A 57671-nucleotide genomic window follows, 5' to 3' on the forward strand; every position below is an offset into this window, starting at 1 on the left:
CCGGTCGGCGCTGCGGCCGAGCCGTCCGGCCGCGGCGTAGGCGCCGAGCAGCACCGGCACCCCGGCCAGCGCGGCGACGCCGAGTTGCCAGGCGATCGGAGTGACGGCGATCGCGATCGCCAGCGGCAGCAGCACCGCGCTGATCAGCGGGGTGACCATGTAGACCAGCAGTCCGACCAGGTCAGGGCCGGTGCTGGCGATGGCCTGCCGGGTGGTGGCGGTGTTCTCACCGGTGAACCAGCCCAGCCGGACCTGCGCAACCCGGTCGGCGACGGCGTGCTGCCCGGTGTCGAGCAGCCCGAAACCGAGGTCGAAGCTCAGCCCGGCCACCAGCCAGTCGACCGCCCAGCCGGCCAGGGTGACCAGCACCAGCGCCGCCACCCAGGGCCAGGCCTGGCTGGGTTCGACACCGAACAGGGCGGCGAGCAGTGGCACCAGCAGCACCGCACCGGCGGCGCGCAACACGACGCCGAGCACGGTCAGCGCCAGGTGCTTCACGACCCGGCCACGGCTATCGGCGGGCAGCAGGGCGAGCAGGGTCCGGATCATCGGGCCTCCTCGCTTCCGGCGCCCAGCAGGACGCGGGTGGCGTCGGCGTCCCACAGCTTCCGGTAGCGGCCGTCGCGGGCGAGCAGTTCGTGGTGGCTGCCGGTCTCGGCGACCCGGCCGTGGTCGAGCACGACGATCCGGTCGACGCCGGTGATGGTGTGCAACCGGTGGGCGATGACCAGCACGGTGCGGCCGGCGGTGAGCCGGTCCAGGGCACGCTGCACCAGGTACTCCGATTCGGGGTCGGCGAACGCGGTGGCCTCGTCCAGCACCAGCACCGGGGTGTCAGCCAGGATCGCCCGGGCGATGGTCAGCCGTTGCCGCTCGCCGCCGGACAGCGCGGCGTCCGGGCCGAGCACCGTGTCATAACCGTGCGGTAGCCGAGAGATCCGGTCATGCAGCTGGGCCGCTCGCGCCGCCTGTTCGACCTCGGCGTTGGTGGCCTCCGGACGCGCCAGCGCGATGTTCTCGCGCACGGTGCCGCGGACCAGTTCGGCGTGCTGGAAGACGAAGCCGACCCGGGTGTACAGCTCGTCGGCGGTGAGTTCCCGGACGTCGCGGCCGCCGACCCGGATCGCCCCGGTCTCGACGTCGTGGAACCTGGCCAGCAGCGCGGCCAGGGTGGATTTGCCCGACCCGGACGGCCCGACCAGCGCGGTGACCGTGCCCGGCTCCAGGGTGAGCGTGACATCCTGCAGCACCGGCACGCCGGGACGGTAGGAGAACCCCACGCCGTCGAACTCGACCCGGCCGGACGCGGCGTCCGGACGCGACATCGAGGCGGCGGTCTCCAGCACCGGTTCGTCGAGGGCGACCTGGACGCGGCGGGCGGCCAGCAGGCCGGTGCGCAGCCCGGACAGTCCGTAGCCGATGCCGAGCAGCCGGGCACCGAAGGTGGTCCCGAGCAGCAGGAACGGCAGCAGCGACGCCGGCGCCATGCTGCCGGAGGCGACCAGCAGCGTACCGAGCACCACGATCAGCAGCAGTGACGTGGTCGGCCTGGTGGCCAGATCCATCAGCGTCTTCTGCCGGATGAACGGCCGCTGCCAGTCGTTCAGGAAACCGATGTACTCACCCAACCGGGCCCGGAAGGTCGAAGCGGCCGCACCGCCGAACACCCGCACCACCGGCTGGCCCTCGATGTAGGCACCGGCCTCGCCGTTCATCCGCTCGGCCCAGCGCAGCGCCTGCGAGGTCTTCGGGCCGGACTGGATCACCATCACCGCCATGGTGAACACGTAGACCAGCACCGGCAGGAACAGCAGCAGCGCGATCCGCCAGTCGACGGCGAACAGGTAGACCAGCACCACGACGGGTGCCACCACGGCCTCAACGGCGTCCGGCACCGCATGGGTGACCAGGTAGTGCAGGGCCAGGGTGTCGTCCTGGATCAGCTGTTTGACCTGACCCGAACCGCGCGCGTCGAACCAGCCCAGCGGAAGCCGAGCCAGCTTGCCGAGCAGCCGTTCGCGCAGCTCGCGTTCGAACCGGGCGTCCACCCAGTGCAGCCACAGCAGCAGCGCCGAGGAGAGCAGCGCGCCGGTCGCCATCAGGCCGACCGCCCAGAACCCGATCGCCCACAGTTGGCCGGCTTCAGCGCCGCTGAGCAGCAGCCGGGCGAGTTCGGCGAGCAGGAAGAACGGTGCCAGTTCAACCAGGGTGATCAGCCCACGGACGACGCCGCCGACGATCAGCGTGGAGCGCAGCGGTGCCAGCAGGCGTCCGGCCGCTTGGGCGCGCCAGCTGCCGCGGTTCGCCGAGGTCGGCTCGGCCGTCTCGGGTGAGGTCTCGGACGGCGCCGGCTCCGGTTCGGGGACGGCAGCGGGCTGCTCGGTCTTGGGCTGGCCGCGCAGGGTGCCCATCGCCCGGCCCTCGATCCAGTACGCCTGTTGGTGCACCTCGGATTTCGGGAAGCCGAACTCGTCGCGCAACCGAACCCGCAACTGCTTCAGGGACGCCGACTCCGGCGCCGCCCAGGCGTACCAGTTCGACCAGTCCCGGGCTTCGATCGCCGCCGCCAGCGAACCCGGACCGCGCCGCGGCACCCAGTGGGTGCGCAGCCGGGGATGCTCGGGCAGCGGGATCAGCCGGTCGTCCGGATCGTGCTCCTCCAGGTACAGCTCGATGGGCACCTCGGCCGGAACGGTGGCCAGAATGCCGGCGATCCCCGGCATGGACGCCGAGTCGCCGATCAGCAGGTAGCCGGCCGGGAGCTCGTCGGGCAGCTCGAATTTGGACGAGCCGAGGTTGGTCAGCCCGATCGTCGTGCCGGGCTGCGCGGCCAGCGCCCAGACCGAGGCCGGGCCGGCCGGCTGGTGCAGCACCACGTCGATCGCGAAGGCACCGGACGCCTCGTCGGCCTCGCTGATCGTGTAGGCCCGCTGGTGCTCGACCTCGCCGCCGTCCGGATCGGGGAACCAGAACCGCAGCCACGCAGTTGGCGCCGCCACCGCGTCCGAGAACAACGTCGGCGACACCATCCGCACCCGCAGGAACTTCGGGGTCAGGAACTCGGTGCCGGTCACCGTCGCCTGGTGATCGCGTGCCCCGAAGCCGCGCATCACCGCGCCCTGGAATCCTCGCTTGGCCATCAGACTCCCTCTCCGGCCGCGCGTAGGTCGGCGATGATCTGCCCGACCGGCCGTCCGGGCGGTGCAGCGGCGAGCAGCCCGCCGAGGGCGGCGGTCAGCATCAGCCGGACGTATTCCTCCGCTTCGACGACCGGCAGGTCGGCATGCCCGGACGCCAGCCGCTCATCGGCCCGCAGCGCGGCGAGCGCATCGTCGCGCTGGCCGTTCAGCCCGTCGGTGCGGTCGCGTTGCGCCTCCTCGGCCGCCGCGTAGCCGATCGCCAGCGACGCCACGGCGGAACTCAGCACGATCGCGGCGTCCTCGGCGTAGCCGCGGCGGACCAACGCCGCCAGCTCGTCTGCCATCAGCCGGCGTCCGCTCTCACCGCGCGGGAACAGGGTCTGCAGATAACCGGCGAGCCCGGGCCGGTCCAGGATGAACGCCCGCAGCTGCAGCCCGAACGACAGCAGGTGCCGCAGCGTGTCGTGCGCCGGATCGTCAACCAGCACCAGATCGCCCAGCAGGCTCTCACCCACCAACCGCTCCAGCCCCCAGCGGCCGTCGACATGGCGGTACAGCGCCGTCGCCGTGACGTCCAGGCGTGCCGCGACGGCATTCAGGCTCAGCCTGTGCAGACCCAGCTCGCGTCCGGCCCGGACGATGTCGACGGTGTCGATCTGCCGCGGCCGGCCGCCGATGCGGGTCGCCGCCACGTCCTCGCTCAGCTCAAAGTTGATACCCATAACTAAGGGTAGGCTAACTTCCATCAGCTGAGGCGCCAAAGCTGCCCGCCGCTTGGACGCGGTGCCAAGATCGAGGTGTGCCGACTCCGATCGAAGACCTCGCATTACTCAGCAACTGCCGCACCGCGGCACTGGTCTCCCGCGAGGGCGAGGTGGAGTGGCTCTGTCTGCCGCGGCTCGACTCGGCCTCAGTGTTCGCCGCCCTGCTCGGGGACACCGACGACGGCAGCTGGCGGCTGCGGCCGTCCGAGACCGGCGCGCGCGCCGAGCGCCGCTACGACGGCGACACGTTCATTCTGGTGACCCGATGGGAAACGCCGACCGGGGTGGCCGAGGTGCACGACTTCATGCCGGTCGGCCTCGACCAGCAGGCGGCGATCGACCGGACCGACCTGGTTCGTCGGGTGGTCGGCGTCTCGGGCGCGGTCGACTTCGATGTCGACCTGCGGCTCCGCTTCGACTACGCCCGCGCCCTGCCCTGGGTGCGGCAGACCGGCAGCAAGGCCGATCCTGAGCTGATCGCGATGGCCGGCCCGGACGCGGTGGCGCTGCGCGGCGTCCGGCTGCACGCCGAAGGACATCAGCACCAAGGCAGCGTCCGGATCGCTGCCGGGCAGCAGGTCGACCTCACCCTGACCTGGTTCCCGTCGTTCCGCCCCACCCCCGAGCCGCTGGACGTCGACCGCGCGCTCAGCGAGACCCGGCACTGGTGGCAGTCCTGGGCCGACCGGATCGAGCACGAGGGCGAGTACCGACCCCAGGTGGTGCGATCGCTGCTGGTGCTGCGGGCGCTCACCAACCACGACACCGGCGGCATCGCAGCCGCGGCCACCACGTCATTGCCCGAGGACATCGGCGGGGTCCGGAACTGGGACTACCGGTTCGTCTGGTTACGCGACGCGGCACTCACCCTGGAGGCGCTGCTGGCTCACGGCTTCCTCAAGTTGGCCGAGCATTGGCGCACCTGGCTGCTGCGGGCGGTGGCCGGCGACCCGGCCGACCTGCAGATCATGTACGGACTGGCCGGCGAACGGAACCTGCCCGAGCGTGAACTGCCGCAGTTGGACGGCTACGCGGGGTCGCGTCCGGTCCGGATCGGCAACGGCGCTGCACTGCAGTATCAGGCGGACGTGGTCGGCGAGGTGATCGTCACGCTCTCCGCCGGGCGCGAGGCCGGGCTGACCGAGTCGGCGTTCTCCTGGCCGCTGGAGAAGCACCTGGTGCAGTACGCGGCCGAGCAGTTCGAGCGTCCCGACAACGGCATCTGGGAGATCCGCGGCGAGCCGAGGCATTTCACCCATTCGCGGGTAATGATGTGGGCGACCTTCGACCGCGCCGTCCGGGCGGTGGAGCAGCATGGGCTGGCCGGTCCGGTGGAGCATTGGCGCGAGTTGCGGCGGCGGGCCCGCGACGAGATCGACAGCCAGGGGGTCTCGAACGGCCACTTCGTCCAGTACTACGGCACCGACGAGGTGGACGCGTCGCTGCTGTTGCTGCCACAGGTCGGCTATTGCGCGCCGGACGATCCGCGCATGCTGGCCACGGTGGAGCGGATCGAACAGACCCTGATCCGCGACGGGCTGGTGCTGCGCTACCGCACCGCCACCGGCGTGGACGGGCTACCCGGCGGTGAGCACCCGTTCCTGGCCTGCTCGTTCTGGTTGGTCGAGCAGTACGCCACCACCGGACGCACCGCGGACGCCGAAGCGCTGATGGGCCGACTGTGTTCGTTCGCCAACGACCTCGGTCTGCTGTCCGAGGAGTACGACCCGGTCGGCAACCAGCAGGTCGGCAACTTTCCGCAGGCCTTCTCGCATCTGGCACTGGTCCGCGCCGCGGATGCGCTGTGCGGGTCCGGACGCCAGCCGCGCTGAGCACCGATCATCGTCGGTCGAGCTTGTCGAGGCCCTCTGGCGGCTTTCGACAAGCTCAACCAGCGGTGGTCATCGGATCAGGCCTCAGCAGGTGAGCCGAGACCCGGGCATGGTCGGCCGAGCCCATGTGATTTGCTGGTCCGCGTGACCTCCACCAGCGCCCGCACCGAGTCCAACCTGCCCCGTCGGGAGCGTGAGGCGCGCGGCATGACGGACTACTGGGACGTCCGTTCCGCCGACTACGACGCCACCCATGAGGTCGCCGACCGCGGCACCTGGCGACGCGTACTCGGCGAACTGGTCGGGGACGACCGCGAGTTGCGCATCCTCGACGTCGCCACCGGCACCGGGCTGATCGCCAATCTGCTCGCCGAACAGGGCTACTCGCACGTCACCGGCGTCGATCTGTCCGAGGGCATGATGAGTCACGCCCGCCGCTACGCCGCCGAGCATGGACTGACGGTCGACTATCGCGTCGGCAACGCCCTCGAACTGCCGTTCCCGGACGCCTCGTTCGACGTGGTGATCAGCTCCCGGCTGCTCTGGACGCTGACCGAACCGGACGCCGCCGTCCGGGAGTGGGCCCGCGTCCTGGTACCGGGCGGCAGCCTGATCGCGATCAACGAACTCGAACCCGGCGAGGGCATCCGGCTGAGCCCGTTGGACGACTACCGGGCGAAGGCCCGGGTGGACGAGTTGCCGTTCGCGAACGCCGACATCGACGACATCCTGGCCGCGCTGACCTCCGCCGGGCTGCTCGGCGCCCGGATGCAGCACCTACCCGGCTGCCACCTGGTCAAGCGCGACCGGGAGAACTGGTTCGCCTTCGTCGCGAAGAAGGCCGCCGTCCACCCCTGACCCCCCGCCCCCGGGTCACCGCACCCGAGCCCGATCCCCGGGTCCCTCCGGCCACCGGCCAGCCTCCCCCAACCACTTCGCCTTGCTTTGGCGTCCTTTCCTTGGTTCAAACAGCGGAAACGAACGCGAAGCAGGGCGAAGTAGTCGTGAGGGGACGGGAGGCCCGAGGGCACTGGGGGCCGAATGGGCGGGGGTCAGGGGCGGGGCGGGTCCGAGTGGGTGTGCATGCGCATGCCGGTCTCGTTGAAGATGCTGATCACCTGAGCCGGACGGCCGCCCGCGGCACTCATCGCGTGCGGGGTGCGGGTGTCGAACTCGGCGGCCTCTCCCCTGGTCAGCACGAGGTCCTGCTCACCGAGCCGCAGCCGGAGGCGTCCGGACAGCACGTAGAGCCACTCGTAGCCCTCGTGCACCTTCAACTCATCGCACTGTTTCGTCGGCGGATAGGTGATCTTGTAGGTGTGGATCGGCGAACCCTCGGGAGCCAGCGGCACGATCAGCATGCCGTCGCGCCGGATGGCCGGACGCCGCACGCGTGGGTCGGGCGCCTCGTCGGCCAGCAGGTCGTCGACGCGGATGCCGAGCTGCCGGGTGAGCGGCACCAGCAGCTCGAGGGTGGCCTGCCGCTTGCCTGACTCCAGCCGGGACAACGTGCTGGCCGACACCGACGCCCGCGCCGCCAACTCGTCGAGCGTCCAGCCGCGTGCTTTGCGTGCCGCGCGGAGCCGGATTCCCACCTGGTCGAGCACGTCCACCATCGCCCCTCCTTGCATATTCAGCAAACTCATTTGCAACTATGCCACCCTCGGACAACGATGGCGGCATGACGGATTCCGAGTGGGACGTGGTGGTGATCGGGGGCGGTCCGGCCGGGCTGGCCGCCGCTTTGATGTTGGGCCGGTCGCGGCGCCGGGTGCTGGTGATCGACGCCGGTAGCCCGCGCAACCGGTTCGCAACGCATATGCACGGCGTACTCGGTAACGAGGGTGTCGATCCGGCCGACCTGCTGGCCCGCGGCCGCGCCGAGGTGGCCGAGTACGGCGTGCAGGTGGTCGACGGCTCGGTCGCGCGGGTGGATCTCAGCGAGCGCGGCGTCCGGGTCGAGGCGACCGACGGCACGACGCATGAGGCGCGCGCGGTGCTGGTCGCCACCGGCCTCACCGACGAACTGCCACCGGTTCCCGGGCTGGCCCAGCGCTGGGGCACCACGGTGCTGCACTGTCCGTACTGCCACGGCTGGGAGGTCCGCGATCTCCGGCTCGGCGTGCTGCTCACCTCACCCCTGGCGATCCACCAGGCGGAGTTGCTGCGGCAGTTGAGCGACCAGGTGACGGTGTTCACCGCCGGCATCGAGGTGCCGGACGCGACCCGGCACCGGTTGCGCGCCCGCGGCGTCCGGCTAGTCGATGCGGCGGTCACCGAGATCGCCGGCGAGGGCGAGGTCATCGAGGCGGTGCGTACCGCGGACGGCGGCAGCCACCCCATCGACGCACTGTTCACCGCCGGGCGTCCGCGCGGCCACGAGGACTTTCTGGAGCACCTCGAACTGGCCCGCACCGAGACCCCGTTCGGCAGCTTCCTGGCCGTCGACCCTGCCGGGAAGACCAGCAACGAGCGGATCTGGGCGGCCGGTAACGTGGCCAGCCCGATGGCGAACGTGCCGATGTCGATCGGCGCCGGCACGATGGCCGGCGCGGCCCTGAACGGCGCCCTGGCCGGCTGGGACTTCGACGCCGCCGTCCACAGCGACTGGCCCGAGGTCGCCCCGGTCGACTTCTGGGAAGAGCGCTACGCCGGCTCGGACGCGGTCTGGTCGGGACGGGTCAACCACAGCTTCGCCTCGGTGGTCTCCACCCTGGACGCCGGCACGGCGCTGGAGTTCGGCTGTGGTGAGGGCGCGGACGCGATCTGGCTGGCCCAGCAGGGCTGGCAGGTGACCGGCGTCGACATTTCACCGACCGCCATCGGACGGGCCACCGAGGCCGCCACGAAGGCCGGGCTGGCGCCGAACGGCGTCCGTTTCGTCGCGGCCGACCTCGCCGACTGGTCGACCGACGACGCGTATGACCTGGTCACAGCCAGCTTCCTGCACTCACCGGTCGCCTTCGACCGAACCTCGGCACTACGCAAGGCGGCCGGCTACGTCCGCCCCGGCGGCCACCTGCTGGTGGTTTCACACGCCGCTGCACCTCCGTGGTCCGAACGCCTGTCCGACCATCATCACCACTTCCTCGCCCCCGCCGAGGAGGTCGAGGCGCTCGCAGTCGACCCCGCCGAGTGGACGACGGAACTGGCCGAAGTCCGCACCCGTCCCGCCACCGCCCCCGACGGCCAGCCGGCCACCCTGGACGACACCGTGATCCTGCTCCGCCGGTCCGCCTGACTCGCCCGACTGGGCCCGGCCCCACTGGATATCACTTCGCCCTGGTTTGGCGTCCTTTCCATGGTTCAAACCTGGTGAATGAACCCGAACCAGGGCGATGTGCAGCCGGGGCCGCAGGATGCGGGCCGCAGGGGTGAGGTGGGCCCGGGGGCAACGGGGGGTCTGGGCAGGTTTGTGACCGCCGGACGAAATTGTGGACGGCGAAAAGTCTGTCGGCATCTTCTGTGGATAACGTCCTATGGACGGTCAACTGATGCTGGACTCATCGGCATGTCCGTACGCCTGACTCGCGATCTCAACGCCGAGGGGTTCGGCTCCGGTGCCATCCGGAGGATGGTGCGAGACGAGCAGCTGACGCGGATCCGGCGGGGTGGCTTCGCTTCCAGCGACCAGGTCGCCAACCATCGGCAGCTGATCGACACCACCATCCCGCGGCTCGGTCCGGGGAACGTCCTGAGTCACAACTCGGCGGCCTGGTTGCACGGCCTACCTGGCGACAACCGGAAACTGGCTCGGGTCACGGTCACCAAGCCTGGCAAGGGCGGCAACTCGATCGGACCCTACGTGCATCGCTATCGGACGCCGCTGCCCGACGACGACATCGAGGTGGTGGACGGCCTCGCCCGAACCGTGCTGGCCCGGACGGTGGCTGACATCGGACGCTGCAGCGAGCTGGGTTTCGCTGTGGCTGCTGCCGACGCGGCGCTGCGGCGCGGAATGAGCCGCGACGACCTGGACCTGCAACTCCAGGCCAGCCGTCGGCACGGGATCCGACGGGCCCGCACCATGGCTGAGTTGGCCGACGCTCGCAGCGAGTCGGCCGGGGAGTCGCTCAGCCGGGTGACGATCTGGCGCCTCGGCCTGCCAACCCCGGAACTGCAGTACGAGATCGTCGTCCAAGGAATCCACTACCGCGCCGACTTCGCCTGGCCTGACCTGCGGGTGCTGGGCGAGTTCGACGGCAAGGTGAAGTACGGCGCATTGCTACGTCCCGGCGAGACTGCTGACGATGTCGTGATGCGCGAGAAGCGCCGCGAGGCCGCCCTGCGCGCCGCCGGCTGGTGGGTGGTTCGCTGGACCTATAAGGAAGCCTTCCGGCCCACACTGCTCGAGGGCTTACTTCGTCCGGCCCTGTTCAGCACCCACTAACCAGCCCCCATCCCGGCAGCCGCCGTCCGCCCCGCCGTCCGGCTTGGGCCTGGCTCAACGACTTCGCCCTGGTTTGGCGTCCTTTCCATGGTTCAAACCAGGTAGATGAACCCGAACCAGGGCGAAGTGGATCTGGGCGGCCGGACCGGGACGGCCGGTGGGGACGGCGGCCGGTGGGGCCGGCGGTCAGCGGGGGCGTCCCACCAGGTCAGTACCCGGAGCGCCTGGAGGGTGACCCATTTGGAGGGTTCACCGGTGGGGACGTCGGGGTGGAACCAGACTCGTCCGGCCAGGCGGTGGCCCTGCAGCCAGCGGCCGTCGGGCTGTCGCTGGGCGCGGAGCCGTTCGATCGCCTCCGCCATCCGCGGATCGGGGGCGGCGCCGTCCGCGATCGCGCCGGCCCGCAGGTAGTCGGCGGCGGCCAGCACGTGGTAGTAGGCGCGGCGCGGGTGAGCCAGGCTGAACACGTGCTCGTTGAACGGCTCACCGGTCGACAACCGGCGGAACAGGCCGCGACGCAGCAGGTACTCCTCACGCCACGGCGGTCTCGACAAGCCCGGCCAGCGAGAAGATCGGTGGTACCACTCAGGAGCTGGGGTACCGCTACTCCACGAGTTCGGACAGCTCCAGCCAGCGTTCCTCGAGGTCGCCGACCTGGGTCTGTTTCGCCTCAATCTCGGCCATCTTGGCGGCCAGCCCGACATAGTCGGTGTGGTCGTGCTCGGCCAGCGCGGTCTGGGCGGCGTGGATCTCGTCGGTCAGCTTGGCGATCCGGCGTTCGACGGATGCCAGTTCCTTCTGCAACGCGCGCAGTTCCGCGCCGGACAGGTCCGCACCGTTGGTCGAGCTTGTCGAGACCCCCTCCCCGACCGATCCGGACGCGGTCGATCCGGACGCCGCCTGTCCCGCCCGCAGCCGCAGATACTCATCCACGCCGCCCGGCAGGTGTCGCAGGTGTCCGTCGATGATCGCGTACTGCTGGTCGGTGACCCGTTCGACCAGGTAGCGGTCGTGCGAGACCACCAGCAGTGTGCCGGGCCAGGAATCGAGCAGGTCTTCCATCGCGGCCAGCATGTCGGTGTCAACGTCGTTCGAAGGCTCATCGAGGACCAGGACGTTGGGTTCCGAGAGCAGCACCAGCAACAGTTGCAGCCGCCGCTTCTGCCCGCCGGACAGCTCCCCCACCCGGGCCGACAGGTGCTCGCGGGCGAAGCCGAGCCGCTCCAGCAGCTGCGCGGGGGTGAGTTCGCGACCGTCGATCTGATAACTGGTCCGGGTTCGGGCCAGCACCTCGCGAACCCGGTCGCTGGCGATCTCGGCCAGCGCGTCGAACTGCTGGTCGAGCACCGCCAGCTTCACCGTCTTGCCGCGCTTCACCCGTCCGGACGTCGGCCGCACCGTGCCCGCGACCAGGCCCAGCAGGGTCGACTTGCCGGCACCGTTGGCACCCATGATCGCCGTCCGCTCGCCGGGAGCGATCCGCCATTCGATGCCGCGCAGCACCTCGTTGTCGCCGAACCGGACGCCGGCGTCGATCAGGTCGACGACGTCCTTGCCGAGCCGGGCGGTGGCCAGCCGGCTCAGTTCCAGCCGGTCCCTGGGCGGCGGGACGTCCTCGATCAGTTGGTTGGCGGCGTCGATCCGGAACTTGGGCTTCGACGTCCGGGCGGGTGCGCCGCGGCGCAGCCAGGCCAGCTCCTTGCGCATCAGGTTCTGCCGTTTGGCTTCGACGGCGGCCGCCTGCCGGTCGCGCTCCACCCGTTGCAGCACGTAGGCGGCGTAGCCGCCCTCGAACGGTTCGACGATCCGGTCGTGCACCTCCCAGGTGGCGGTGGCGACCTCGTCCAGGAACCACCGGTCGTGGGTGACCACCAGCAGCCCGCCGGCGTTGCGCGCCCAGCGTCCGTTGAGGTGGGCGGCCAGCCAGGTGATGCCTTCGACATCGAGATGGTTGGTGGGCTCGTCGAGCGCCACCACGTCCCAGTCGCCGACCAGCAGCGCGGCCAGCGCGACCCGGCGTCGCTGCCCGCCGCTGAGCGTGTCGACCACGGCTTCGAAGTCGAGGTCGGCGACCAGGCCGGCCAGCACGTCCCTGATCTTCGGGTCGGACGCCCAGGCGTGGTCGGGCTGGTCCCCGACGATCGCCGCCCGCACCGTCACACCGGAGGGCAGCGCGTCCTCCTGGGTGAGCATGCCGATCCGGACGTCGCCGCGCCGGCGCACCCAGCCGCCGTCCGGTTCGAGGCGTCCGGCCAGCAACCGCAGCAGCGACGACTTGCCGTCGCCGTTGCGGCCGACGACGCCGATCCGGTCACCCTCGTTGACGCCCAGCGTCACCGAGTCGAACACGACCCGGGTCGGATACTCCAGGTGCAGCGCCTCGGCTCCGAGCAGAAAACCCACCGGTCAAGGGTAGGGGGACGCCCGCGGTGCGCCGCCCGGCGTCCGGCTCAGGACCCTCCGGTGGCCACCGGCTTCTTGGCCTGCAACGCCTTGAGCACCGCCGGATCCTGCAATTGCATCCAGGCGATCACGTCGGAATAAGTGGTGCAGTAGGTGTCCGGCTTGCCGCAGGTGCTCTTCATGAAATCCATCGCCGCGGGATTGAACGCGTTGCCGTTCCAGCTGTTGAAATGGTTCGCGACCAACACCGGCGCCCGATTGCCGCGATAGGCCTGCTGATACATGTAGTCGTAGGTCTTGCGCACCTTCTGCCGCAATTCCGGGGCACGGCCGGGCTGGTTCCTGCCACCGTTGAATGTGACCCACATGTTGTAGTCCATCGCCATCACGCTGCGCTTGAACCCGGGCGAATAGACGTAGGGCATCTGGAACTCCCAGATTCCGCGCACCTTGACCGGCCAAGTGATTCCCCCGCTGAGGCTGAGCGAGGAGTCGTAGGTCATGCCGTACTTCTTCCAAGCCGGCGCCATGGCCGCGAGCTTGCCTTCCAGGCAGGGCGTCCGACCGCCCTTGATGTCCTTCGGCGTCACGTGCAGGTCGGGCACGTCGTCGCCCCAGCCGTTGAGCTTCTTGTAGTCGGTGAGGAACTTCATGAATTGGCCGAGTTCAGAGTTCCAGTCCGCGGTCGACCAACTGTTGCCGGCATGCCCCGAACCGGAGCAGAAATGACCGTTGTAGTGGGTGCCGATCTCGTCGCCGGCGGCGACCGCGTGATTCAGGTCTTTGATCAGGGTCACCACGTCGGCCTTGCTGCCGCCGAAACCGATCGAGGCCTTGCCGGGGGCATGACCCGGGCCGACATATTTCGTCCGGTTCTGGTTGGTCAGCAGATAGATGCCGGAGAGGAAACCGACGAAGCGGGAATCGGTCGGCTTCGCCGCTGCCCGGAACTGCTGCCATCGGGTGTGGCTGCCGGCGCCGTCGAAGGAGAAGATCACGAACTGCGGCGGCTTCTCACCGGGTTTGAGTTTGGTCATCGGCACGTTGCTGGCCGGACGTCCGGGCTTGGAGGGGTTGCTCGGCTGGGGGCTGGTCGGGCTGCCGCTCGGTGACGGGCTCGGCGCGGCTGGGCTGGTGGTGCCGGGCCCGGTCGGCGTCTCGGCGGGTCCGGACGCCCCGGGTGCGGCCGAGCAGCCCGCCATCAGCAGTGCAGCCAGGCCGGCTGTCCATACCCTGCCCGCCGTCAGCCTGCGTCGTTGCATTCTGTCGCCCCTCCGTCGAGTCAGCCGCGACCTGCCAGCACCCGATCGGACGCCGACTCGCACGGGTCGGCCCGTGCGGTACGGCTGCGGTCGTCTCGGTGAGTCTAGGCGCACCCTTCCCGCCCTCGCCGGGGATCGGGCAAGCTCGGCGTGGCGCCGCGAGCTGCTCCTTCTGTCGGAGGGTTCTGCGAGAATCGGCTGGATGGAGCCCCTCGCCACGCCGTTCACGGCCACCTACCGCCTGCAGTTGCACCGCGGCTTCACTCTCGACGACGCGGCAGCAGCCGTACCCCAGCTGGCCGCGCTGGGCGTCAGTCACCTCTACCTGGCACCGATCCTGACCGCCGTACCCGGGTCGCAACACGGCTACGACGTACTCGACCACACCGCGATCAACCCCGAACTCGGCGGCCGCGAGGCCTTCGAGCGCCTCGCCGCCCAGTGCCGCGCGAACGGGCTGGGCATTGTGGTCGACGTGGTGCCCAACCACATGGCGCTGGTCGCCGGCCAGTGGCGCAACGCACCGCTGTGGGATGTCCTGCGGCACGGCCGCGAGTCGACGTTCGCGCACTGGTTCGATGTCGACTGGGAGCATCTCGGCGACCGGTTCGGGCTGCCGATCCTCGGCGGCCCGCTCGCCGACACCCTGTCGGAGCTCCAGCTCGATACCGGACGCGAGGACGAGGGCCCGGCGGCCGGCCAACCGGTGCTGCGCTACTACGAGCATGTCCTGCCGCTGCGCCCGGACGGGCCCGCGACATCCGACCTGGCCGAGCTTCTCGCCGCTCAGCATTGGCTGCTCGCCTCACACACCGAGGCGGCCGAGGTGCTCAACTACCGGCGGTTCTTCGAGGTCGACCAGCTGGTCGCCGTCCGAGTCGAAGAGCCGGACGTGTTCGACGCCACCCACGAACTGCTGTTGGAACTGCACCATGCCGGCCTGATCGACGGTTTCCGGATCGACCATCCCGATGGCCTGGCCGATCCGGAGGGTTATCTGGCGCGGCTGGCAGCCGCCTGCCGTCCGGGGACGCCGATCTGGGTGGAGAAGATCCTGGAGGGCGACGAGCGGCTGCCCGACTGGGCCTGTCACGGCACCACCGGCTACGACGCGGCCGCGGTGATCGACGCCGCGCTGGTCGATCCGTCTGCGGTCGACGCCGTCAGCACCACCTGGGCGGCGACCGGGGGCGAGCCGGTGCTGGCCGCCTGTGTCGAGGGCTGCAAGCGGCAGGTGCTGGCCCAGTTGCTGCAGCCCGAGCTGAACCGCCTGCAGCGGGCAGCGGTCGCCGCACTGCCCGGCACCGACCCGGCCCGGCTGCGCGCCGCGCTGTCGGAATTGCTGGTCCAGTTGCACGTCTACCGCGCCTACGTCACCCCGGGCACGCCTGCTGATCCCGCTCTGGTCGCGCCGCTGCACCAGGCTCTGGAACGGGTGCGGGCCGACCGTCCCGACCTGGCCGAGGTCGCGGTCACCCTGGCCGGCGTGCTCGAACGACCCGAAACGGCGCCCGGTGACACCGACGCCGCCCGTGACCTGTGCGTCCGGTTCCAGCAGACCACCGGGCCGGTGATGGCGAAGGGCATCGAGGACACCGCCTTCTACCGCTGGCACCGACTGGTCGCGCTGAACGAGGTGGGCGGCGACCCGGCCCACGGCGAGCATCCCGGGGTGGAGGCCCTGCATGCCTGGGCCGCGCACCAGGCCGACCGCTGGCCGCTGGGTATGACGACGCTGTCCACCCATGACACCAAGCGCAGCGAGGACGTCCGGGCCCGGCTGCTGGCGCTGGCCGGCGACGGCGCGTCGTGGACCCGGATCGCCAACCTCGCCGCCGGGGCGGCGGTGCGGCACGGGGTGGACGCCCCCACCGGGCACCTGGTCTGGCAGACCGTCGCCGGCACACCCGGGCTGACCGCCGAAAGGTTGGACGCCTACCTGACCAAGGCGTTGCGCGAGGGCAAACAGCGCACCAGCTGGCTGCATCCCGACGACGACTACGAACAACGCGTCCAGGCCCTGGGCGTGGAGATCCTGGCCGGCGGGCCGGTCGGCGACGCCATCGCCGAGGCCGCACACGCCAACGCCGAGGCGATCCGCACCCTCACGCTGGCCCAGAAGCTGCTCCAGCTGACCCTGCCCGGTGTCCCCGACACCTATCAGGGCGCGGAGTTGCTGAACCTGACCCTGGTCGACCCGGACAACCGGGCCGACATCGACTTCGCCGCGCACGCCGTCCGGCTCGCCGCGCTGGATGCCGGCAACGGCTCGGCAGACGATCTCGACGACGAGGTGCTGCTGGTCACCTCACGCACCCTGCGGCTGCGCCGGGACCGCCCGGACGACTTCGCCGCCGGCTACGCCCCGCTGCCGCTCGGCGACGGCCTGCTCGGCTTCACCCGCGGCGACGACATCGCGGTGGCCGTGCGCCGGCTGCCCCGGACGCCGCTGCCGGCGTCCGTGCCGCTGCCCGAGGGCGAATGGGTCGACATGTTCACCGGTTCCCGCCACCGCGACGGCACCGGTTCGCCGTTCGATGCGTTGCCCGTCGCGTTGCTGGTGAGGACGGCCTGATGCTGCAGCGTTACTCGGTGTGGGCCCCCGAGGCCGAGCGGGTCGACGTCCATCTGGGCGTGGACGGGGCACGGGTGGAGCCGATGTCACCCGACGGCGGCGGCTGGTGGTCGGTGGACGCCGACCCCGGCGACGGCCGCTACGCGTTCTCGCTGGACGGCGGTGACCCACTACCCGACCCGCGGGCCCGCCGGATGCCGGACGGCGTCCACGCGGCCAGCGCACTGGTCGATCCGGCCGACTTCGACTGGACCGACGACGCCTGGAAGGGCTGTCCGTTGAAGGGCTCGGTGATCTACGAGGTGCACATCGGCACGTTCACCGACGCCGGCACCTTCGACAGCGCCATCGAACGACTCGACCATCTGGTCGACCTCGGCATCGACGTGATCGAGGTGATGCCGGTGGCGTCCTTCCCGGGACGCAACGGCTGGGGCTATGACGGGGTGGCGCTCTATTCGGTGCACGAGCCGTACGGCGGACCGGCCGGTTTGCAGCGTTTCGTGGACGCCGCCCACGTCCGCGGGCTGGCGGTCTGGCTCGACGTCGTCTACAACCACCTCGGACCGGTCGGCAACTACCTGCCGCAGTTCGGCCCGTACTTCACCGACCGGCACCAGACCCCGTGGGGTGTCGCGGTCAACCTGGACGGCCGGGGCAGCGACGAGGTGCGCGCCTACTTCCTGGACAACGTCCGGCAGTGGCTGCTCGACTACCACCTGGACGGGCTGCGGCTGGACGCGGTGCACGCCCTGCACGACGAGTCCGCGATCCACCTGCTCGAAGAGCTCGCGACGCTCGCCGAGGACATCGGCACCGCCACCGGCATCCCCAGGGTGCTGGTCGCCGAGTCGGACCGCAACGACCCCCGCACCGTCGCGGTGCCGAGTGCGGGCGGGGCCGGCGGCCTCGGGCTGGACGGCCAGTGGGCCGACGACATCCACCACACCCTGCATGTCCTGCTGACCGGTGAAACCCAGGGCTACTACGCCGATTTCGCCGATCCGCAGGCGCTGCCGAAGGTGCTGGCGCACACCCCGTTCTTCCACGACGGCGTGTACTCCAGCTTCCGCGGACGCCGGCACGGTCGTCCGATCGAGCCGTCCATCACACCCGGCTGGCGCTACGTCGGCTCGCTGCAGACCCACGATCAGATCGGCAACCGGGCCACCGGTGAGCGGCTGAGCCACCTGGCCGGCCGGGGCCGGGCCGCGATCGGGGCGGCGCTGCTGCTCACCTCGCCCTACACCCCGATGCTGTTCATGGGTGAGGAGTTCGACGCCTCGACGCCGTGGCAATACTTCACCGATCACGAGGAGGAATGGCTGGCCGAGTCGATCCGCACCGGACGGCAGGCCGAGTTCGCCGAGCACGGCTGGTCGGGCAACGTCCCCGACCCGCAGGATCCCGGCACGGTGGACACCTCCACCCTGAACTGGGCCGATCTGGACGACCCGGAACGGCAGGAGTTCCTGGACTGGTACAAGACGCTGCTGCGGCTACGGCGCGAACTGCCCACCGTCCGCGACGCCGCGCTCGGCGAGGGCGCGGTCGTCCGCAAGGGCGACCTGCTGCTGGTCCGCCGTGGCACCGTCGAGGTGCTGGCCAACCTCAGCGACGAACCCGGCCGGCTCACCGTCCCGGACGGCTCCGAGCTGCTGGCCCGCTTCGGCGAGGTCGTGCTCACCTACGCCGGCGAGGTGGCCCTCGGCCCGCAAAGCGTCGGCCTGCTCCGGGCGCCCCTGCCGGACATCACCGGCGAGATCCCGCGCATCGTCGTGTGACCTGACCGAGCGAGATCCCGGAGCAAGTCCGGGATGACGGAACCGCCGCCTACCTCGTCATCCCGGCGAACGCCGGGATCTCCTCCCGAAGTCGCACATCCGGGGACGGTTCTCCGGCGTCCGAAATTCGCACGCCAGGGGACGGTTCTTCCGCATTCGAAAATCGCACGCCAGGGGACGGTTCTCCGACGTTCGAAAACCGCACGAGAAAGAACCGTCCCTGGACGTTCGAAAACCGCACGCGGAAGAACCGTCCCCCGACGTTCGAACCACACTGGCGGAGGATGGCGACCGGTCAGGCGTCCGCAGACTCGGGTTCTTCGGCGACCGCCCGGGTGACGTCGCGCAGCTGCAGCCACCAGGGGTTCTTCGGACGGCGGAAGGTGCGGTCCATCAGGCCCATCATGGACGCCACCGGCACGTCGGTGATCTGCGATTCGGTCAGCCCGACCAGGTAGCTGCCGTCGGCGTCCATGTTGAACTCGTCGGCGATCAGGTCGAGCCCGTGACCGACCAGCCGGGTGGCCAGCAGCCGGTCGAACGGGGTCGGTGAACCGCCCTGCTGCTGGTGTCCGAGCACCCCTTGCCGGACGTCGTAGAGGCCGCGGCCCTCCTCTTCCAGCAGCCGCGCGATGAAGTCGGTCGTGTAGTGCTCATTGGCCCGCTCGTTGCGCACCGCCAGGAACAGCGACCGTCCGGCGGCGAACGAGCGCCGCAGCCATTTCACGTCGTCGTTGAGCTGGTCGAGGCTGACCCCCTCTTCGTGCAGGTAAATCCGCTCGGCGCCGCCGGCCAGGCCGCCCATCAGGGCCAGGTAGCCGCAATAGCGGCCCATCGTCTCGACCACGTAGCAGCGGGTGGTCGCCGACGCCGACAGCTTGATCCGGTCGATGGCCTCGACGATCACGTTGAGGGCGGTGTCGGCACCGATCGCCAGCTCGGAGCCGGGCAGGTTGTTGTCGATGGACGCCGGCACACAGACGATCGGAATCCGGAAGGCCGGGTAGCGTTCCCGCTCGGCGTGCAGCAGATGGGCCGCCTGGTAGGCGTTCCAGCCGCCGATCACCAGCAGCGCGTCGATCCGGTGGTCCTCCAGCTGGCGGCTGATCTTGTACAGCTCCTCCAGGGTGGGGATGGTCCGCCGTACGCCCAGGTTCGCGCCGCCGTCGGCCGTCCAGGCCTCCACGTCACCCCAGTTCAACTCGCTGATGCGGCCGTCCCGCAGGCCGGGGAAACCGTCGTGGATGCCGAGCATGGTGTGTCCACGGCTGATCCCCAGCCGGACGGCGGCCCGCGCGGCGGTGTTCATGCCCGGGGCCAGGCCGCCGCCGTGAATGATGCCGATCCGCTTCGCGCCCTCACCGGCCGCCACCCGGGACGGCTCGGTCAGCTCGGCGAACAGCTGGTTCATCGTCTCGAACGACCCGCCCCGCTTCGCCATCGCGGCGGTGTAGTCGCCGGATTCGATCAGTGCCGGCACCTCGCGGGTGTTGCGGACCGCCTCCATCAGGTCGACCGACGCCACCCGGTTGCCGCGGAAGCCGAACACCCGGCCCGGCGTGTCGGCGTCCGCGGTGAGCAGCGCGCGGGCCGCCTCGTAGCCCAGCCAGGTGGAGCACCAGCGATCGAAGGCGCTGGGGCTGCCACCACGCTGGACGTGGCCGAGGATGGTGACCCGGGTGTCCTCGCCGAGCCGCTCCTCCAGCGTCGCCCGGACGTATTCGGCCGAGATCGGGTTGCCGGAACGGTCGGTCGCACCCTCGGCGACCAGCACGATCGAGTCTCGGCGTCCGGCGGACCGGCCGCGGCGCAACTCGGCGCACATCCTGTCCTCCCAGCCGTCGGCCGGCGGGTTCTCCGGGGTGAGCACATAGTCACAGCCGCCGGCGACGGCCGCCATCAGCGCGAGATAGCCGCAGTGCCGGCCCATCACCTCGACCACGAAGCTGCGCTGGTGGCTGGCGGCGGTGCTGGCCAGGTCGTCGATGGCGGAGACGATGCGGTGCAGCGCCGAATCTGCCCCGATCGTCATGTCGGTGCCGACCAGGTCGTTGTCGATGGAGCCGACCAGGCCGGCGATCATCAGCGCCGGATGTTCGGCGGCGGTCGCGGCGTCCAGTTCGCCGGCTTCGACCAGTTCGGCCAGCAGTTCCGGCCATTCGGTGCGGAAGGCGTCCAGGCCGGACAGGCTGCCGTCGCCGCCGATCACCACCAGCCGGTCGATACCGGCGGCCAGCAGGTTGCGGGCAGCGATGCGGCGTCCGTCACGTTCCCGGAACTGCTTGCTGCGGAAGGTGCCGATCACGGTGCCGCCGCGGTGCAGGACATTGCCGACGTCGTCCCAGCCGAAGCGGCGAATGCCGTCGCCGCCGTCGATCATGCCCTGGTAGCCCTCGAAGATGGCGTACACCTCGGCGCCCAGCGTGATCGCCGTCCGGACGACAGCTCGCACCGCCGCATTCATACCCTGGGCGTCGCCGCCGCTGGTCAGGATGCCGATCCGCTTGCCGGCGCCGATGAGTTCGACCATGGCTCAATCCTGGCGAACTCCGGATCGGCCCGGCCAGGAAACCGGAGAATGTTCAGCTATTCGTCGCTGGTCGTCCGTCGGTGGAGCGTGTCGGGAGAACCAGCGGTTGAGCTTGTCGAAATCTGGATCTCGACAAGCTCGATCAACGGGTGGTGGGCTCGACGGGCAGACGGCTACGAGACGATCTGTTCCTGCTCGATGATGGCGTCACGCAGCTCGCGGCGACGACGCTGTTCGGCCGGATCGGGCACCGGCACCGCCGCCAGCAGCCGCCTGGTGTAGGGGTGCTGCGGGTCGGAGACGATCTCCTTGGTGGGGCCGACCTCGACCAGGTAGCCGTGCCGCATCACCGCGATCCGCTGGCTGAGCATCTCGACCACCGCCAGGTCGTGGCTGATGAACATGCAGGCGAAGCCGTACTCGGCCTGCAGGTCCTGGAACAGCTTCAGCACCCGTGCCTGCACCGACACGTCGAGGGCGGACGTCGGCTCGTCGGCGATCAGCAGCTTGGGCTGCAACGCCAGTGCCCGGGCGATGCCGATCCGCTGCCGCTGCCCACCGGAGAGTTCGTGCGGGTACCGGTTCCGCATCGAACGGGGCAGCTGGACGCTGTCCAGCAGGTTCTCCACCCGTTTCGACAACTCGGAGCCCCTCAGCCCGAGGTGCAGCATGATCGGCTCACCGATCGACTCACCGACCGGCAGCCGCGGGTTCAGCGACGACCCCGGATCCTGGAAGACGATGCCGACCTCCTTGCGGAACGGCTTCAGCTCGCTCGGTTTGGCGTTGGTGATGTCACGTCCGTTGATGATCAGCCGGCCCTCCACCACGGGCAGCAGGGCGACCGCGGCCCGTCCGATGGTGGTCTTGCCCGAACCGGACTCGCCGACCAGGCCGATCACCTCGCCCGGGTCGATCCGCAGGTTGATGTGGTGGGCCGCGCGGAAGGCCGCCCGCCGTCCCTGCTTGGGGTATTCGATGGCGACGTCGTCCATCAGCAGCGCCGGGGTGGCCGTCGACGTGGTCTCCGGCATGGGGACCCCGGCCTGCTCGCCCTCGGCGACCAGGGTGAGCCGGGCGTGCGGCAACTCCTCCTCGGCGGTCGCCGATCCCAGGTGCGGCACGGACGCCAGCAACTGCTTGGTGTACGGATGCTGAGCCCGGTTGAAGATGTCGTCGGAGGTGCCGTGCTCGACGACCTGGCCGTCCTTCATCACCACGATCCGGTCGGCCATGTCGGCCACCACACCCATGTCGTGGGTGATCAGGATGATGGCCGCCGTCACGCGTTCGCGCAGCTCGCGCATCAGCTTCAGGATCTCGCCCTGCACCGTGACGTCGAGCGCCGTGGTCGGCTCGTCGGCGATCAGCAGCTTCGGGTCACAGGCCAGCGCCTGGGCGATCATGATGCGCTGCCGCTGGCCACCGGAGAGCTGGTGCGGGAATTTGTCGAAGCTGTCCACGGGGTCGGGAATCTCCACCAGCCGCATCAGGTCGATGGCCCGTGCCTTGGCCGCGGACGGCGCCATCACGAAGTGGGTACGCAGCGTTTCGACGATCTGGAAACCGACCGTGTAGACCGGGTTGAGCGCGGTCATCGGCTCTTGGAAGATCACCGAGATCTCATTGCCCCGGACGTGCTGGAGCTGACCGATCGTCATTCCGATCAGTTCGGTGTCCTTGAGCTTCGCCGAGCCGGTCGCGCGTCCGTTCTTGGGCAGCAGGCCGATCAGGCTCATCGCCGACTGGGTCTTGCCCGAGCCGGATTCGCCCACGATCGCCAGTACCTCGCCGGCCTTGAGGTCGTAGGTGAGGCCCTTGGCAGCGGTGAACCACGACCCGTTGACCCAGAAGTTCACGCTCAGGTCGCGGACCCGCAGGATCACATCGCCCTTGTTGACCGGGCCGCCGATGGTCTTCGACAGCCGGACGGCGTCCTGCAGATGATTGCCGGAGCTGTTCTCCTTGTCGAGCGTGGTCACTTCGCGCCTCCCTCGGTCGCGCCCTGCGGCACGATCTGTGCCATCGCCTTGTCCATCTGTCGTTGCGACGGAATCTTCTTGGTGCGCGGATCGAAGGCGTCGCGTAGCCCGTCACCGATGAAGTTGATGCTCAGTGCGATCAGGATGATGAAGAGGCCCGGCCACCAGAACAGCCACGGACGGGTGGCGAACGCACCCTGGTACTGCGAGATCAACAGGCCGAGTGACACATTCGGCGGCTTGACGCCGAAGCCGAGGAAGCTCAGCGCCGCCTCCAGGACGACGGCCGCCGACATCGTCAGGGTGGTGTTCACGATGATGACGCCGACCGCGTTGGGCAGGATGTGCTTGCTGATGATCCGCCAGTCGCTCGCCCCGGCCACCCGGGCCGCGTCGACGAACTCCCGTTCGCGCAGGGTGAGGAACTCGCTGCGCACCAACCGGGCAAGACCCGTCCAGAGCACCAGGCCGAGCACCACCGCCAGCAGCAGCGGCAGATTGTCGCGGATCACCTGCGTGGCCGAGTACGGCCAGTCCAGTTTGGCCGGCAGGGTGTTGATCAGCCGGCCCAGGACGGCGCCGATCACGATGACCGGCAGGGTGATCACCAGGTCGGTGAACCGCATCAGCACGGTGTCGGTCCTGCCCCGGTAGTAGCCGGACAGCGCACCGACGGCGACACCGATGATCAGGGTGATCAGGCCCAGCACCACCATCACCATCAGCGAGGTCTGGATGCCCTTCATCACCAGGGAGAAATTGTCGCGGCCGATGTCGTCCTGACCGAAGGGGTGCTCGCCGAGCGAGAACGGGAACAGGGTCAGCGTCGGCGCTGCCCCGTTCACGATGTTGCCGCTGGCGTTGTAGTCCTGAATGCGCCACCAGCCACGGATGCCGAACAGGCCCATCGAGGACAGTGCGAGCAGTGCCACCACGGCGAGCGTGATGATGCCTCCCATGGCGCCCTTGTGCCGGATGAAACGGCCCCAGACGATCTGTCCCTGGGAGAGGCCCTCGACCTCCTTGCTGGTGCCCACTCCCTCGCCGCGGCCGAACGCCTCGTCGGTGGGGTCGAGCGGCTCCGCACCGGTGCCGGCATCGGGCAGCACCGCGAGCGGATCGCGCTCGACCGCGGCACCGGGGGTTTCGCCGGCCAACTCGGCCGCTATCGGCTGTTCCTCAGGGGTGACGCCGGGTGTCTGATCGTCGTTGCTCATGCGTTCACCCTGATCCTTGGGTCGAGAATGCCGTAGAGGAAGTCGGCCACCAGGTTGGCGATCATCGCCAGCGCTCCGGTGATCATGATGTAGACCATCACCGGGTCGATCTCACTGCCGGCCAGCGAGGTGACGAACATCCGCCCCATGCCGGCCCAGTTGAAGATTGTCTCGGTGATCACCGCGCCACCGATCATCGTGATGAAGTCGACCGGGACGATGGAGGCCAGCGGCAGCAGTGCGTTGCGCAGGGCGTGCCGGACGATCACCAGGCGTTCGGAGAGGCCCTTGGCGCGGGCGGTGCGGATGTAGTCCTGGTTCATCACCTCGAGCATCGAGCCGCGCTGGTAGCGGGTGTAGCCGGCGAACGAGATCATCACCAGGGCGATGGTGGGCAACAGCAGGTGCGTCCACTTGTCCAGCTGGCTGATCCAGAAGTCGCCACCCAGCCCCGGGGTCTCCGCCCCGATCGTGGCGATCGGACGGCGGTTGATCGCGCTGGCGTTCATGTAGAGCGGCCAGCCCTGCAGCACCCGGTCGACGTACACGGCGACCGACATGATCACCGCGACGACGACGGCGCCGCGCATCGACACCGCCCGGTCGGGCCCTCCCCAGGCCCAGCCGATCACCAGCGCCACCACGATGGCGACCAGCAGCAGGCCGAACAGCCAGACCTCGTTCATCGGCACGTAGACGAAAAGCCATTGCAGGCCGATGTAGATGCCGACACCCGCCACGGCCGTGGTGAGTGCGGAGTACAGAGCCCGCTTGTTGTTGATGCCCGAGAAGATCACCGTCACCGCGTAGGCGGCGGCCAGACCGATGATCGCCATTCCGACCAGGCCGATCTGAGGATTCAGCAGCCACCCGCTGAGCAGGATGTAGACCAACGACCCGAAGGTGATCACGAACGCGCAACCGAAGATGAGAGCTTGACGGCGAATCCCGACCCCGATGGCCCCCGCCCAGAACAACGCCGCGATCACCGATACGGCGATCACCGCGACCCAGTTCATGGTCGGGTTGTTCAGGTAGTCGTTGACGCCGATGGCGAGGTACTGCTTGAGCAGCACCGCCACCCAGAAGATCGGCAGCGCGTAGAGCACGAAGGAGACGAAGGTGATCGCGTAGTCGAAGGTGGTGTACTGCCGCAGGGCGCTGAGCAGACCGACCACGACACCGAGGATCAAAGCGATGACGGTGGCCGCGAAGACCAGTTGGATCGAGGTGAGCGCCGCGCCCCCGAGCATGTCGTTGACCGACTGCCCGGTGCGCCAGGCCATCCCGAAATCGCCTCGGACGAAATTGGTGAGCCACATCCAGTACCGCTGGTACCAGGGAAGATCCAGGTTGAGTTGGGCCACCCGAATCGCGATCAACTCGTCGCGATTCAGGGCCGGTGAAGTGCGCAGATCCTCCAACGGATCCATGGCGATATCGAGCAGCGCGTAGATCACGACGGAGAGGACCAACAACAGGCCGAGCGCAATCGCCAGTCTGCGTGCGATGAAGCGGAGCATTGCGTGCCTTTGCAGTCGAACGGTTGCGTCAGTCTAGAACCAGAACCGACGCGAATACAGGCCTCACTACAGGTGTTGCCTAGTTGAGACAAAGGACGGTGGGGCGCCCGGGATCGGTTCCCTGGCGCCCCACCGTCGTGATTGTCACGTCAACGTCAGCACGGACTCAGCTGAGCTTCCACTCCCAGAAGTTCCAGAAGAACGTCGGCGACAGCGCGATCGAGCTGAAGTTCTGCAACCGGCTGCTCACCGCCGTCGGCTGCGGGAACTGGAAGATGGTGATGCCGAACTGATCGATCACCAACTGCTTCTCGATCTCGAGCACGATCTCCTGCTGCTTCGTCACATCGAACTCGGACTGCAACTGATCGAGCAGGCCGTCGACCTTCTTCGAGCTGTAGCCGTAGAAGTTGTTCTGACCACCGGTGCGGAAGTTGGCGTCCAACTCGGTCACGCCCGTCGAGGTGGACTGCCAGCCGAAGAGCGCGGCGTCGTACTTGCTGGTGTCGGACAGCATCGAGCTCCATGCCTCGTTGCCACCGTCCTGAATGGTGAAGCCGGCCTTCTCGGCGGATTCCTTGATCAGCTGGAACTCCTGCTGGCGCCGGGTGTTCTTGCTGTCGTAGAGGAAACGCACGGTCGGCTTGACGCCCACCTCGTTCAGCAGCGCCTGCGCCTTGTCGACGCTCGGGCCGCCCTCGAAGTTGGTCTTCATGCCGCTGTTGGCGGAGATGGCGTCGTAACCGGGAGCGCCGGGCACCGTGGTGAACGAGTTGCGGATCGCAGCACCCGGGTTGAGCGGCTTGATCAGGTTGTCGATGATCTGCTGGCGCGGAATCGTGTAGAGGAACGCCTCGCGCACCTTGGCCGCCTTGGTGGCGTCGCCGTTGTAGCTGGCCGGGTCGAACGGGCCCTTGTTGTTCTGCGCCATGTCGACGTGCTCATAGGTGCCACCCTCGCCTTCCAGCACGGTCACGTTCTGCAGCGCCTGCATCTGCTTGAGGATGTCGGCGGTGGCCTGCGGCTGGGTGGCCAGCACCTCGCCGTTCTGCAGCGCCTGCACCGACGCCTGCGGATCGGGAATCGTCTTCACCGTGATCTGGTCGATGGTCGGCACGTGCGAACCCTTGTACTGCGCGTTGCGGGTCAGCGTGACGTACTGGCCGTCCTTCATGTCGGTGATCGTGTAGGGACCGTTGCCCACCACGAGTTCCTTGTCGGCCGGCATGTCCTTGAAGTTGAAGTCCAGGTTCCAGACGTTCGAGATCTTGGCCAGCGCGGCGTTGTCCTTGTCCTTGAACGCGTCCGAGACGGCCTGAGCGGCCTGGGCCGGGTCGTCGATGCCGAGCGCGCGCTTGCCGACGACGTGCGCCGGCACCGTGGTGTTCAGCAGCGCCTTGTCCCAGTCGACGAACGGCTTGGAGTACTCATAGGTGATGGTCTTGCCATCGATGGTGGGGAACTTCTTGATCAGGGCCAGGTTCGGGGAGCTGGCGTTGAAGAACACCTTCGACCCGGTGTTCTTGCCCACCGCACCGGTGTCGGCGTCCACCTTCGACTTGTAGGTGTTGAACAGGCCGCTCTGCGCACCCCAGAACAGCACCAGGTCGGCCGGGGTGACCGGCACGCCGTCGGACCACATCGCGGTGTCGGCGAGGGTCTGCTTGACCACCAGGGGCTTGTCCGAGACCTTCTCGTAGTTGCCGAGACTCTCGTTCTTAACGAGGTTCAAGTCCTTGTCGTAGTAATTGAACGCGTCGTTCGACATGTAGATGATGTTCGTGTTGACCGTCGCGTTACCGAACGTCGTCAGGTTGTTGTAGGAGTAGAACGTGTCGTTCCAGGCCACGTTGGCCACGGATCCCGAGTTCAACGCGCTGGACGAGGTCTGCGGTGCGGGGGTGCAGGCGGTCAGCGCGAGGGCGCTTGCGAGCACGCCTGCGGCGCCTGCGACCCATTTCTTGGTACCCAATGTTCCTCCAGGTCTAGTTCGGCGGGGAACTGCCGGTCCTTGTGGGTGCCGCAATGCAGGCCCGTCCGATGGGTGAGCTTCGACCACGCTAGTGCGTGCCCTGTGGGCCCGCAATGAAATCGCAAGGACGGTTGTCGGATCGTTATTGACGGTTGAGGTTCCGGTTCCGGCCCGGCATCCGGTGTCGTCAGCGCCGGTTGATCACGACGGTGCCGAGGGCGAGGTCGTTCAGTGCGCGTCGTTCCGCACCGATCACGATGGTCGGCAGCACCAGGCAGATCATGGCTTGGCGGGCGATGGCCCGCAGGATGCCGATCGGACGTCCGTTCAGCCGGGCCACGCCGATCCGGGCCAGGATCTGGCCGAAGCTACCCCCGGCCAAGCCGGTCAGGACCGAGGACTGCACGAAGAACACGGTCATGATCATCCAGCTGCGCCAGCCCGGCTCGCGCAGCACACCGACTCCGAACAGGATCACCGCGAGCGCCATCGAAGCGGCCCAGTCGATGATCAGCGCGGCGAACCGCGCGCGCCAACTGGCCAGCGCCCCGCGTCCGGTCTCGGGCAGCCCGAGGGACTCGCCGGGATAGCGGTCGTCGGCGTCGGCGGCTGGGGCAGTCATCACCGGCGATCCTAGCGTCGCGGGGCCGCGACGGAACCATTCCCCACCGGCCGGAACCGCGGCGGGGCGCCGCCCGCGTAACGCCGCTGAAACAAAAGTGCAATCGTGTGGAAACCCGGTCTCCCTAGTGTGACTGACGTTCTGATCCCATATCCCACTCGGAGGAAAGATGTTCCAGAGCGCTGACGATCTGTTGGCCTATGTGAAGAGTGAAGGCGTCGAGACGATCGACATCCGGTTCTGCGACCTGCCCGGCGTCATGCAGCACTTCACCGTCCCGGCCAGCTCGTTCGGCCCTGAGGTGTTCGAGGACGGTCTCGCCTTCGACGGCTCCTCCATCCGTGGCTTCCAGAAGATCCACGAGTCGGACATGGCCCTGCTGCCCGACCCGACCACTGCCTTCATCGACCCGTTCCGCCGCTCCAAGACGCTGGCGCTGAGCTTCTTCGTGCACGATCCGCTGACCAAGGAGCCGTACAGCCGCGACCCGCGCAACATCGCTCGCAAGGCGGAGGCGTACCTGAAGTCGACCGGCATCGGCGACACCGCGTTCTTCGCGCCCGAGGCCGAGTTCTACATCTTCGACTCGGTGCGTTTCGAGACCAAGCAGAACGCCAGCTACTACTACATCGATTCCGAGGCCGGCGCCTGGAACAGCGGCAGCGAGTCCGACGGCGACGGCCGTCCGAACCGCGGCTACAAGGTGAAGTACAAGGGCGGCTACTTCCCGGTCGCCCCGGTCGACCACTTCACCGACCTGCGCGACGACATGGTGCGCAACCTGGAGAACGTGGGGCTGACCGTCGAGCGCGCGCACCACGAGGTGGGCACCGCCGGCCAGGCCGAGATCAACTACCGCTTCAACAGCATGCTGGCCGCGGCCGACGAAGTGATGAAGTTCAAGTACATCATCCGCAACACCGCCTGGGAGGCCGGCAAGACCGTCACCTTCATGCCGAAGCCGATCTTCGGCGACAACGGCTCGGGCATGCACGTGCACCAGTCCATCTGGAACGAGGGCGTCCCGCTGTTCTACGACGAGAACGGCTACGGCCAGCTCTCCGACATGGCGCGGCACTACATCGGCGGCCTGCTGCACCACGCCCCGTCGCTGCTGGCGTTCACCAACCCGACCGCGAACAGCTACCACCGCCTGGTGCCGGGCTTCGAGGCTCCGGTGAACCTGGTCTACTCGGCCCGCAACCGGTCGGCCTGTATCCGCATCCCGATCACCGGCTCGAACCCGAAGGCCAAGCGCATCGAGTTCCGCTGCCCCGACCCGTCGTCCAACCCGTACCTGGCGTTCGCCGCGTGCCTGTTGGCCGGCCTGGACGGCATCCAGAACAAGATCGAGCCGCCGGCCCCGGTCGACAAGGACCTCTACGAGCTGCCCCCGGACGAGCACGCCCAGATCAACCAGGTGCCGGGCACCCTCTCGGAGGTGCTGGACCGGCTGGAGGCCGACCACGACTTCCTGCTCGCCGGCGACGTGTTCACCGCCGACCTGATCGAGACCTGGATCGAGATGAAGCGGGCCGACGTCGACGCCCTGCGGCTGCGTCCGCACCCGCACGAGTTCGAGATGTACTTCGATCTGTGACGATTCCGTCCTGAAAGCAACCGTCGGTCGGGCTTGTCGAAATCCCTGGTAGCGCCACATCCAGAGATCTCGGCAGCCCGACCGGCGATTATCCGAAATCCGCACGAGCCACGAGCGCAGCAGCGATCAAGGCCCGTGCGGATTTTGCCTTTCCACAAGCGGCGGACGGCGCACGCAAGCAGCGTTCGGTCACGTTTCGGCCACGCTGACGACATTTGTCAGCGGCTGCTGGCAGCATGTCACCACGCCCCTAAGGAAGGTCAGGAGTACCCATGTCCGAACCCGTTGTTCCCGACAGCACCGTCGCTCGCCGCTCACTGATGCGCGGTGGCGCCCTGGTGGCCGGTGCGGCAGGCGCCGCCCTCGCCATCGAGGCGCTCGGTGCCTCCACCGCTCATGCCGCCAACGGTGACCCGGTGGTCGCCGGGCAGAACAACACCGCCAGCAGCACCACCCAGCTCTCCATGGACAGCACCGGTCAGAGCACCCTGACCGTCCGCAACAACAACGGCGCCGCCCTCAACCTGGCACCGACCACGGCCACGCCGAGCACACTGCACCCCGGCGATGTCGTCGGCCGCGCGATGGGGCCCGACCTCGTCGTCGACTACGGCGACGGCCCCGAACTCACCTATCTCGCCACCGGCTTCGACATTCCGCCGGCCACGGTGGCCTTCGCACCGCTGCGGGTGATGGACACCCGTTCTGCCTCGTTCCGGAACATGGTCGTCCGAGCGAGCAGCAGCAACCCGTTCGACTCGTCCAAGCGGGTCAAGGCCGGCTCGTGGATCGACGTCGGGCTCGCCGACGACAGCTGGGATCTGTATGCGACCTACCTCAACGTGACCACGATCGGGGCGTCGGCTCGCGGCAACCTGGTGGTCTACCCGTCCGATAGCAGCACGCCCTCGTCGTCGAACCTGAACTACCCGGCGACGACCAGCATCGCCAACCTGTGCTTCGTGGCACCGGCCCTGGTCGGCGACACCTGGTGTGTGCGGGTGAAGGTGAACGTCGCCGCCACCCACGTGATTCTCGACTTCAGCGGCCTGGTCGGCTTCCCGCCGCCCGAGCCGGTTGCGGCCCGCGGAAAGGTGCCGGCGACCGCCGCGGCCCGGGTGGCTGCCCGCCATCGGCGCAGCGACGACGTCCGCAAACGGCTCGCTCGCAGCCTGAAGCTGACCGACTGAGCTGCGTCCTGAGCTTGCCGAGATCTCAGTCGGCACGACGCTGACAAGGGGTTTCGGCAAGCTCAACCCGCAAGCGTCGGCAAGCTCGACCAGCGGCAGTGGCATGAGGCGCCAGTACGCAGCCTGGTCGCGAGGAAGGGAGACGACCGTGAGCCATCCGCGGCGCTACACCGAGGACGATGCCCACCTGGCCCGGCTGTGCCGGATCTGCCTGGCGTTGCCGGAGGCGTCCGAGAAGGAGTCGCACGGGCACCCGAACTTCTACACCAAGAAGGTGTTCGCGGTGTTCGGCGGGGTGGTCAAGGGTGACCACGACAGCGACCGATGGTCGCAGTCGGTGCTGGTGCTGCCCAATCTGCTCACCCGCGAGGCGGCGCTGAACGACGACCGGTTCTTCGTGCCCGGCTACTACGGGCCGTACGGCTGGATCGGGCTGGACTTCCGCGCCGCCGAGGTGGATTGGGACGAGGTGGCCGACCTGGTCGACGAGTCGTATCGCAACACCGCCCCGGCCCGGCTGGTCAAGCTGCTGCCGTGACCGTTCCGGCGGACCACAACGGGTACAACCCGCTGGCCGGACAGACCGAACTGGGCGACGTCGACGTCCCCGAGTGGGTGGTCGCGATGGCCGCCGGACGCACCGTGGCACCGGTGTGGCGCAACGAGGACGGCGGCATCACCTACCGGTTCGGCGACGGTGAGTCCTTCCTGAAGGTGCAACGCCCATGCCTGGACTGGGATCTGGGCGCCGAACTCCCCCGGCTGGCCTGGATCGGCGACTTCGTGCCCGCACCCCGACTCCTCGGCAGCGGCGTCGTGGGAGAGGGCGACGACGCCGCGCACTGGCTGTTGACCAGCGGCGTCGCCGGCCGCTCGGCGGTCGACCGAGCCTGCCGCGCTCACCCGGAACGGACCGTGCCGGCCCTTGGCCGCGGGCTGCGCCGCTTCCACGACTCGGTGCCGGTGGCGTCCTGCCCGTTCAGTTGGTCGGTGTTCGACCGGGTGACCAGGTTCGGCCTGGATCCGGCGTTCATGGCGGCCGCGCCGCCGGTGGACCCGGTGGTCTGCCACGGCGACGCCTGCAACCCGAACTTCCTGATCGGCGCCGACCAGGAGGTGAGCGGCTACGTCGATCTCGGCGGACTCGGCGTCGCCGATCGCTGGGCCGACCTGGCTCCGGCGCTGCTCAGCGTGGGCTGGAACTACGGCCCCGGCTGGGAGCCGGCCTTCCTGGACTCCTACGGCATCGCGGACGACCCCGCCAAACGTGCCTTCTACACCGACCTGTGGAACGGCGTCGGCACCACCCTCGACCGCGCTGAGACCCCGGGTCGAAGCCCGGGATGACGACCACTACCGCGCTGAGACCTCACACCACGCTCAGCCGGACCAGGTTGCCCCAGGGGTCGTCGAGTTCCACCACGGCACCGTCGTCGCGGAGCGGGACGCCGTGATCGCGCAGCCGGACGGCCGCACGAGCGACCTGGTCGGCGTCCGGAAGAGCGATATCCACCCGGCCCAGGCCGAGGGCAGGTGCCCGCAGGCCGGTGCCCGCGCTGCTCCAGGTGTTCATCGCCATGTGATGGTGGTAGCCGCCGGCGGAGACGAAGACCGCCCCCGGCACCTCCGCGGTGAGTTCGAAGCCGAGCAGGTCGGTGTAGAAGTGCTTGGCCAGCTGGGCGTCCCCGACCTTGAGATGGACGTGTCCGACGGTGCCGTCCAGCCCGCTCAGGGCGCCGCGCCGATCGGGCGCGGTGGAGAGCAGGTCACGCGCCGCATCGGTGAGGTGCTCGCCGATGAAGCCGTTCGGATCGAGCGCCAGGGTGTCCATCACGATCCTGCCCTGCTGCCAACTCCATTGGCTGCGCGGCCGGTCCCAGTACAACTCGACGCCGTTGCCCTCGGGGTCGTCGAGGTAGAACGCCTGCGACACCAGATGGTCGCCCGAACCGGTGTACAGCTGCGGGGTCCGGATCGCGACGGACGCCAGGGTCGCCGCCAGCGAGGCACGGTCGGCGTGCAGCAGCGCGGTGTGGAACAGTCCCGCGGTCCGCCGCTCGCCCTTGGGCAGGTCGGGCCGATGCCGCAGGGTGACCAGCGTCTGAGTACCCCGCCCCAGGTCGACCTCGGACGGGCGCTGCGCCAGCACGTCGAGCAGCAGCACATCGCGGTAGAACCTGGTCAGTGCGTCCAGGTCGGCGACGTCCAGGCTCACCTGCGCCATCCGGGTGTCCGCCGGCAGCAATTCGCTCACACCTACCTCACTTTCCTGACCTGTCAACAACTTTACCCGTTGGTATGTTCCGGAGCCTGCCGACACCGGGTCGTACACTCCCGCGGTGACCTCAGCCGGACCCGTGACAGAAACCCGCGCAGCTCGGGCATTGGTGGTGGTCGGGATCGTCCTGCTCTCGCTCAACCTGCGGCCGGCGGCGGTGTCGGTGGGTCCGGTGCTGGCCGAGATCACCGACAGCCTGCGGCTGACCGGTGTCGAGGCGGGCCTGCTCACCTCGCTGCCGGTGATCGCGTTCGCCGGCTTCGGTGCCCTCACCCCACGGCTGTCGCAGCTGATCGGACCGCACCGGCTGACCCTGTTCGCGGTACTGGCCGCCACCGTCGGCCTGTTCGGCCGCAGCCTGGTCGGCAACACCTGGCTCTTCCTGGCGCTGTCGCTGCTCGCGCTGTCGGGCATGGCCGCGGCGAACGTGCTGTTGCCGTCCCTGGTGAAACGGCACTTCCCCGATCGGGTCGGGCTGATGACCGCCGTCTACTCGACGACGATGGCGATCGGGCTGACCACAGCCTCGGTGCTCACCGTGCCGATCGCGGACGGCTACGGCGGCTGGCGCACCGGCCTGGCCAGTTGGGGGTTGTTCGCGGTCGTCGCCGTCCTGCCCTGGACCGGCCTGGCCGCCCACGACCGTCCGGACGGCGAAGCGAAGCCGGCGAGCATCAGCATGGCTGCGGTCGCCCGGACCAGGCTGGGCTGGCTGATGGCGTTGTTCTTCGGCCTGCAATCACTGCAGGCCTACGCGGTGTTCGGGTGGTTCCCCAACCTCTACCGCTCGGCCGGTTTCAGTCCCACCGACGCCGGGATCATGCTGGGCGTCGTGACCGGCATCAGCATTCCGCTGTCGTTCGTCGTCCCCGCCCTGACCGCCCGGCCGCGTGCGCAGTTGCCGGTGCTGTTCACCCTGGGCGGCTGCTACCTGGTCGGTTACCTCGGTCTGCTTGTCGCCCCGGCTCGGGCCGGCCTGCTCTGGGCCCTGCTGGTGGGCATCGGCACCAGCACCTTCCCGATGGTGCTGGCACTGATCGGGCTGCGTTCCCGCACCGCGGCCGGCACCGCCGCGCTGTCCGGCTTCACCCAGTCGGTCGGCTATGTGATCGCCGCGCCCGGGCCGCTGCTGATCGGGCTGTTGCACGATGTCACCGGGGCTTGGACGGTGCCGCTGCTCACTCTGATGGCGATCGCCGTCGTCATGGTTTGGGTGGGCACCAGGATCAGCCGTCCGGACTTCATCGAGGACCACCTGGCCGGACGCCGCACGCCGTCCGCGTCCGGGCCGGGTGGGCGGCAGATGGTCGACGACCAGTAGCATTCCGCCATGGCCGGCCAGCATTCACGTCCCCGCTGGCACTATTCCCCACAACACATGTGGATGAACGATCCCAACGGGCTGATCTACAACGCCGGCACCTGGCACATGTTCTACCAGTCGAACCCGTCCGGGAACGTCTGGGGCAACCTTTCCTGGGGGCACGCGACGTCGTCCGACCTGCTGCATTGGACCGAGCATCAGGTGGCGCTGTGGCACACCGACACCGAACAGATCTTCTCGGGCAGCTGCGTCTTCGACGCCGACAACTCCTCGGGCCTGGGCAGCGCCGACTGGCCGCCGCTGGTCGCCATCTACACCGCGGCCTACCTTCCCGGCAGCGAGTGGGAGGGCCGCCAGGCCCAGGCGCTCGCCTACAGCCTGGACGGCGGCAGCCACTGGACGACCTACCCGGGCAACCCGGTGCTCGACCGGGAGTCGTCCGATTTTCGTGACCCCAAGGTGTTCCGGCACGGCGACGGCTGGGTGATGGTGGCCGTTGAGGCCGAGGAACGTCAGGTGGTGATCTACCGCTCGACGAATCTGACCGAGTGGACCTACGCCTCGACCTTCGGCCCGGCCCACGCGGCCGCCGGGGTCTGGGAATGCCCCGACCTGTTCGAACTGCCGGTGGCCAACGGGTCAGGCACCAAGTGGGTGCTGCTGGTGAACATCAACCCGGGCGGGGTCGCCGGCGGCAGCGGCTGCCAGTACTTCGTGGGCGACTTCGACGGCTCCACCTTCACCCCCGACTGCATCGTCGGGGTGTCCGCCGATCCCGCGCTCGGGCTGGACGACCCGCTGCTGCGCGCCTACGACTGGCTGGATTTCGGCCGGGACTGTTACGCGGTGACCTCGTTCGCCGACGTCCCCGACGGACGGCGCATCGTGCTGGGCTGGATGAACAACTGGGACTACGCCAATGACGTACCGCTGACCGGCGGGCGCAGCATCATGACGATCCCCCGCGAGCTCGACCTGCTCCAGGTGGGTGGCCGTCATCTGGTGCGGCAACGTCCGATCCGTGAACTGCCGCAGGACGCACTGGAACGCCACACCCTGCTCAACGGCGATCGGATCAGGGTGCGCGGGGTGGCGCTGGAGTACCACAACGGCGTCCTCAGCCTGGACCGCAGGGGTGTCGGGAGGGCCGACTTCCACGAGGGGTTCGGTTCCCGGCAGTGGGCCGAGATCCCGGAACGGCCCTCCAGCGTGACCGTCGAGATCCTGCTCGACACCTGCTCGATCGAGGTGTTCGCGGCGTCCGGGCTCGTGGTGATCAGCGACCTGGTCTTCTTCTAGCGCCCCATCGCCCCTAGCAGATCCCGAACGGGGCGGCGGCCTCAGCCTCAGGGGTGAGGCACTGTCGGTGCGGCGCGGCATACTGCCGCCATGGCCACCATCATGTTCGTCCATGCCCATCCCGATGACGAGGGCACGCTGACCGCCGGGTCGATGATCCGCGCGGCCGAGGAGGGCCACCGGGTGATCGTGGTGTTCGCCACCCATGGCGAGCACGGCGAGGTGCCCGACGATCTGGCGCCGGACGAGACCCTGGCGCAGCGCCGGATGGCGGAGGCGCAGCGCGCCGCCGAGCTCGCCGGCATCGCCGCCGTCCACTGGCTGGGCTATCGGGATTCCGGCATGGCCGGCTGGGAGCAGAACCAGCATCCGCATTGCCTCTTGCAGGCACCCGCGGAGGAGGCGGCCGGACGGCTGCTCGACCTGATCGCGCAGGAACAGCCAGACGTCCTGGTCGGCTACGACTGGCATGGCAACTACGGCCATCCCGATCACGTCCGGGTGCATCAGGTGGTGCGCCGTGCGGCCGAGCTCGCCGAGCCGCGTCCGCGGCTGTTCGAGGCGACGATGAACCGGGACCGGCTGCGCCGGCAGTACGAGTCGGCGCGGGCGTCCGGGGTGCCCGACACCGACGGGTTCAATCCCGACCAGCCGATGAACGACGGCAATCCGCTGGGCACGCCTGAGGCCGAGATCAACCTGCAGGTGGACGTCAGCGGTCAGGTGGCGCGGCGTCGCGAAGTGATGGCCTGCCACGCCAGCCAGGTGACCGACATCCAGGGTTGGCTGGAACTCCCGCTGGAGGCCTACGCGGCCGTGTTCGACACCGAGCACTACCTGGAGGTCGGCAGCTCGGACCCGATGCGGCCCGGCTGGTTCTTCTGACCCGGACGCGACCGGGCGGGAGACCGCAGCAGGCCACAATCTGAGGTATGAGCGACACCCAATGGCCGACCCTTCCGCTGCCGTCCGACGCCGACCAGGCAGGTCCCGAAAGGGGCAGCACCCCGTACACCCTGCTGGTGGAGGAAACCACCGGCTCGGGTGAGTCGATGCGCTGGCTGGGTTCGCGCGCCACCGGCAAGACCTGGATGGATCGGACCGAGGCACGGCGGGAGGCCGAACTGTTCGCCCGGACCTTCGCACCGAGGCACCCGATGTCAGAGCAGAGCCGAGCGGTCTACCGGATCAGTCCCGACCACTACCTGACCGTCGTCGAGGGCGCGACCAAGACGTTCTCGTTCCGGACGACGGTCGCCGAGCCGCTGCGCTGACCGCGGCTCCGATCGACGCGGTCGCCGTTGGTTGAGCTTGTCGAAACCCCTTGCCAGCGAGCGCATGGCGAGGTCTCGACAGGCTCGACCAACGAAATCGGCAGTTCTTGGGGAGGGGCTTGGGAGCGGGGTTCCGAGCTCAGATGGGGAGCTTGCGGAAGATCGGCGTCGGGATGTGCCGCAGCACCATCATCACGTAGCGGAAGGCCGGCGGCACCCAGATGAGTTCCTTGCCGTCGGCGACAGCGGCGACGATCTGCTGGGCCACGTCCTCCTTGTTGACCGTCAGCGGCGCCTCTTTCACGTGCGCCGACATCCGGGTACGGACCTGGCCGGGGCGGACCACCAGCACCTTCGGGCCGAGACCCGACAGCGCCTGGCCGAGGTTGAGGTAGAAGGCGTCCAGGCCGGCCTTGGTCGAGCCGTAGACGAAGTTCGAGCGCCGCACCTTCTCGCCGGCGACGGTGCTCATCGCCACGATCTGGCCGTGGCCCTGGGCCTTGAACCGCTCGCCGAGCAGCACGCCGACGCTGACCGCGCCGGTGTAGTTGATGTTGCAGATGGCGACGGCCTTGGCCTGGTCCTGCCAGAGTTCCTCGGCGTCGCCGAGCAGGCCGAACGCGACCATGGCCAGGTCGATGTCACCGCCCGCGAACGCCGCGTCGATGGCGGCCGGGTGCGAGGCGAAGTCGGCGGCGTCGAAGTCGACCACCTCGACCGAGGTCGCGCCCTGGGCCTTCAGCGAGTCGACGGACGTCTCGATGCCCGGGTCACCCGGCATGCAGGCCAGCACCACGCGCAGCGGCTGCCGGCGCAGGTATTCGCTGACGACGGCCAGGCCGATCTCGGACGTGCCTCCCAGCAGCAGGATGGACTGCGGGTTGCCGACGGCGTCGAACATGGGATCTCCCTCTTCTATCGGTGCGTGTGCGCGGGTGCGGGTCAGAGCAGTTCGAGGCGGCGGGCCATGTCCGAGGCGAACACGCCGTCGGGGTCGATGGCGCGCCGGGTGGCGATCCAGGAGTCGATCTCGGGATACATGGCGTGGAAGGCGGCCGCCGTGGTCCGGGAGTCCTTGGCGGTGTAGAGCCGTCCGCCGAACTCGAGGATGCGGGCGTCCAGGCCGGCCAGGAACTCATGCAGGCCGCGCTTGATCGGGAAGTCGACGCAGACGTTCCAGCCGGCCATCGGATAGCTCAGCGGCGCCCGGTTGCCCTCGCCGAACAGCTTGAACACGTTCAGGAACGAGTAGTGCCCGGAGCGCTGGATGTCGCCGATGATCGCCTTGAACTCGTCCACCGCGGACGGCGGTACGACGAACTGGTACTGCAGGAAGCCGGCCGGACCGTAGGCCCGGTTCCACTCGCTGAACATGTCCAGCGGATGGTAGAACCCGGTGAGGGTCTGGATCTTGCTGGTGTAGCTGCCCGCCTTGGCGTACCAGGCGGTACCCAGCGCGGTGAACGAGAGCTTGTTGGCCAGACCGTTGGGGAACAGGTCGGGCAGTTCGAACAGCGGCTTGGCGTTGAACGCCAGCGGGTCGGCGGCGAGCTTCGGCGCGTACTCCTGCAACTGCGCCAGGGTGGCCAGGTTGCCCCGGGACAGCGCGGCCCGGCCCAGCTTCGGCGGCGCCGAGATGGCGTCGAACCAGGCCGAGCTGTAGTCGTAGCGCGATTCGGAGCCGTCGGAGTGGACGGCGATGGTCTCGTCCAGGCTGTGGGTGACGATGCCGTCGGCCAGGAAGTAGGCGGTTTCGGTGCGGGTCATCCGCAACCGCACCCGCAGGATGATGCCGGTCAGCCCGATGCCGCCGACGGTGGCCCAGAACAGGGTGCCGTCGGGGTCGGCGTCCGAGCCGTGCGGGGTGAGGGTGAGCACACGGCCGTCGGCGACCAGCAGCTCCATGGAGAGCACGTGGTTGCCGAACGAGCCGGCCGAATGATGGTTCTTGCCGTGGACGTCGCAGCCGATCGCGCCGCCGATGGTGACCTGACGGGTGCCCGGCAGCACCGGAACCCACAAGCCGTGCGGCAGCGCCGCGCGCATCAGGGCGTCCAGGCTGACGCCGGCGTCCAGGTCCACGATCGCCGAATCGGGGTCGATGGAGTGGATGGTGGTCAGCCCGGTCATGTCGACCACCAGGCCGCCGGTGTTCTGCGCGACATCGCCGTAGGAGCGGCCCAGACCGCGCGCGACGACACCGCGTTTCAGGTACGAGGGACGTCCGGCGTTGTGGTCGGCGACCGCGGCCACCGCGGCCTGCACCTGCTCGGCCGAGGTGGGCCGCAGCACGTGGGCCAGGCCGGGCGCGGTACGGCCCCAGCCGGCGAGGGTTTCGGTGGACGTGGGCAGATCAACAGCTGAACTGGGCATCGGTGGGCAGTCTATCGGGCGCACCTGGACGGGCCGCCGGGACCCGACACGGTCCGGACGCCGAGCGGGCCGGTCTCATCGCGGGCCGGTCAGCTCCCGGATCAGCAGCAGGGCCAGGCCAGTACGGTCACGCTGTTCCAGCTTGCGCAGCAGCGCCGAGACGTGGTTCTTCACGGTGCCCTCCGCCAAGTGCAGCCGGGCGGCGATCTCGGTGTTGGTGGCGCCGGTGGCCACCAGTTGCGCCACCTGGAGTTCGGTGGCGGTCAGCGCGGCCAACGGGCCGGCGTCCGGACGGGGGCGGCTGAGCGCCGAGCGGGCCACCCTGGGGTCGATCACCAGGCCGCCGGCAACCACCTGGCGGATGGTCTCGCCGAGGGTCTCCACCGAGCAGTCCTTGAGCAGGAAGCCGGCCGCGCCGCCCTCGACGGCGCCGCGCACGAGTTCCTCGTCGTCGAAGGTGGTGAGCAGCACCACCGGCAGCCCCGGATGCCTGCGGGTGCAGGCGGCGACCAGGCCGAGGCCGTCCAGGCCCGGCATCCGGGCGTCGGTGAGCACCACGTCCGGGGTGGTCGCGGCGATCACCGCCAGCGCCTCGTGCCCGTCGCCCGCCTCGCCGACCACCTCGATGCCGTCGTCAGTGCCGAGCAGCATGCTCAGCCCCCGGCGCAGCAACTGCTGGTCGTCCACCACCACGACCCGGATCCGCCCGGTCATGCCGGCTCCGCTGCGAGCGGGAGTTCGGCGACGACGTCCAGCCCGCCGAGCCGTCCGGGATGGCGCAGCCGCAGCGTGCCACCCAGTTCCCGGGCCCGCTCGGTGAGCCCGCGCAGCCCGAAGCCGGGCTCCGGCTGCCGAATCACGGTGCCGTTGTCGCTGACCACCAGGCGCAACCGGTCGGCGTCACGGTCCAGGGCGCAGACCACCCGGTCGGCGGTGGTGTGCCGCAGCACGTTGGTCAGCCCCTCCTGGATCAGCCGGTAGGCGAACAGCGCCCGGGGCCGGTCGAGTCGACCGAGTTCCGGGGCGACGTCCACGCTCACCTCGAGACCGGTGCCACGGAAGACGTCCGCGACCGCCTCGAACGCCTGCGGGTCGGTGAGTTCCTCGAGCCGGGCCGGGTGCAGGGCGCGCACCCACAGCCGCATGTCGGCCAGTGCCTGCCTGGTCATCGCCGAGGCGTTCACCAGCTCTTTCCAGGCGGCGTCCGGGTCGCGGTCGCGGACCCGTCCGGCGAACTCCAGCGACATCGAGATCAGCGTCAACTGGTGGCCGAGGCCGTCGTGCAGTTCGGCGGCAGCGCGAGCCCGCTCCTGCGCCAGCACCAGGTCGCGGGAGGCGTCCATCGCCTCGGTGAGCTGGGCATTGACGGTGACCAGTTCGCGATGCTGCTGATCGAACGCCCGCAGCACACCGCCGAAGATCAGGATGATCGCGAACAATGCGGCGTTCGCCAGCGACTGCAGCAGCACCGGCGCCCATTCGCCCTGGTAGCCGTCGTGCAGCAGGGCGACCAGCACCGCGATCATCAACGCCGCCACGACGCAGCCCGTCCACAGCCCCCAGTCGACGACCAGCACGATGAGCGCCGCGAACAGCAGTGGCAGCCCCAGGTTGTCGCCGAAGGTGACCACACCGATGCCGCACAGGGCCAGCACCAGCGAGGCGACCCTGGCGAACCGGTCGGCCATCCGGAACCGCCAGGCCGCTGCGGCCGCTGCGACCAGCAGCAGGATCGCCACCGCGTTGCCGGGCTCCTCCGGCGCGCGCAGCACGACCGAGCCGAGAGCGGACAACAGGCTCGCGGCGAACATCAGGTTCAGCAGCCGGCGCACCCGGTCGACGACGGTGCGGGGGCGGGGCATGGCAGCACCCTAGAGTGCCGGACGCCGTCACACCCGTGACCGTGGTCATGGGTGCCCATGACCGGACGCCGTCCGACCCGTGACCCCGGCCGGTTCCGGGAGCCCCCGCCGGATCCATAGCGTCGGGGCATGACCACCACCCCTGACACCGACACCACCGCCGTCTCCGTAGCCCCGGCCGGCCGCCCACCGCTGCCCACGCCCGCCGTCGGTTGGCCCGGGGTGCTGCTGCGAGCACTGCTGGCCCTGATCGCCACCCTGGCCAGCTACCTGTTGCTGCTGGCGTTGCCGTCCGTTCCAGGCCTTGACCCGGCACCGGACGCGATCGCCGGCAATTGGGGGGCGGCGGTGTTCAAGCAGAGCGTGCCGATCCTCACCGTCCCGTTGCTCTCGATCGTCTTCATCGCCCTGCTGGTCCGGTTCGTCGACCGGCGTCCGTGGCGGGTGACCGGGCTGACCCTGGACGCCCGCACCGTTCCGGCACTGCTGCTGGGCACCGTGATCAGCCTCGTGGTGGTCGTGCCGGCCAGTGTGCTGTTCACCCGGCTGCAGCTGACCGCGGCCGCTCCCGGCTACGGCAGCCAGCCGCTCTGGGTGGTGGTGGCCGGCAGCCTGCTGCTCGGCTACGGCATGCAGGGCATGACCGAGGAGTTCATCTGGCGCGGCTGGCTGACCCAGTCGATCGGCGGCAGCCCGTGGCGGCAGGCCACCATCGCCGCCGTCACGTTCGGCCTGATCCACGTCGTCTCCAACGGCGGGCATGCGGTGTGGTGGCAGGGTGCGATCTACATCGTCGCGGCCGGCAGCTTCGGGTTCGCCGCCGCCGCGCTCTACTTCGCCACCGGCTCGCTGTGGGCGGCCGTCGGGATCCACGGCGGCCTGCATCTGGGCAACATGCTGGCCAGCCTGCTGGGCGGTGGCGAGGGCTGGCCGCTGGAGATCTTCCAGACCGTGGTCTACCTGCTGATCGGCGCGGCCATCCTGCGCCGGGTGCCGTCCGCGTCCGCCTGAACAGCCGTCAGCCGTCAGCCGTCAGCCGTCAGCCGTCAGCCGCAGATCGTCTTCCGGGCCTGCGCCGGGTCGACCGGAATGCGCAGCATGGTCAGCTTGGGCGCCAGCATCACGTTGTTGGCGAAGCGCTGCAGGGTGAGCGGTTCCGAGATCGCCGAGATCAGGGCCGGGATGTCACCGCAGGCCAGCGTCGCCCGGGCGTCGTTGAGCGCCTTGTCATCGGGACGGACATCAGCGGCGGTGTACCGCGCCATCGCCCAGACCACCGGTTTGTAGGCGTGCCCCACCCGGTACTCGGCGTCGGGCGGCAGCACCAGCCGCGACCCGATCGGGTCGCCCAGCGACGGCGGGTCGACCATCGTGACGTCGAGGCCGGCGCCGACGCCCGCGATGCCGAGCGAGTTGATCACCACATAGACGCCCTCACCGTTGTAGGTGGGCAGCTTGTCGTCGGGCTTGGTGATGTCGACGAAGTAGGAGCGGCCGGCGGCCAGGTCCTTGGCGGCACGCTGGGTGAGCTGGAAGCCGACATCGGCCGACCAGTTCTCGGCGATGACCATCGCGCCGGGGGCGTCCGGGACGAACTTGGCGTAGTAGCTGCGTTCGTCGACGATCATCCCGTTCCAGAGCACGGGTCGCAGCACCAGTCCCGCAACCAGGGCCCACACCATGGTGAGGACGGCCGCCACCCGCGTCCAGGCGGCGCCGCCGATCACCGCGACCGGTGCGAACAGCAGCACGGTGGCGGGCAGCAGGAAGCGCGCATGCATGAAGTCGCCGCCCACCGAGATCACGAAGCCGGTGTGGATCGCCGCGGCCAGCAGCGGCCCCAGCCACAGGGCGGCCAGGCCGCCGTCGCGCTCGCGTCCGGCGGTGGCGAGCCCGGCGATGTAGAGCGCCAGCGCGATCGCGACCGGAATGTAGAGGTGGTAGGTCATCACGTAGTCGCCGAGGTAGAGCAGACCCTGGTCGACGGACGCGTTCGCCTTGGCCAGCGCGGTGTTGGGCACCAGCGAGGCGTAGTAGCCCATCCGGAAGACCTCGTAGCCGACGGGAATCGCCAGGGCCAGGCCGGCGGCACCGAACCAGCCGCCGATCCGCCGCTCCGACTGGCACAGCAGCATGACGCCGAACACCAGGCTGACCAGCGCCAGGTCGGGCCGGATCAACACCCCCAGGCCGATCAGCACCGCCACCGGCCAGGGCCGCCAGGCCGGCAACGGGCTGCGGGGACGGTTCGCCCAGCGCCGGGCCAGCGCCCAGAAGCAGGCGGCGATCCAGCAGAAGGTGAGCGACGTCTCCAGCCCTGAGGTGCCGAAATCCCAGAACGGGGTCAGGCCGGCCAGGGCGGCGGTGCCGAGCGGCAGCACGACCTTGCTGCGGACCGGTACCAGATGCAGCCCGCCCAGGCCGAGCAGGATCATCGCCAGCGTGATGAAGCCGGTGCCCAGCCAGACCATCACCTCGCCCACCTCGGCCCACGGGGCGATCAGCTTGCCCACGGTGACGAAGGCCAGCCACAACGTGGAGGTGCCGACCTCGACGCGTTCGTTGAGGTTGTAGGTGGGGCCGTTGCCGGCGACCAGTTGCAGCACCACCCGGACGTTGATGAAGCCGTCGTCGGAGACCCAGCGACGCAGCCACGTCTGCACGCCGACCACGGCGGCAGGCAGCAGGATCGACAACGCCACCCAGAGACGCCTGGATGAGGAGGCTGCGGCCACGGGTTCCCCTTTCGAGTCGGCGTCCATCATGACAGTCGCCTCCGACAACCCGGCCCTCCCCCGCCGTGGAACCAGTTGCCCGCACTCGAACGCCCCACCACCCGGCCGGCACTACGGTGAGGCCATGGACGTCCTGCTGCTCGGCACCGGCGCCTCGGACGGCGTCCCGAACGCCTGGTGCACCTGCCCCACCTGTGCCGAGGCCCGGGCCTCTCGCGCGATCCGGACCAATACGTCCGCGCTTGTGGATGACGTGTTGCTGCTCGATTGCGGACCGGACGCACCCCGGCAGGCACAACGCGCCGGACGTGACCTCGCCGGCCTCCGGACGGTGCTGCTCACCCATGCCCACGACGACCATCTCAACCCGTCGTTCCTGATGCACCGGGGCTGGGTCAGCGAGCAGCCGCTCCAGGTGATCGGCCCGGCGCCTGCGATCGGCCGCTGCGTCGACTGGTTGGCGCCCGATCAACAGGTGGTCGCGCTGACCACCGTCACTGCCGGCGACGAGTTCAGCGTGGACGGCTATCGGGTGCTGGTGCTGCCGGCCACCCACTACGCGCTGGGCGAGGCGGTGCTGTACGCCGTCGAACACGAGGGACGCCGGCTGCTGTACGCCACCGACACCGGCCCGTGGAAGCCGTCCGCGCTCGAACTGCTGGCCGGTTGGAGGTTCGACCTGGTGCTGTTGGAAGAGACGTTCGGCGACGCTGTCCCGCCCGGCGAGGGGCACCACAACTTCGCCAGCTTCGGCGCCGCCCTGGACGACCTGCGCGGCATCGGCGCGCTCGACGACGCCACCCGGGTCGTCGCGATTCACCTCGGTCACGACAATCCGCCGCTGGCGGAGCTCACCGGACGCCTGGCCGGGGTCGGCGCGGAGGTGCATCCGGACCTGACAGTGCTGAGGATCTGAGCCGGCTCCAGAGTCGGCGCATGGCTCTTCGGCAACCCCCTTCTTCGGAGCCTTCCCCTCGGAGGAAGCGTTGATCGTTCACGTCATCCCGGGCTCTCAGTCGGGAGAGATCCCGGATCAAGTCCGGGATGGCGATTGAAGCGCTGTGATCAGCGCATCCCTAAGCGATCCTCCGGCCCTGGCCCTGGCCTCGGACGCCGCCGATCGCGCGATCCACCACTGCTGACGGGAACCATCACTACTTTCGGGAAATATGCCGAAAGCAGTGGGCACAACCCGAAAGCTGTGATCGATCGCGCGATCGACGCACCCCGGAGGCCCCCGCTCAGCCCGAACATATTGCGGCGCTGCGGTGAGGGCGGGACATGGTCAGTGAGCACCCCTGTCCCGCGGCATCACCAACGAGTTTGAACACTTTTCACACAGAGTGCCCATCCTGAGGATGCGCTACCTGCGGAGTTGAGACAGCGTGCGCTGTTCAGCATCAATGACGCCCGAGCTTGCGGTGTCGCACCGATCGTCCTGCAACGTGCTCTGGCCGACGGGACGGTGGTCCGCCTCAAGCGTGGCTGGTACACGTCGCAGGCGCTGCGCCATGCGAGCGATCGGCATCGGCTTCGGGTGCAGGCAGAACTCCACGATCATCCCGGCACCATCGCCAGCCATCACTCGGCCGCGGTGCACCTTGGTCTGCCCTTGCACCGCCCTGACTGGGCGCGCGTGCACCTGATGCGCACCGGACCGGGGTCTGCGCAGAACCGTCCCACCGTGGTGATCCACCAACGAGTCGGCGAAGTGGTGGGCATGGATCCCGCCCTGGTCGTCGCCCAGACGGCACTGGGCTGCCCCGTTTCGGGTCTGATGGCAGCCGATCACGCGCTTCGGACCAGCCAGATACTCCTCAGCGATGTTGAGCTGTGGTCCACGCAGTTGGACAACCACGTCGGACACTGCCATCTGCCCGTCGTGCTCAGGCTGGCCAACAAGCTCCGGGAGTCGGCACTGGAGTCCCGCACGGCAATCACCTTCGATCGTTGGGGCTGGCATCTTGATCCTCAATTCGAGGTACCCGGCACCCCCTACCGCGCCGACGCGCGGCTGCGCGGCACCCGGGTGCTGATCGAGTGCGACGGGCTGGGAAAGTACGACGAACCGGGCGCCGAGCAACGTGAAAAGGTACGCGAGGACGACATCCGGGCACTCGACTGGGAGGTCGTCCGGGTGACTTCCGACCTATTGGATCAAAGAACCGCACTGCTCCACCGGGTCAAGGCTGCCATCGCGCGGTCTGCGCGACGCTGAAGCTGCAACCCCTGAACAGAGCAACAGCCAGCCGCGCTAGGACGACGTCCGCTCGCATCGTGGCGCGGAAGCGGTAACTGCACCAACGGCCGCAGCCCCGAACCCATGGGCATCCACCGCCGGGGTGTTTCTGCTCCCTGGCCGCGGACGCCGTCGATCGCGCGATCCACCACTGCTGACGGGAACCATCACTACTTTCGGGAAATATGCCGAAAGCTGTGGGCAGAACCCGAACGCTGTGGTCGATCGCGCGATCGACGCACCCCCTGACGTCGGATCAGCCATAGACCCGCACGTCGAGTCAGCCATGAGCCTGCCCGCAATCCACCTTGACGCAGGAGACCCCTGCCGGAGAGCCAGGGCCGGAGGCGAGTGTGAGAGCCGTGATCCGCCGGGGATGCGCTGATCAAGCCCCTCCATGTCATCCCGGACCTTGATCCGGATCTCTCCCGACTGAGATCCCGGGTCGGAGCCCGGGATGACTTGAATGGATCAGCGCTTCCCTGGCAGTAGACCTGCCGGTGGCTACTCCAGGCCCCAGAAGACGTGGTCCATCACCAGCCGGGCACGCCGGGTGCGGCGACGGTACTCGTCCAGGAAGACGCTGGATTCACCCTTGTCATAGCCCAATAGCTCGGCGACAGCGGACGCCTCGCGCGGGTCGGTCGGGATGGTGTCGGAAGCCCGTCCACGCAGCAGCATGATCGCGTTGCGGATGCCGCTGGCCATCGTCCAGGCATCCCGAAGTGCAGCCGCCTCCTCGGGCGGAATCAGGTCCGCAGCTTCCGCCGCTTCCAGTGCGGTCAGGGTGGACGTGGTGCGCAACTGCGGCAGCCGGTCGCCGTGCTGCAGCTGCAACAGCTGGACGGCCCACTCGACGTCGGTGAGTCCGCCCGGGCCGAGCTTGGTGTTGCGCAACGGGTCGCTGCCGCGCGGGATGCGTTCCACCTCCATCCGGGCCTTCAGCTTGCGAATCTCATGCACCTGCTGGCGGGCCATCCCGCCGACCGGGTAACGCACCTTGTCGATCGCCTGCAGCAGCGCCGTCGACAGCTCGGGGTCGCCGGCACCATGGGCGGCCCGCTGCAGCGCCTGCGCCTCCCAGGTGGACGACCAGCGCTCGTAGTAGCTGACGCATGACGACAGCGAACGCACCATCGGGCCGCCCTTACCCTCCGGGCGCAGGTCGACGTCGATGTCGAGCGCCGGATCCGGACCCGCCTTGGACAGCACCGACCGCAGCTCCGAGACCACCTGGGTGGCGATCTTCACCGCGTCCGGGCGGTCGGAGTCCTCAATCACGAAGATCGCGTCGGCATCCGAGGCGTAGGAAAGCTCGCAGCCGCCCCAGCGGCCGAGCGCGATCACGGCGATCCGCGGCGACCATTCGAACCGGCGCCGGACCACCTCGAGCGCGGCGTCGATGGTGGCGCTGAACAGCTCCGACAACCCGGTCCCGACGCTGGTCAGATCGATCAGGCCGAGCAGGTCGGCCATCGCGATCCGCAGCAGTTCGCGGCGGCGGACGGCCCGGACATGCTGGACGGCCACCTCCAGCTCGGAATGCCGCTTCACCGAGGCCCGCATCTCAGCCAGGATGTCGGCCCGGCCGCGGGGCTTCAGCGACTCCTCGTCGGCCAGCATGCCGACCGACTGCGGCGCCCGCATCATCAGGTCGACGGTGTACCGGCTCGAGGACAGGATCTTGGCCAGCCGCTCAGCCATCGCGTCGCCGTCCCGCAGCGCCCGCAGGTACCAATGGGTGCGACCCATCGCCTCGGAGACCTGCCGGAACGCCAGCAGCGCATGGTCGGGGTTGGGTCCGGCGGTGAACCAGCCGAGCATCGCCGGCAGCAGCTGCCGCTGGATCTCCGCCTGCCGGCTCAACCCCTGGGAGAGTGCCTCGATGTGCCGCAGCGCCGCCTTCGGATCGGCGTAGCCGAGCGCCCGCAGCCGCACCTCGGCGCCATGACTGGTCAGCCGGACGGCCTCGGACGGGATCCGCGCCACCGCCTCGAGCAGCGGCGAGTAGAACACCCGCTGCTGCAGGCCCAGCACCCGCCGGGTGGCGTCACGCCAGCGGGCCCGCAACTCGCCGGCGTCCGCGATGCCGACTGCCCGAGCCAGCCGGCGCAGGCTCAGCTCGTCGGTCGGCATCAGATGGGTGCGGCGCATCTTCTCCATCTGGATGCGGTGCTCCAGCAGCCGCATCAACCGGTAGGCGGCGTCCAGGTCCTTGCCGTCGGTGCGTCCGACGTAGCCGAACTCGATCAGTTTCTCCAGCGCTACGAGCGTGCCTCGCTGCCGGACGCGATCGTCGGCCCGTCCGTGCACCAACTGGATGAGCTGGACGCTGAACTCGACGTCGCGCAAACCGCCGGCGCCGAGCTTGATCTCGCGGTCGGCCTCGCGGGGCGGCAGCAGCGAGATCACCCGGCGGCGCATCGCCTGGGTCTCGGAGACGAACTGGTCGTTCTCGGCGACATGCCACACCAGCGGTGCGACCATATCGACGAATTCCCTAGCCAACTCCAGATCACCGGCCATCGGCCGGGCTTTCAGCATGGCCTGGAACTCCCAGTTCTTGGCCCACTTCTGGTAGTAGGTGGTGTGCGACGACAGGGTGCGGACCAGCGGCCCGGCCTTGCCCTCGGGACGCAGCGCGGCGTCGATCTGCCAGATCGTGCCGGCCGCGGTGTGCGCCGAACAGACCCGGGTCAACGCACCCACCAGCTTGGTGGCGACGGTCACCGCCTGCCCGGTGCCGCAGACCGGTTCGCCGGACTCGTCGAGTGCCGGCTCGGCGATGTAGAGCACGTCGACATCGCTGACGTAGTTGAGTTCCTGGCCGCCGGTCTTGCCCAGCGCCACGATGCCGAGCCGGGTGCACTCCCAGCCGGGCACCTCGCCACGGGCCAGAGCCAGTGCGGTTTCCACGGTCGCGTCGGCCAGATCGGCCAACTCTCCGGCCACCTCGGGCAGTGCCTCGAGCGCATCCTCGGCGGTCAGGTCGGCGGCGGCGATCCGCAATACCTCACGGCGGTAGGCGACCCGCAGATCGTCGGAGCGGGCGGGGTCGGCGACCGGGGCGGCGGCGTCCGGGTCGGCACCGACGGCGGTCAGCAGAATGTGGCGCAGGGTCGCGGCGTCGCGGCGTCCGGGTGGTTCGGTGAGCACATCGGCGTCGACGGGGTGCGCGCCCAGGTGCTGGTTGAGCGCGACACTGGCGCCGAGCACGCTGATCAGCCGCCGTGCCCAGCCCTGATCGGCGCAGAGTGCGGTCAGCAGCCCAGGACGCTCGCCGGTCAGCCGGTCGAGGCCGCTGATTGCGAGGTCGGGGTCGGCGCTGGCCAGGATGTCGGCGATCAGGTGATCACAGGTGTCGCCGAGGTCGTCGTACCAACCGTTCAGGATCGCCGCGGCCCGGTGCGGATCCCCGAAACCGAGACGCGCCAGGTTGCCCTCGGCGGTCGAGATGCGGCTCATAGCCGCGATGTTATCGTCGGGCACGTGCCGTCCCGCCCCGTTCGCCGCGTCCCGCAGGCACTCAATTGGACCGAGCTGGACGAATTGGCCGCCCTGGACGCCCCGGACGCCGCCCGCCTCGCCCGCGCCGTCCGGACGCTGTGCGCCAGGATCGCCGCCGACCACCCCGGACGGACCGTCGAACTGCGCGTTCCGCCGTACGCCGCCATCCAGCTCGCCCTGGACGAGGGCAGCACCCACCGCCGCGGCACCCCACCGAATGTGGTGGAGATCGACGGCGTCACCCTGCTCGCGCTGGCCACCGGACGGCTCAGCTGGGCCGACGGCCGGGCTGAGCACCGCGTCCGGGCCAGTGGGGCGCACAGCGACCTGTCCGCCCTCTTCCCGCTGCGTCCGACCGAAGGCCAGCCCGGCACCAGCTAAGTACGGCAGCCGCGGAGACGCACTCGGTAGCCCCCGGCACCGACTTCCCCGGAGAGCGCCCGCCGGGCAGCACTAACCTTCGAGGGTGATCTCCGAGGACGAGTACCGCCAGCGCGCGCAGGCCCAGGACGACTGGGCGCCCGGCTGGGACGCCATCACCGAGGCATTCGACCGGGTCTACCCCGGCGTCAATCCGCCGCACCTGGCCAGCGACCTCGCCAGCCGCGCGTCGTTCGGCGGCGACAACTACCTCGACGGGGTCAGCCTCTACCCGACCTCGTTCGGCACCCATCACCTGGTCAGCTACGGGATGAGTTGGCAGTACACCGATCCGGACGAGTACGGCCGCGAGCACAGCGGCTGGGGCTACGAGATGACCATGCAGGTGGCATCGGCGTCACCGCAGGAGTGTCACTGGGCGGTCAGCCTGCTGTCCAACGTCGCGCGGTACACCTACACCGCGAAGAAGTGGTTCGATCCCTACCAGCTGATGGTCGGGCGCCACGAGCCGATCGCGCAAGGCAGCGGATCCGCCCTCACCGGGTTCATCACGGTGCCCGATCCGCTGGTGCCCGGGATCGACACGGTGCACGGCCGGGTGGAGTTCACCCAGCTCGTCGGCGTCACCCAGGCTGAGTCGGACTGGGCGCTCGCCGACGGCACGCCCGGGCTGCCGGAGAGGTGTCGTGAACTGGCCGACCGGATGGTCGCCGCCGGCAACCGCGCGTACGTCACCGACCTCGCCCGGACCACGTCGTACCTGGACTGATCCGCGCACCGCCCCCGCACCACAGGAGCCTCCCTGCAGTCGGCAGGATGAGCGCATCGAGTGGCCGCAGGCGCCCTCGGGCACGGCTCAGCGGGGCGGCAGGTCAGAGCGACGGCAGCGACGTCCGCAGCTCCCAGGGGGTGACCTGGGCGCGGTAGGACTCGTATTCGGCCCGCTTGTTGCGCAAAACGAAGTCGAAGACGTGCTCGCCGAGGGTCTCGGCGGCAAGCTCGGAGTTCTCCATCAGGGTGATGGCGGTGTCCAGCGAGCGGGGCAGCGGCTTGATGCCGAGCGCCTGGCGCTGCCGCTCGGTGAGCGACCAGACGTCGTCCTCGGCACCTTCGGGCAGCTCGTAGTCGTTCTCGATCCCGGCCAGGCCGGCGTTGAGCACCAGCGCGTAGGCCAGGTACGGGTTGGCCGCCGAGTCGATCGAACGCAGCTCGACCCGGGCCGAGGCCCCCTTGGACGGCTTGTACATCGGCACCCGGACCAGCGCCGAGCGGTTGTTCTGGCCCCAGCAGATGTAGCGCGGCGCCTCGGATCCGCCGACCAGCCGCTTGTACGAGTTCACCCACTGGTTGGTGACGGCAGCGATCTCGGCGGCATGCCGGAGCAGTCCGGCGATGAACTGCCGGCCGATCTTGGACAGGTGGTACTCGGCCGAGGCGTCGTAGAAGGCGTTGCTGTCACCCTCGAACAGCGACAGGTGGGTGTGCATGCCCGAGCCGGGCTCGTTCTCCAGCGGCTTGGGCATGAACGAGGCGAACATGTTCTGCATCGCGGCGACCTCCTTGATCACCACCCGGAAGGTCATGATGTTGTCGGCCATGGTGAGCGCGTCGGCGTAGCGCAGGTCGATCTCCTGCTGGCCCGGGCCGCCCTCGTGGTGGCTGAACTCGACCGAGATGCCCATCTGTTCGAGCAGGGTGATCGCCTTGCGCCGGAAATCGGTGCCGGCATTGGTGGTGGTGTGATCGAAGTAGCCCGAGCGATCCACCGGCACCGGCGGCTCGCCGGGCACCAGGGGCTGCTTGAACAGGTAGAACTCGATCTCGGGGTGGGTGTAGAAGGTGAAGCCCATGTCGGCCGCCTTGCGCAGCGCCCGCTTCAGCACGTAACGCGGGTCGGCGAAGGCGGGCGAGCCGTCGGGCAGCCGGATGTCGCAGAACATCCGCGCCGTGCCCTGGGTGGTGCCGCGCCAGGGCAGCAACTGGAAGGTGGCCGGATCGGGGTGCGCGACCATATCGGCCTCGTAGACCCGGGTGAAGCCCTGGATCGCCGAGCCGTCGAAGCCGATGCCCTCGGCGAAGGCGCCCTCGAGCTCGGCGGGAGCGATCGCCACCGACTTCAGGAACCCCAGCACGTCGGTGAACCAGAGCCGGACGAAGCGGACGTCACGCTCCTCCATGGCGCGCAGGACGAACTCGGTCTGCTTATCCATGGCGGCTAGTCTGCCGCCCGCTGTGTTTCAGTTGGGTTACATCCGCCGGACGGCTCACGAACCTTCCTCGTACTCCTCGTCCTCGCGGTCCCACTGCTCGTTGCGCTCCCGCACCTTCTCCAAGGCGGCGGCAGCCTCGTCCCGGGTCGGATAGGGGCCCAGCCGCTCCTCGGCTTTGCAGCCCTCGTACGGTTCCACCGCGTGGTGCTTCAGGCACCAGTACCAGCCGTCGCCGCTCACTGCCCGCCCCCTTCGTCGCTCGGATGCCCCCACTATGATCGCGCCCGTGACCGCGATCAAGCCTTACCCGCAGACGCCCCAGCGTCGGGTGCCCGCCGAGATCGGCCGGCCCCATTACGTGGGACGGCCCGCCCCCGACCGCTACCGGGGTTCCGATGTGCAAACCCCGGACGTCATCGAACGCATGCGGGTCGCGGGCCGGCTGGCGGCGCAGGCGATGCAGGTCGCCGCCGACGCGATCGCTCCCGGTGTGACCACCGACGAACTCGACCGGGTCGCTCACGAGTTCATGTGTGACAACGGCGCCTACCCCTCCACGCTCGGCTACCGCGGCTACCCGAAGTCGATCTGCACCTCGGTGAACGAGGTGATCTGCCACGGCATCCCCGACACCCGTCCGCTCGAGGACGGCGACCTGGTGAAGATCGACGTGACCGCGTTCGTGGACGGCGTCCACGGCGACAACTGCGGCACCTTCTTCTGTGGCGAGGTCGACCAGGCGTCCCGTGACCTCACCACGCGCACCCAGGAGGCGCTGAACCGGGCCATCAAGGCCGTCCGTCCGGGCCGTCAGGTCAACGTGATCGGACGGGTCATCGAGGCCTACGCGAAACGCTTCGGGTACGGCGTCGTCCGCGACTACACCGGGCACGGCGTGCACACCGCCTTCCACTCGGGCCTGGTCATTCCGCACTACGACGAGCCGTCGCTGACCACCGTGATGCAGCCGGGCATGACGTTCACCATCGAACCGATGCTCACCCTGGGCGATTACCGCTCGCACCTGTGGGACGACGGCTGGACGGTCGTCACCAACGACGGCAGCCGGTGCGCCCAGTTCGAGCAGTCCCTGGTGGTCACCGCCGACGGCGCCGAAGTGCTGACCGTCCCCTGACCTCCGCCGGTCCAGCCTGTCGAGACCCCGGCTTGGTCCACTCTGACAGGGTTTCAACAAGCTCAACCCACGGGCTTCGCCAAGCTCAACGGCGGATGGCTGGGTGGATCAGCAGTCGACAAGGAGGCCGGTGATGGCACAACCGGGCTGGTACCCCGATCCGGGCGGACAGCAGGGCATGTTCCGCTACTGGGACGGTTCGGCGTGGACCCAGCAGCTGTCGGCGAATCCGGGCGGTGCGCCGTCCGGGCCGGGTGGCCGGAACCCGGCCATGCTCTGGGCGATCATCGCCGGCGTGGTCGTGCTCGCGCTGATCGCGGCATTCACCCTGCCCTCGCTGTTCGGCGGAGGCCCGTCGGCGAGCAGCAGCGGGCCCGTACCGCCGGCTCCGACCGTCTCGGCCTGGGACGAGAACAGCACCCCCACGCCGAGCCGGACTCCCACACCCACTCCGACGCGGACACCCACCCCCACCCCGACGCCGTCGCGTCCGGAAACCAGCCTGCCCTGCCCGCGCTACGACACCGCGGTGGTGAACGGACGGCTCTTCGGTGGCGGTCTCAGCGTGCCGGTGATCCGTGACTCGCGCTGGAGCGTCAACGCCGTCCGGACCATTCCGTGGGGCATCTGCGCCACCGGCCTGCAACGCCGGATCACCGGAGCGTGGGTCAGCGAGGTCATCCTGGCCGGCATCCAACCCCGCTCCAGGGTCGGCTCACTCAAGGAGCAGGCTGATGCGATCGCCGACGACTCGGTGGGCCGCTTCTACAACGACGGCCGCGGGAAGCTGGTCATGAAGAGCAGCAAGGCGATCCAGCTGGACGGTCTGGATGCCTGGGAGCTGCGCTACGAGGTCCGGATCGACTACCTCGGCTCCATTCCGGGTGACAACGTCAATGTGGTCGTCGTGCAGCACACGGACGGCTCGCGCAGCGCCTTGATGACCTTCGCCACCATCGGCGACAACGAGACCCAGCGCCAGGTGGACGCCAGCCGAAGCGCGGTGAAGGTCGAGAAGCGCTGATCAGTCACGTCATCCCGGACTTGCTCCGGGATCTCGCCCGCCTGAGATCCCGGGTCGGAGCCCGGGATGACGGGAGTGATCAGCGCTTCCTTTGGGCAGGGCCCCGTGGTGGGTTCTGACAAGGCTCGACCACCAGACCTTCTACTTGTAACGATTCTCATCATCTATAGTCTCCAGCGGAACTCGACAGCGGGAGGACGGCAGATGAGCGACCCCTACGCGGCAACCGCGGGAGCCTACGACCTGCTGAACGCACCCTGGCGATCCGCACAGGTCGCGGCGCTGGAACGACTGCGGCCGCTGCTGCGTCCGGACGCCGGGCCGATTCTCGACGTGGGCGCCGGAAGCGGGCTGAACACCGCCTGGGTCCTGCAGAACCTCCCCGGCTCCCAGGTGGTCGCGCTCGAACCCAGCCCGGCGATGCGGGCGCTGAGTTTGTCCCGGATCGCCGGTCACCCGGATTGGTACGAGCGGGTCACGGTGCGGCCCGAGGACTTCTTCGCCGCGACATTGCCGCCACGCCTCGGCGGAGCGATCCTGCTCGGTGTTCTGGGTCACTTCGACGCGGGCGAGCGGGCGGCCGTGTTCGCCGAACTCGCCGACCGGCTGCCGGACGGCGGCGCGGCGCTGATCGACCTGCAGCAACCCGAGCGGCCGGAGGCGGTTCCGGCGGCCACCATGGCCAGCAGTCGGGTCGGCGAACTGGAATACCGGCTGATCGGCGAGGCCATCCCGGCCGGTGGCGACCGGCTGCAATGGCGGATGACGTACCTCGGCCTGGACGGCGAACGGGTGCTCACCGAAGAGACCACGGAGCATATCTACCACCATCCCGCTCCCGCGGTGGTGGCGGACGAGGCCGCAGCGGTCGGACTCGGCATGGAACGCCTGGCCGACACCACCTACTGGTTGCTCCGGCGGGCCTAGTGCCGGTCACCAGACTCCCGGTCATCGCGCTCACCGGCTATCTGGGTGCGGGCAAGACCACCCTGCTCAACCATCTGTTGCGCGCCCCTGGATCCCGGATCGGCGTGGTGGTCAACGACTTCGGCGCGATCAACGTCGATGCGGCTCTGGTCTCCGGACAGGTGGACGAGCCGGCCTCGATCGCCGGCGGCTGCCTGTGTTGCCTGCCGGACGCCGGCGGCCTGGACGACGCCCTGGAGAAGCTGGCCGATCCGCGGCGCGGGCTGGACGCCATCGTGGTCGAGGCCAGCGGGATCGCCGAGCCGGTGGCGCTGGCCCGGCTGCTGCGGTTCAGCGGGGTGGACCGGGTCCGTCCGGGCGGCCTGGTGGACGTGATCAACGCTGCCGACCATCTCGAAACGGTCGACCGGGGCGGACCGCCGCTGGCCCGCTACGCCGCCGCGACGCTCACCGTGATCAACAAGATCGACCAGGTGCCGGCGTCCGAGCGCGCCGGACGGCTGGACCGGATCGCCGCCCGGGTGCGGGCGGGCAACCCGCGGGCACACCTGGTGGCGACCACGGACGGACGCATTGATCCGCTGCTGGTCTTCGATCCGTCCGGGCAGCCCGTGGCCGAGCAGCAGCCGGAACTGGACCTCGCTCCCCCGGAGCCTGCCGATGTGCATCCGCATGCCCATGCCGACGCGGTGACGGTGAGCGCCGTGCAACCGGTCGATCCGGGTCGGCTGCTGCGGCTGCTGGAGGAGCCGCCGGCCGACGTCTACCGGCTCAAGGGCGGCGTCCGGGTGGCCACCGCCGGCGCCCCGCGACGCCATCTGGTCAACCTGGTGGGCCGGCAGATCCACGTCACGGACGGTGCGCCCGCATCCATGCCGGACGCCCTGGTGGCGATCGGCATGCACCTGGACCGCGACGCCGTCCGGGCTCGTTTGGAGGACGCACTGGCTCCCGCCGATTCTCGTCCGACCGCTGCGGCGCTGCGCCGGTTGCTGCGCTATCGCCGGCTCAGCGCGTAAGAGTGGCCGTGACCGAACGGAAGCTGGGCACCATCGCCGGTTACCCGCGCTACCTGAGCGCGCGGATCGCCGCCTGGATCGGCAATGTGATGAGCCTGGTGGCGCTGCCGGTGCTGATCTACCAGTTGACCGGCAGCGCTGCCCTGACCGGGCTATTGGCGGCGGCCGGAGCCCTTCCGTATCTGATTCTCGGTCTGCCCGCGGGCGCGTTGGCCGATCGTTGGGACAGCCGCCGCACGATGGCCGGCTGGAGCACGGTGGCCGGGGTCGCGATGCTGTCGGTCTCGGTCGCCCATGCGCTGGGCATGCTCACCGCGGCGCATGTGATCGTCACCGCCTTCATGGTCGGGACGGCATTCGTCTTCGCCGACGCCGCCGGCTTCGGCGCCCTGCCCCGGCTGGTCGGACGCGCGAACGTGGGCCGGGCGACGGCGTCCCAGTCGGCGATCTACACGGTGATCAGCATCGCCGGACCGGGCGTCGCAGGAGTGCTGATCACCCTGATCGGCCCGGCCTGGGTGGTGGGTCTGGACGGCGTCGGCTACCTGGTGGAGGCGGTGCTGCTCGCGCGGCTGCCGCTGCCCCGCGTCCGCCCGGCGTCCGGACGGCCCAGGCTGCTGGCCGACGTCGCGGAAGGTCTGCGGTTCGTCTGGGAGCACCACGTCATCCGGGTGTTGACCCTGGTCGGACTCGGGCACGCCGTCACCGGGGGTGCGGTGTCGGCGATGTTGGTGGTGGTCGGTGTCGAGGCGCTCGGCTTCACCGACGACGACAGCCGGCTGGGCGTGCTGTACATGGCGGCCTCGGTGGGCAGCTTCGGCGGCAGCATGCTGGTGACCCGGCTGCAGCGGCAGTTCCGGGTCGGCACCATCACGCTGGCCGGACTGGCGGTGACCGCCGCCCTGGTGATCGCCCTGGCGCTGACCAGCGACTGGATCGCCGGCGTCGTGCTGCTGGCCCTGCTCAATGCCGCGATGATCGCGGTCATCCTGAACGCCATCGTGGTGCGGCAGACCCTGACCCCGATGCGGCTGCAGTCCCGGGTGAACACGACGGCCCGGATGATCTCCTGGGGCGGGTCGCCGCTGGGCGCAGCGCTGGGCGGACTGATCGCCGGCGCCGCCGGCATCCGGCTGGCACTCCTGGCCTGCGCCGCCGGCGTCCTGGTGAGCCTGCTGGCCGGCCTGGCGATGGGCCTCCGCCGGATCGAACGGCTGGACCGGCTCACCCCCGTCGAGGACTGACCCGCCGTCCGGTACGGAGGGACGGTTCTCTTCGTCCCACTCCCGGTACGGAGG

Annotated in this window: 45 protein-coding genes and 1 pseudogene; 24 read left to right on the plus strand and 22 right to left on the minus strand. The window is 69.3% G+C overall.

The window, feature by feature from the left end; all coding sequences use genetic code 11:
- The 3 genes and pseudogenes from QM624_RS15635 to QM624_RS15645 form a co-directional block, all read right to left on the minus strand.
- Positions 1-549, minus strand: a pseudogene (locus QM624_RS15635) (iron ABC transporter permease); the annotation flags it as partial.
- Positions 546-3140, minus strand: coding sequence for an ABC transporter ATP-binding protein/permease (locus tag QM624_RS15640; protein WP_415093449.1), 2595 nt, complete (start codon positions 3138-3140; stop codon positions 546-548). The gene QM624_RS15640 and the pseudogene QM624_RS15635, both read right to left, overlap by 4 nt.
- Complete coding sequence (locus tag QM624_RS15645) at positions 3140-3862, minus strand: hypothetical protein (RefSeq protein ID WP_415093451.1); 723 nt, start codon at positions 3860-3862, stop codon at positions 3140-3142. Before QM624_RS15645 ends, QM624_RS15640 begins: the two co-directional genes overlap by 1 nt.
- 77 nt (positions 3863-3939) lie before the next feature.
- Between QM624_RS15645 and QM624_RS15650 the strand changes: the two genes are divergently transcribed.
- On the plus strand, positions 3940-5736 hold the full coding sequence (locus QM624_RS15650) for a glycoside hydrolase family 15 protein (protein ID WP_415093453.1): 1797 nt from the start codon (positions 3940-3942) through the stop codon (positions 5734-5736).
- Between the two features lie 144 nt (positions 5737-5880).
- Positions 5881-6594: a class I SAM-dependent methyltransferase gene (locus QM624_RS15655; protein ID WP_415093455.1), complete on the plus strand. Its 714-nt coding sequence runs from the start codon at positions 5881-5883 to the stop codon at positions 6592-6594.
- Between the two features lie 194 nt (positions 6595-6788).
- Here QM624_RS15655 and QM624_RS15660 read toward each other — a convergent pair whose 3' ends face one another.
- Positions 6789-7352, minus strand: coding sequence for a helix-turn-helix domain-containing protein (locus tag QM624_RS15660; protein WP_415093457.1), 564 nt, complete (start codon positions 7350-7352; stop codon positions 6789-6791).
- Positions 7353-7417: 65 nt separating this feature from the next.
- Between QM624_RS15660 and QM624_RS15665 the strand changes: the two genes are divergently transcribed.
- Both QM624_RS15665 and QM624_RS15670 read left to right on the plus strand, forming a co-directional pair.
- A complete protein-coding gene (locus tag QM624_RS15665; protein ID WP_415093459.1) occupies positions 7418-8977 on the plus strand; it encodes an FAD-dependent oxidoreductase in 1560 nt (519 codons plus the stop codon).
- A gap of 270 nt (positions 8978-9247) precedes the next feature.
- Positions 9248-10126, plus strand: a complete 879-nt coding sequence (locus QM624_RS15670) for a hypothetical protein (protein WP_415093461.1) — start codon at positions 9248-9250, stop codon at positions 10124-10126.
- 92 nt (positions 10127-10218) lie between these two features.
- Here QM624_RS15670 and QM624_RS15675 read toward each other — a convergent pair whose 3' ends face one another.
- Genes QM624_RS15675 through QM624_RS15685 form a run of 3 tightly spaced genes read right to left on the minus strand, consistent with a single transcriptional unit; the run spans position 10219 to position 13791 of the window.
- On the minus strand, positions 10219-10680 hold the full coding sequence (locus tag QM624_RS15675) for a hypothetical protein (protein ID WP_415093463.1): 462 nt from the start codon (positions 10678-10680) through the stop codon (positions 10219-10221).
- Between the two features lie 49 nt (positions 10681-10729).
- Positions 10730-12529 carry an ABC-F family ATP-binding cassette domain-containing protein gene (locus QM624_RS15680; protein ID WP_415093465.1) on the minus strand — a complete coding sequence of 600 codons (1800 nt, stop codon included), beginning with the start codon at positions 12527-12529 and terminating at the stop codon, positions 10730-10732.
- A 47-nt stretch (positions 12530-12576) separates the two neighbouring features.
- The gene (locus tag QM624_RS15685) at positions 12577-13791 is read right to left on the minus strand and encodes a hypothetical protein (protein WP_415093467.1); all 1215 of its coding nucleotides are present in this window, start codon (positions 13789-13791) and stop codon (positions 12577-12579) included.
- Positions 13792-13993: 202 nt separating this feature from the next.
- Here QM624_RS15685 and treY point away from each other — a divergent pair, with 202 nt between their 5' ends.
- Complete coding sequence (gene treY / locus QM624_RS15690; RefSeq protein WP_415093469.1) at positions 13994-16366, plus strand: malto-oligosyltrehalose synthase; 2373 nt, start codon at positions 13994-13996, stop codon at positions 16364-16366.
- On the plus strand, positions 16366-18150 hold the full coding sequence (gene treZ, locus QM624_RS15695; RefSeq protein WP_415093471.1) for a malto-oligosyltrehalose trehalohydrolase: 1785 nt from the start codon (positions 16366-16368) through the stop codon (positions 18148-18150). The genes treY and treZ overlap by 1 nt, the downstream gene beginning before the upstream one ends.
- 295 nt (positions 18151-18445) lie before the next feature.
- On the opposite strand, the gene QM624_RS15700 is transcribed toward treZ, so the two are convergent.
- The 6 genes from QM624_RS15700 to QM624_RS15725 all read right to left on the minus strand — a co-directional run bounded on the left by QM624_RS15700 (position 18446) and on the right by QM624_RS15725 (position 27996).
- The gene (locus QM624_RS15700) at positions 18446-20680 is read right to left on the minus strand and encodes a 6-phosphofructokinase (RefSeq protein WP_415093473.1); all 2235 of its coding nucleotides are present in this window, start codon (positions 20678-20680) and stop codon (positions 18446-18448) included.
- A gap of 173 nt (positions 20681-20853) precedes the next feature.
- The gene (locus tag QM624_RS15705) at positions 20854-22662 is read right to left on the minus strand and encodes an ABC transporter ATP-binding protein (RefSeq protein ID WP_415093475.1); all 1809 of its coding nucleotides are present in this window, start codon (positions 22660-22662) and stop codon (positions 20854-20856) included.
- Positions 22659-23879 (minus strand): ABC transporter permease, encoded by a 1221-nt coding sequence (locus tag QM624_RS15710; RefSeq protein WP_415093477.1) that lies wholly within the window; start codon positions 23877-23879, stop codon positions 22659-22661. The genes QM624_RS15705 and QM624_RS15710 overlap by 4 nt, the downstream gene beginning before the upstream one ends.
- Complete coding sequence (locus QM624_RS15715; protein ID WP_415093479.1) at positions 23876-25402, minus strand: ABC transporter permease; 1527 nt, start codon at positions 25400-25402, stop codon at positions 23876-23878. Before QM624_RS15715 ends, QM624_RS15710 begins: the two co-directional genes overlap by 4 nt.
- Positions 25403-25568: 166 nt before the next feature.
- Positions 25569-27338, minus strand: coding sequence for an ABC transporter family substrate-binding protein (locus QM624_RS15720; protein WP_415093481.1), 1770 nt, complete (start codon positions 27336-27338; stop codon positions 25569-25571).
- Positions 27339-27561: 223 nt separating this feature from the next.
- A complete protein-coding gene (locus QM624_RS15725; protein ID WP_415093483.1) occupies positions 27562-27996 on the minus strand; it encodes an RDD family protein in 435 nt (144 codons plus the stop codon).
- Positions 27997-28165: 169 nt separating this feature from the next.
- On the opposite strand from QM624_RS15725, the gene glnA reads away from it, so the two are divergent.
- The 4 genes from glnA to QM624_RS15745 all read left to right on the plus strand — a co-directional run bounded on the left by glnA (position 28166) and on the right by QM624_RS15745 (position 32133).
- A complete protein-coding gene (gene glnA / locus QM624_RS15730) occupies positions 28166-29596 on the plus strand; it encodes a type I glutamate--ammonia ligase (protein WP_415093485.1) in 1431 nt (476 codons plus the stop codon).
- A 272-nt stretch (positions 29597-29868) separates the two neighbouring features.
- Positions 29869-30786, plus strand: coding sequence for a hypothetical protein (locus tag QM624_RS15735; protein WP_415093487.1), 918 nt, complete (start codon positions 29869-29871; stop codon positions 30784-30786).
- A 148-nt stretch (positions 30787-30934) separates the two neighbouring features.
- Entirely contained in the window at positions 30935-31324 is a 390-nt protein-coding gene (locus tag QM624_RS15740) for an MmcQ/YjbR family DNA-binding protein (protein WP_415093489.1), read from the plus strand.
- Positions 31321-32133, plus strand: a complete 813-nt coding sequence (locus tag QM624_RS15745) for a phosphotransferase (protein WP_415093491.1) — start codon at positions 31321-31323, stop codon at positions 32131-32133. Before QM624_RS15740 ends, QM624_RS15745 begins: the two co-directional genes overlap by 4 nt.
- 22 nt (positions 32134-32155) lie before the next feature.
- On the opposite strand, the gene QM624_RS15750 is transcribed toward QM624_RS15745, so the two are convergent.
- A complete protein-coding gene (locus QM624_RS15750; protein ID WP_415093493.1) occupies positions 32156-33040 on the minus strand; it encodes a VOC family protein in 885 nt (294 codons plus the stop codon).
- Positions 33041-33125: 85 nt separating this feature from the next.
- Here QM624_RS15750 and QM624_RS15755 point away from each other — a divergent pair, with 85 nt between their 5' ends.
- From QM624_RS15755 to QM624_RS15770, 4 genes are all read left to right on the plus strand, one after another.
- Entirely contained in the window at positions 33126-34385 is a 1260-nt protein-coding gene (locus QM624_RS15755; RefSeq protein ID WP_415093495.1) for a CynX/NimT family MFS transporter, read from the plus strand.
- 9 nt (positions 34386-34394) lie between these two features.
- The gene (locus QM624_RS15760) at positions 34395-35687 is read left to right on the plus strand and encodes a GH32 C-terminal domain-containing protein (protein WP_415093497.1); all 1293 of its coding nucleotides are present in this window, start codon (positions 34395-34397) and stop codon (positions 35685-35687) included.
- A gap of 90 nt (positions 35688-35777) precedes the next feature.
- Positions 35778-36572 (plus strand): PIG-L deacetylase family protein, encoded by a 795-nt coding sequence (locus QM624_RS15765; RefSeq protein WP_415093499.1) that lies wholly within the window; start codon positions 35778-35780, stop codon positions 36570-36572.
- A 47-nt stretch (positions 36573-36619) separates the two neighbouring features.
- The gene (locus tag QM624_RS15770; protein WP_415093501.1) at positions 36620-36961 is read left to right on the plus strand and encodes a hypothetical protein; all 342 of its coding nucleotides are present in this window, start codon (positions 36620-36622) and stop codon (positions 36959-36961) included.
- Positions 36962-37100: 139 nt separating this feature from the next.
- Here the strand turns inward: QM624_RS15770 and QM624_RS15775 are convergent, their stop codons facing one another.
- From QM624_RS15775 to QM624_RS15790, 4 genes are all read right to left on the minus strand, one after another.
- Positions 37101-37862 (minus strand): decaprenylphospho-beta-D-erythro-pentofuranosid-2-ulose 2-reductase, encoded by a 762-nt coding sequence (locus QM624_RS15775; protein WP_415093503.1) that lies wholly within the window; start codon positions 37860-37862, stop codon positions 37101-37103.
- Between the two features lie 41 nt (positions 37863-37903).
- Positions 37904-39334, minus strand: coding sequence for an FAD-binding protein (locus QM624_RS15780; RefSeq protein WP_415093505.1), 1431 nt, complete (start codon positions 39332-39334; stop codon positions 37904-37906).
- Between the two features lie 75 nt (positions 39335-39409).
- A complete protein-coding gene (locus tag QM624_RS15785) occupies positions 39410-40048 on the minus strand; it encodes a response regulator transcription factor (protein WP_415093507.1) in 639 nt (212 codons plus the stop codon).
- The gene (locus tag QM624_RS15790; protein ID WP_415093509.1) at positions 40045-41196 is read right to left on the minus strand and encodes a sensor histidine kinase; all 1152 of its coding nucleotides are present in this window, start codon (positions 41194-41196) and stop codon (positions 40045-40047) included. The genes QM624_RS15785 and QM624_RS15790 overlap by 4 nt, the downstream gene beginning before the upstream one ends.
- A 129-nt stretch (positions 41197-41325) precedes the next feature.
- On the opposite strand from QM624_RS15790, the gene QM624_RS15795 reads away from it, so the two are divergent.
- The gene (locus QM624_RS15795) at positions 41326-42207 is read left to right on the plus strand and encodes a type II CAAX prenyl endopeptidase Rce1 family protein (protein ID WP_415093511.1); all 882 of its coding nucleotides are present in this window, start codon (positions 41326-41328) and stop codon (positions 42205-42207) included.
- Positions 42208-42242: 35 nt separating this feature from the next.
- Here QM624_RS15795 and QM624_RS15800 read toward each other — a convergent pair whose 3' ends face one another.
- The gene (locus QM624_RS15800) at positions 42243-43931 is read right to left on the minus strand and encodes a hypothetical protein (protein WP_415093513.1); all 1689 of its coding nucleotides are present in this window, start codon (positions 43929-43931) and stop codon (positions 42243-42245) included.
- Positions 43932-44055: 124 nt separating this feature from the next.
- Between QM624_RS15800 and QM624_RS15805 the strand changes: the two genes are divergently transcribed.
- On the plus strand, positions 44056-44847 hold the full coding sequence (locus QM624_RS15805; RefSeq protein WP_415093515.1) for an MBL fold metallo-hydrolase: 792 nt from the start codon (positions 44056-44058) through the stop codon (positions 44845-44847).
- Between the two features lie 549 nt (positions 44848-45396).
- Positions 45397-46149 carry a hypothetical protein gene (locus QM624_RS15810; RefSeq protein WP_415093517.1) on the plus strand — a complete coding sequence of 251 codons (753 nt, stop codon included), beginning with the start codon at positions 45397-45399 and terminating at the stop codon, positions 46147-46149.
- A 525-nt stretch (positions 46150-46674) separates the two neighbouring features.
- Here the strand turns inward: QM624_RS15810 and QM624_RS15815 are convergent.
- A complete protein-coding gene (locus QM624_RS15815; RefSeq protein WP_415093519.1) occupies positions 46675-49635 on the minus strand; it encodes a bifunctional [glutamine synthetase] adenylyltransferase/[glutamine synthetase]-adenylyl-L-tyrosine phosphorylase in 2961 nt (986 codons plus the stop codon).
- A 24-nt stretch (positions 49636-49659) separates the two neighbouring features.
- Here QM624_RS15815 and QM624_RS15820 point away from each other — a divergent pair, with 24 nt between their 5' ends.
- Together QM624_RS15820 and QM624_RS15825 are read left to right on the plus strand one after the other, a co-directional pair.
- On the plus strand, positions 49660-50058 hold the full coding sequence (locus tag QM624_RS15820) for a sterol carrier family protein (protein WP_415093521.1): 399 nt from the start codon (positions 49660-49662) through the stop codon (positions 50056-50058).
- Positions 50059-50143: 85 nt separating this feature from the next.
- Entirely contained in the window at positions 50144-50827 is a 684-nt protein-coding gene (locus QM624_RS15825; protein ID WP_415093523.1) for a suppressor of fused domain protein, read from the plus strand.
- 103 nt (positions 50828-50930) lie between these two features.
- On the opposite strand, the gene QM624_RS15830 is transcribed toward QM624_RS15825, so the two are convergent.
- Positions 50931-52268 (minus strand): glutamine synthetase family protein, encoded by a 1338-nt coding sequence (locus QM624_RS15830; protein WP_415093525.1) that lies wholly within the window; start codon positions 52266-52268, stop codon positions 50931-50933.
- A 54-nt stretch (positions 52269-52322) separates the two neighbouring features.
- Complete coding sequence (locus tag QM624_RS15835) at positions 52323-52466, minus strand: hypothetical protein (protein ID WP_415093527.1); 144 nt, start codon at positions 52464-52466, stop codon at positions 52323-52325.
- 88 nt (positions 52467-52554) lie between these two features.
- On the opposite strand from QM624_RS15835, the gene map reads away from it, so the two are divergent.
- The 5 genes from map (at position 52555) to QM624_RS15860 (ending at position 57617) form a co-directional block, all read left to right on the plus strand.
- The gene (gene map, locus QM624_RS15840; protein WP_415093529.1) at positions 52555-53403 is read left to right on the plus strand and encodes a type I methionyl aminopeptidase; all 849 of its coding nucleotides are present in this window, start codon (positions 52555-52557) and stop codon (positions 53401-53403) included.
- Between the two features lie 133 nt (positions 53404-53536).
- Positions 53537-54427 carry a DUF2510 domain-containing protein gene (locus QM624_RS15845; protein ID WP_415093531.1) on the plus strand — a complete coding sequence of 297 codons (891 nt, stop codon included), beginning with the start codon at positions 53537-53539 and terminating at the stop codon, positions 54425-54427.
- Between the two features lie 204 nt (positions 54428-54631).
- The gene (locus tag QM624_RS15850) at positions 54632-55354 is read left to right on the plus strand and encodes a class I SAM-dependent methyltransferase (RefSeq protein WP_415093533.1); all 723 of its coding nucleotides are present in this window, start codon (positions 54632-54634) and stop codon (positions 55352-55354) included.
- Entirely contained in the window at positions 55354-56373 is a 1020-nt protein-coding gene (locus tag QM624_RS15855) for a CobW family GTP-binding protein (protein WP_415093535.1), read from the plus strand. The genes QM624_RS15850 and QM624_RS15855 overlap by 1 nt, the downstream gene beginning before the upstream one ends.
- Before the next feature lie 8 nt (positions 56374-56381).
- A complete protein-coding gene (locus QM624_RS15860) occupies positions 56382-57617 on the plus strand; it encodes an MFS transporter (RefSeq protein WP_415093537.1) in 1236 nt (411 codons plus the stop codon).
- Positions 57618-57671 lie beyond the last annotated feature (54 nt).

This window comes from Micropruina sp. (assembly GCF_047606365.1).
GTDB lineage: Bacteria > Actinomycetota > Actinomycetes > Propionibacteriales > Propionibacteriaceae > Micropruina.

Bases quoted from the DNA above. Each gene is read 5' to 3' on its own strand.
- QM624_RS15670 (WP_415093461.1), top strand. From the start codon at position 9,248: ATGTCCGTACGCCTGACTCGCGATCTCAACGCCGAGGGGTTCGGCTCC.
- QM624_RS15815 (WP_415093519.1), bottom strand. From the start codon at position 49,635: ATGAGCCGCATCTCGACCGCCGAGGGCAACCTGGCGCGTCTCGGTTTC.
- QM624_RS15850 (WP_415093533.1), top strand. From the start codon at position 54,632: ATGAGCGACCCCTACGCGGCAACCGCGGGAGCCTACGACCTGCTGAAC.
- QM624_RS15660 (WP_415093457.1), bottom strand. From the start codon at position 7,352: ATGGTGGACGTGCTCGACCAGGTGGGAATCCGGCTCCGCGCGGCACGC.
- QM624_RS15725 (WP_415093483.1), bottom strand. From the start codon at position 27,996: ATGACTGCCCCAGCCGCCGACGCCGACGACCGCTATCCCGGCGAGTCC.
- QM624_RS15640 (WP_415093449.1), bottom strand. From the start codon at position 3,140: ATGGCCAAGCGAGGATTCCAGGGCGCGGTGATGCGCGGCTTCGGGGCA.
- QM624_RS15665 (WP_415093459.1), top strand. From the start codon at position 7,418: ATGACGGATTCCGAGTGGGACGTGGTGGTGATCGGGGGCGGTCCGGCC.
- QM624_RS15775 (WP_415093503.1), bottom strand. From the start codon at position 37,862: ATGTTCGACGCCGTCGGCAACCCGCAGTCCATCCTGCTGCTGGGAGGC.
- QM624_RS15645 (WP_415093451.1), bottom strand. From the start codon at position 3,862: ATGGGTATCAACTTTGAGCTGAGCGAGGACGTGGCGGCGACCCGCATC.
- QM624_RS15845 (WP_415093531.1), top strand. From the start codon at position 53,537: ATGGCACAACCGGGCTGGTACCCCGATCCGGGCGGACAGCAGGGCATG.
- QM624_RS15715 (WP_415093479.1), bottom strand. From the start codon at position 25,402: ATGCTCCGCTTCATCGCACGCAGACTGGCGATTGCGCTCGGCCTGTTG.
- QM624_RS15830 (WP_415093525.1), bottom strand. From the start codon at position 52,268: ATGGATAAGCAGACCGAGTTCGTCCTGCGCGCCATGGAGGAGCGTGAC.
- QM624_RS15735 (WP_415093487.1), top strand. From the start codon at position 29,869: ATGTCCGAACCCGTTGTTCCCGACAGCACCGTCGCTCGCCGCTCACTG.
- QM624_RS15765 (WP_415093499.1), top strand. From the start codon at position 35,778: ATGGCCACCATCATGTTCGTCCATGCCCATCCCGATGACGAGGGCACG.
- QM624_RS15790 (WP_415093509.1), bottom strand. From the start codon at position 41,196: ATGCCCCGCCCCCGCACCGTCGTCGACCGGGTGCGCCGGCTGCTGAAC.
- QM624_RS15770 (WP_415093501.1), top strand. From the start codon at position 36,620: ATGAGCGACACCCAATGGCCGACCCTTCCGCTGCCGTCCGACGCCGAC.
- QM624_RS15805 (WP_415093515.1), top strand. From the start codon at position 44,056: ATGGACGTCCTGCTGCTCGGCACCGGCGCCTCGGACGGCGTCCCGAAC.
- treZ (WP_415093471.1), top strand. From the start codon at position 16,366: ATGCTGCAGCGTTACTCGGTGTGGGCCCCCGAGGCCGAGCGGGTCGAC.
- QM624_RS15785 (WP_415093507.1), bottom strand. From the start codon at position 40,048: ATGACCGGGCGGATCCGGGTCGTGGTGGTGGACGACCAGCAGTTGCTG.
- QM624_RS15685 (WP_415093467.1), bottom strand. From the start codon at position 13,791: ATGCAACGACGCAGGCTGACGGCGGGCAGGGTATGGACAGCCGGCCTG.
- treY (WP_415093469.1), top strand. From the start codon at position 13,994: ATGGAGCCCCTCGCCACGCCGTTCACGGCCACCTACCGCCTGCAGTTG.
- QM624_RS15795 (WP_415093511.1), top strand. From the start codon at position 41,326: ATGACCACCACCCCTGACACCGACACCACCGCCGTCTCCGTAGCCCCG.
- QM624_RS15710 (WP_415093477.1), bottom strand. From the start codon at position 23,879: ATGAGCAACGACGATCAGACACCCGGCGTCACCCCTGAGGAACAGCCG.
- QM624_RS15760 (WP_415093497.1), top strand. From the start codon at position 34,395: ATGGCCGGCCAGCATTCACGTCCCCGCTGGCACTATTCCCCACAACAC.
- QM624_RS15700 (WP_415093473.1), bottom strand. From the start codon at position 20,680: ATGGTCGAACTCATCGGCGCCGGCAAGCGGATCGGCATCCTGACCAGC.
- glnA (WP_415093485.1), top strand. From the start codon at position 28,166: ATGTTCCAGAGCGCTGACGATCTGTTGGCCTATGTGAAGAGTGAAGGC.
- QM624_RS15780 (WP_415093505.1), bottom strand. From the start codon at position 39,334: ATGCCCAGTTCAGCTGTTGATCTGCCCACGTCCACCGAAACCCTCGCC.